The organism is Rhodopirellula sp. UBA1907, from assembly GCF_002337565.1.
In the GTDB taxonomy this organism is placed as follows: Bacteria; Planctomycetota; Planctomycetia; order Pirellulales; family Pirellulaceae; genus Rhodopirellula; species Rhodopirellula europaea.
Map to the genome: position 1 here is coordinate 78,067 of NZ_DDGH01000106.1, position 43,894 is coordinate 121,960.

Consider the following 43,894-nt stretch of genomic DNA (forward strand, 5'->3'; position numbering starts at 1 on the left):
TGGTGTCGTTGGATTTGGTGTCGGCTGGTTCCGAGTTGGATTTGTTTGAGCCGGATTTGCTCGAGTCAGCTTGCTTGGATTCAGCCGGCTTCGAGTCGCTGCTTTGCGAATCGCTCTTCTTCGAGTCGTCGGATTGAGAATCGTTGTTTTCGCGGTTGGTGCCAGGACGCTGTTGTTGATTCGACTTCGCCTTGGATTCGCTTTTGCGTGAATCATCTTTCGGCGAGTCACCTTTCGGTGAACCCTTTTCAGCGTTTTGGCCATCGGGTTTGGATGCCATCGCGTCCGCGTGAGGTTTGTTGTCTGTCACGCGGATGGAGTAGCTGATTTCTTGGCCTTCGGTGAGTCCCAATTCTTTGAGGTCCAGCTTGGTTTGTGCGATCAAGTGTTTTTGATTGGCTTGATCACCAAGCGGGATGGGTTGGACGTGCAGCACCTTTGCGTTGCCATCGGCATCCCGCTGCGATTCGTCGTAGATCACCAGTTCGGCTTTTCCGATGCCGTGGTCATCGTGGGCTTCGAATTTGATCTCGATGATCTCGTCTTCCGCCACTGCGGTTTCGTCGTTCGGCGTGATGACTCGGGCAACCGGTGCTTTGTCCTCAATGACATCGATTCGCGAAAACAGACGTCGTTGGTTGGTCAGGTCATGGGGACTGAGCAACGTCGGTCGCAGCAACACGTCATCGATCAAAGACAGTTCCATTCGGTACCATCCGTCTTCCTCGGGGGATAGCTCTCGGAGGTCCATGCCAACGGGCGATCCCCCGGGCAATGTCGCGCCGTCGTCGGACGCGGTTGTCTCGGGTGTTGGGCTTTCCGGATCCGTCAGCGAGATCGTCAACTTTTTCAGTGAATCCAGCGGCTTGATCGCGAGCCGCAGCACGCTGTCCTGCGGGACTTTGACTCGCCGTGGCAATCGGTCGAGCAGGATCGGAGCACGCTTGGTGTAGGCCGGGAATTCAACCCCGAATTCAATCCGGTCGATCTCGGGGAAATCGATCGTTTGAAGATGCAACCATTCTGTCTGCGCGTCGCCGGCACGAACTCGGTAGGACACATCCTCGTCCACTCGCATCTTGTGAGACCACGTGTCCGAGGAAGCTTCGTCAGCGGTGAGGCGATAATCCTCGATTTGACCGTCCGCTTGCATCACACTGATAGTGGCAGACGACGGAACCACACCGCTGGCACGCGTGACCAATTCGATCGAGTCGCCGCGAGGCACAAATGGTTCGCCGGTGAGGCTGGCGAGCTGCGTCGCGGTGATGTTGTGCGTGGGAAACCAAAACCGTTTCAGCAGCACCGATACGCGGCTGGGACTGATTGCAAACACGATTGCGAAAAGCACAATGCCGGACGCCGCCAGCAGCATGCCGGGACGAAGTTTGATTGGCGGGGCGATTCGACGGGGCTGGACCATCCGTTCCATCGCGACAGCTTCACTGGTCACCTGGTTCGCCATCGCTCGTTGCGTCGTGGACATGGTCGAACGATCTTGCGTGGAGAGACTGGCGACGGTCGACCAGCGTTCTTCGAGTTCCGGCACATTGTCATCGACCGCGTTGGCCGCTCGCAGCCATTGCCAAGAACGTCGCAACGGGCCGATCAACCAATAGGCCGCGGTAGCGAACGTTGCAACAACCGTGATGCCGGTCAACGTGATGCGAAGCAGCGGCGACGCAAATGGGAACATCCAATCGATCAACATCGATGGGGTCATCAACAACAGCAACACGCCGATTGAAAAGGCGAACGCCGAGACGATGATCAGCGTCGCATGTCGCAATCGGATTCGACGCAGTTTGCTCTCGATCGCCGAAGGAATCCGGTGTGAGAATGGTCGAGATGTGATGGTGGTAGACATGATCAGGATAGCCCTCTCGCCTTGCGGATAATCCATTCGACTTGCAGACACCCCAGCACCAGCCAGAGATATCGCCATCGTTGCCACAGCGGTTGACGTTGAATGCTGTGCGTCACGACAGGTTGTAAATCAGTGAGTTCCAAGACTTCCTCGACCGCGGTGGGCGGCAGAACTTGCCCGCCGGTCAAGGTTGAAATTTGGTCTGCCAACACGAGGTTGGATCGCGTGTCGACGAGCTCGGTTGGAAGGTCAGCCTGGACGGTGAACGTCGTGATCACTTCCTCGATCGGCGATTGACCGTCATCGGAACCCATCGCGGTCAGCTCATCGATCAAGGAGCCTTCCGGTTTGGCTTGGTAGACGCCCGGTGCCAATTCGCGGACGTCGGCGCGGTAGTGTCCTGGACGTTCAGCGTCCATGACCAACGGGATCGTGCGGACGTCCTCACCAACGGACAATCGAACGCTGAGCGTTTCCGTATCGGTGACGTCGCGAATCACGGCTTGTCCATCGGCATCCAACAATTCGACATCTATGTCAATCGATTGGTCCGTTTCGTAAAGCGTTTTCGCAGTGCGGATCCGAACCGATTGATTCCCAGAGGACAGATCCGAAGCGATTGCCCATCGCATCAATTGCCCCCAAAACCGATAGTGCAGCGTATCACCTCGAAGGAATCTCAAGCGATAGGTGTCGGGACCAGAAAGGTAGATGATTCGTCCACGACCTACGGGTTGCCAACACAGAAAACTGGATTGTTTGAGTGCGGGATCGTTCGCTTCGAGAGTTTCACCTCTGGGGACCACCGCGATCAGGCTTTGAGCCGTTGGCACCGGTGCACGCCATTTCGAAACGCTGTGCAGCGGCGAAAACTGATTCACAAACGCCCACGCGTTGTTGGTCGCCAACTCGGTTTCCGCGATCATCAATGCGGCGTGCGAGCGACCTTGTTCGGTGACCTGGAAGGAGTATTGCTGGCTGGCGTCGTCGGGTTGGTCGATCGGGCGAACCGGGATGGCTTCCTCTAGCGGATGGTCGACGTAGGCCTGAGGCATCGCGTGGTCGCCAGCGATCGTGATCACCGTCCCGCCTCGGGTTCGCATGTATTGCAGCAGGGAAGTTTGCGAGGCAACTGGCAAACGCTCGACGGGGAGGTCGCCCAAAATCACGACGTCGTATCGGTTCCATTCTTCCACTGTGACGGGAAAGCCGCCCGCTTCCTGGCGATGCCCGGTTGCGATCAAGCGAGGTCGAAACAGCAACTCGTCGAGTTCAATTTTCGGGTCGCGACGAAAAAGTTGAGCCAAGTATCGGTATTCCCAACGAGGCATCTCGTCGGCCAACAAGACCTTGATGTCGCTTCGGGTGACATTGATCTCGATCTCGTCAAAATTGTTGTCCGTTGTCATTTCGCCATCGAGTGGCTGAATGGCTATCTGAAATGATGCCGGGCCAATCTCCGAGACGCGTTGTTGGAATTGCACCGAACGTGTTTCGGCATCGGAATCAATCAAGACGTTCCGAAAGTCAACGACCTCACCGGATTGCAACAACTGCACCGAGCATCGCTCGCCTTTGCATTGGTAGATCCCCAGGTGAGCTTCGATGACAACGTCGTCGTTTCGCATCGCAACGGCAGGGGCCGACACGGAGATCAAGTCGATGTCTCGCAGACGCGAATCGTTGCCGATTGGGACGACGTAGACAGGAGTCGAATCCATTTGGGCGGCGACCTCGGTGGGCTCACGTTCATGAGCGTGATTGTGTGCCACGTCGGACAAAACGAACGCCGCGGCGACAGGTTGATCGCGACGCAGTTGGTCAACAAACTGCAACGCGGCACCGACATCGGTTGTCTTGGCCGAGTTTTCTTGGTCGACGAGAGACGCCAGACGTTCGCTGGCGTCCGCCACGTTGCTCATCGCCGTCGCGGCGTCATCAAACGAGACCCAACGAATGTCAGCGACCTCGGAGATCGCATCCAATTTGGATTGTTCCAACCCGGTGAGGAATTTTGCGACGCGGTCACCGCGAGTGCGGTCGGTGAAAGCGGTTGATTGCGACGTTGCGTTCTGTGATTGTTCGGCGATGGCACGCTCAAAGTGGCCAGCCAATTCTTGGAAGACACGACGAGCCGTGACAAGTCGTTCGGCCAAGTCCGGCAGACTTTCACGCCATCCGGCTTGGTTGGGCGTGCGGTTGCGCTGCAGCATTTTAGTGAGTTGTGAAAACGCATCGACCTCCGGGCTGTCGATCATCAGAATCAAACGACGAAGCGACGAGTCGACTTCGCCGTCAACGGAACCTGGCAGCGAGTTGCGAATGGTCTCGAGATGAGTGCGCACCCGAACGATCGACTGGTTCGCCAATTTCAGACGCTCGGCGACGGAGGTTTCGGCACCGTGTTGATCGAGATCCGTGACAGCCCGAGTCAATTGTTGTGTCGCGACACCGATCGCCGCGAGTGACTGATCGGTGAGTTGGAGTGGTTCGGCGTAGGGTTGTTCCGTGTCGTCGTCCGAGCCCGACAACGCCCATCGCCAATCATCGGCCAATCCGGGCGGATCGACCGTTTTCATGCTCGCACTGGAGTCCGTCACGAACACGACGGCTTTTCGAGTCGTGGTCGATTGTTCGACGACGCTGGTCGGAGCGAGCAGCATCCAAAACGCAACTCCGAGAGCCCCCAAACGAAGCACCGAAAACAGTCCGGTGGTCGTCCGGCCCAGGATGTTTCGTTCGCGATAGAGCGTCCAAAGCAAAATGCCCAAACAACCCACGCCCAGCAGCAAGAGCAGCCCGGTGTTGAATGGGTGTTCGTACGAAAGGTATTCGTTGGTGGAGGTTTCGGTGAGGTTCATCGGTTGGTCGCCTCCAACGGTTCCGTCGGCGCGGAGGGCTTTGGTTGATTGGACGTTTGCGTCAGGTCCAATCCGCTCGGTCCAAACGAACTCAGATGCGATGCATCCAACTCCGAGGACTCAGGGATTCCCGCCGACCCAAATCGTTCGCGAGCCATGATGCCTGAGAGAACCAGCTCGCCGGTGATCAGACCGATCAACGCCAGCAGCAAGTACGGCCAAACAGGATCGGTGTGTGCACTTGCGATGGGGGTGCGATCTTCGGTCCATGCGTTGGGCGTTGTCGAATTGGCTATCTGTTGCCATGCAGCACGACTGAGTGAGCTCAGATCGGACTCATCCGATGAACGTTGGACTTGGAAGGGGATGCCGTCTTCGTCCAAACCAATCTGCAATTTGTACGGGCCTGGTCGGCGAGTTTGGCTGGACCGAAATTCAAAGCCCTCGTCGGCGTACTGAGCCGTCAGCTCGATCGATTCATCGCCGGGTGTTTGCAGAAATCCGGTGGGGGTGTTGAGATCACCAGCCAAGTCAGAATTCGTGGTGCCCTTCGAGACTCGCACCACGATCGGTTGGCCGGGAAGCAAGTTGTATTGCGTTGCTCGGGGGTGAGCCAAGTAATCGATCCAGTCGCGAACCATCACGACAAATGACTGCGTCCGAGCCAAGTCGCTCCATTGCAACCGCAGCGGAACCGATTGCACAATCACTCGGCCGTGACCCACAAAGTTTTCGACGGCGAGCGGTGTTCCGTTGTTCAATCGCAAGAGCGTTGCCCGATCATCGTCGTCATCATTGGTGGAACTGAATTGGTAGTAACGCTGGATGGATGCATCGCCTAAATCGAGTTGAGCGTTGTCCGCTAGATGCCGCGTTGCGGGATGATCGCTGCGAAACGGATCGATCCGAAGAGGCTGATCGGTCGAAGGATCTTCTTCTATATCGAGTGGTGGATCCGTGTCGGTGCTGATTCCTGCCGGAGCCGCATCGACGATTTGGTCCAGCCTTCGCGGAGCCAATCCACTGGCGTCGGCGAAGAGTTGATGGTTGAAGAAATCAACGTTGGTGCGCGGCCCCAAACCAATCCAAAGTCCGCCACCGTCGGACACGAATTCGGTCAATCGTGAGACCGCATCGGAAGGCAATTCGGTGAGATTGGGGATGATGACAACCCGCTGCTCGCTGAGATCTGCCGTTGGAAGCTCATCGGGAGTGATCAATGTTGGAACGTAAACCGATGTGTCGTTCAGCGGCTGGCCATCGATCCATCCAAGAGCCGCTTGCACAAAGAACGAGTCTTGCTGCATCTCTGCGTAGTCGGTTGCGGCTTCGACCACGACGACGGGTAACCGGTCGACCACCTCGACAATCAAACTGGCAATGTTGTCGGCCGGCAAATCGTCGTCTCGATCCAAACGGCAACTCAATCGGTAGATTCCGGGATCGTCAAACGTGTGATCCCAATGGGACTCGGCGGACTGCTCGCCTTCGATCGAAGTGATCGTTTGCTGATGAATCGGCACGTCGTTGACGCTCCAGGTCAGCTCGGCACCATTCACCGTCGCAATGTCATAGTTGCGAAGCGTCGCGGTGGCGGTGACAGGTGTTTCCGAACCTACCACGGTTCGATCTAGAGTCACCGAATCGACGGCGACGTTGCCGTTCGTCGTTCGTTGGGATTGATCGTCCAAGCGGACGGTTTCGATCTCCGTTTGAATGGACGCTTTGTTGAGTACGGATTGGAGACGCTGCCAGCCTGCTTCATCCTCGGTTCTCCAATCAGTGGCCTGGCCATCGGTCAGCACCACAATTCGTCTGCTGTTTTGAGTGGGTTGATGTTCGAGTTGGACCGCGGTGAACAAAGCAGCAAGTAGGTCGCTGCTTCCCTCCGTGGCATCGATGCTCTGCAATTTTTCGGTGATCCAATCGCGATTGCGTTGGTCTCCTCGTGCCGTTCCTGAATTCAGCCATGTTGGATACGGCGCGGTTGTCAAAATGCGGATGTCATCGCGGGCCGAAATCTTTTCGAGTTGATCGACCGCATGTTGAGTTGCCGATTCGATCATCGTCCCCGAGCCCGTTTTGCGGGACATCGACATCGAATTGTCGATCACAAAGATCGTCTCGCCCTGGTCGCTTCCGCCGAGATAACCCGTTGGCAGCAGCGGTCGAGCCAGTGCAAGAATCAATGCGGCAATGGCCAAGCAGCGTAGCAACAGCAGCAGCAATTGCTTCAGTTTGCGGGAACTGGTTTTGCGAGCAGACGCCTCCATCAAAAACTGCATCGCACCCCACTGCACCGTCTCGTTGCGGCGGCGATCGAAGAGATGCAGCAGCAACGGTGCGGCGACCAAAGGCAAAGCAAACAGAAACGCGATACTGAGAAAGCTCATCGTCCCGCTGCCCCCCGATTCGTCGCGAGTCCTCGGCGTGCCATTCGGTTTCGCAAGAACCATCCCAGCGTGTCGGCGAGGTCCGTCGCGGTCGTCATTCGCACGTAATCACCGCCCAATCCAACGACCATGTCTTCCAAGTCGGCGAGGAACGTTCGCATGCGTTGCAGGTATTGATCGCGAACCGCGGGAGGATCCAAGTGAAGTCGTTGCGAAGCGACTTCGAGCGATTGAAAGGCGGACCATCGGCGGAAATTGAATGTCAGTTCTTCCGGTGCCAGGATGTGCATCACCACCACGTCGTGCCCTCGTGCACGAGCGATCCGCAGTGCCGTCGCCAAATCGTCGAGGTCGCCAAAGCAGTCTGACAGCAACACCAACAAACCACGACGTCGTTGTCTGGCAACGCAGTGCTGGACTTGATGACTCAAGTTGCCCTCGCCGCTTGCATCAGCGGACTGCAAAGCAGCCATTAGCGTTCGCAGGTGGGCGGCGTGTTGCTTGGCAGGAATGAATTTCGAATTGGTTTCGTGAAGCACCGTCAAACCAACCGAGTCGCGTTGATGCAGCAATAGTCTGGCCAAACAAGCGGCCGCGCGGCGTGCGTAGTCGAGTTTACTGACCGTCGAGAGCCCAAAGTTCATGGAACCGCTTGAATCCACGGCCAACATCGCGTGCAAATTGGTTTCTTCTTCGAACTGACGCACGAAGTAACGATCATTGCGGGCATAGACCTGCCAGTCAATTTGCCGAATCTCGTCTCCTGGTGCGTACTGGCGATGTTGAGCGAACTCGCAACAACCGCCCTTGGTGGTCGAACGATGTTTGCCTGCCAACAATCCATCAACCACCGTTCGTGACAACAGTTCCAGGTGTCCAATTTGGTCCATCACGACTGGATCAACCAAATCATTTGCTCCAGCCGCGGACCTCTTGGTCGGGGCGTGGGCGTCGAGTTTGGATTGACGTCGAAACAGTCCGAGCATGAATCGGTGGCGATCGTTGGTGGGGAAGGATGGATGGGGACGAAACAGGTAGTCAGCAATGATCGGACGCAATCATGTGAGCCGTTTGGGCGTTAGCGGGCTGTTGATTTAATGAGCCGTACCGCGTTATCGGCGGTTGATCAGATGACAACCGGGACTAACACCCATCGGCTAATTGTTGTCATTCGGTATGCGACTAGATCAACAGACTGATAGGCCCGGTTGTACGAAGGGACGGTGGCGTTTTCAAAAACAGTTCAGATGGCGAAAGGCTCCCGCCGACCTGCATGGAGGTCGTTAGGAAGGCGTGAATAACAAATGACGATGTTAGCGGTGCGGCGCAAGCCGCCCGGTGAGGAACCGGAGGGCTCGCGCCCTTCCGCTACGTCGCTTGTTGTTCACCCGTTCCTTAGCTGGTGACGGGGGAGTTGTTCTTCAATGATGGAGTTTGCTGAATGATCTTTTCTAAGACGGAATCGGCGTCGACGCCGGCGGCTTCGGCGTTGAAGGTCAGGATGACTCGGTGCCTCAACACTGGCTTCGCAACGGCGACCAAGTCAGCGACCGTTGCATGGCAACGACGATTGATCAACGCTCTCGCTTTCGCCGCCATCAACAGAGCAATCGTGGCTCGCGGGCCTGCTCCAAACTGAACCATGTTCTTCAATTCAGCGGACATGGTTTCTTCGTCCGGACGCGTGCCTCGAACCAGGTCCAATGCGGCGTTGTAAACATGGTCCGAGACGACGACGCTGCGAACGAGCGACTGCATCTGCGAGATCTGTTCGACGTCCAGGACGGTTTTCGTTTCGAACGAGTAGTCGGTGGTTTGGCGTCGTGCGATTTCACGCTCTTCATCTCGGGAGGGATATCGAACATGGATTTTCAGTAAGAAACGATCCAGTTGGGCTTCCGGCAAAGGGTACGTGCCTTCTGTTTCGACCGGGTTTTGAGTGGCCAAAACAAAGAACGGATCGGGAAGCTTGTAGGTTTTTCCGCAAACCGTCAGTTGGTGTTCCTGCATCGCTTCGAGCAATGCACTTTGCGTCTTCGGTGGCGTGCGGTTGATTTCGTCGGCCAGAATCACATTGCCAAACAACGGTCCTTCGACAAAGCGGAAGATGCGTTTGCCGGTAGTGTGATCTTCTTCCAACACTTCGGTGCCCGTGATGTCGCCGGGCATCAAGTCCGGTGTGAACTGCACGCGACGAAAGCTCAAGTCCGTCAGTGACGCGAGCGTCGACACCATCATCGTTTTGGCCAATCCGGGCATGCCTTGCAGAATGCAGTGACCGCGGCAAAGAATTCCGATCAGCAGTTGTTCAGCCACCTCTTCTTGGCCGACGATCACGCCCGCCAGTTGTTCACGCAACTCGGACAGCTTCTCGTGCATTTGATCGACCACCAATGCAACATCCATTTCCGGTTGTTTCACATGGTTGTTCGTGTGGTTTGAATTGACGGCGTTGATGGTCTCAAGACGACTGGGCATGGTCTTCTCCGATGGATCTTCCAATGGATGTCAGTTTTTGGTGGCCAGTTCAATGGCCAAAAGCATGTTCGCGGGGGGCTGTTATTCGGCGGATTGTTCGAAAGTTTTTGCTTCACCGGCGTCAATCAAATCGTCCCCATCGGCGTCAAGTGAACGGAACTGTTCGTCGGTGCCCGGGAATTCTCGACGCGATAAATCATTGTCGAGGTTGCGGTCCATTCTTTGGAACCATTCCGGTGCCGTCACGATTGGCGAATTCGTTGGTTGACTCGTGTCTCGGACGTTCGCCAACTCACGGTGTGCGGTTGGGCCGAGGCCGATGCAGACACGAATGGGCGGTGTAGCCTCTGAACGGGTGATGGATTGATCGCCATCCCGGTCAAACGCTCGAAGAAGCTGTTCCAGCTCTCGCAATTCGCGAATTGTGAATCGACCGTCGTCGTTCGGGTCCAGGTTCGGCAGCAACGGATAGCCATCCACGATCGCTCCGAGAGATACCTGTCCGGAGTTGGAGTTCGCGAGCTCGGGCGATGGGCTTTCTTGGATTCCACACAATCGAATCGTGACGGTTTCAAACGCGACGTTGATCCCATTGGAACTTTCAGCGGGAACAACATTGGCCGATACACCTTTGCCAATCGCGATGACGTCCACGCGAGCCGACTCCGGCGATGAGGTGGTGAAGTTGACCAGCAACTCGATGTCGGCGGCTTGCGTCGACCAGTCTTTCACTTCCGATTCAGAGATGGATCCGTCTTGGTCTTTGTCCAGTGACCGAACGGTCTCATACAGCAGTGGATCGCTTTCTTGGATGCCAATCAGATCATCGGACAACCAGAGCAGCGGGCCGTTTGAGAGTGGAATGTGTGCTGGGTCTTTGAGATTGTCGGCAGCTTTTGCCAATTCCATCGCGTCAACGACTTCATCGCGATTCGCGTCGCATTTGTTGAATGATTCGACCGATTGCGACAACTCTTGTTGCGACACCGTTCCGTCACGATCTCGATCCAGCACATCAAAGGCGGGGCGTTGATCCGATCGGAAACTTTGGAAATAAGGATGGACCACCAGCAACGGCGGACCGAGCGTCCAATGACTCAGCAACCAGTTCGATTCGACATCCGATAGATCGTCGCCGACCGCTTCTGCGAATCGACGCATCGTTTCGTCTGGAGCGGTGGTCATCCGGTAGGGTTCTATCGTTGCGGGATTGATCGTCGGTGTCGAATCTTCATCGTTTTCTTCATCCGTGCCGCCCGCAGTCTTGTCCTCTTCCTTCTGGTTCTCGGATGCAGGATCGGACTCGGATGCAGGTTCTGTTTCGTCCGCATCTGGCGTGGGTTCGGGCACGGATGCCACAACCGCGTCGACTAGATCTGCCAGTTGTTCCATCAGCGGTGGCTGCTTGACGGTTTGGGCAGACTCCGCATAAGCGGATCGAACTTCATTGAATGGCTTGCCATCGATGTGGACCTTCGCTTTCACACGCAAGGGACGACCGAGTTCCGCGAGCAAGTCGGGATGCGTGATGGCGAATTGGATTTGACCGTCTTCGAACGTTGTCTTCGCTTCGTTTTGCTGCGGAAGTTCGATCCGGTACTGGGGCAGTTTCTCCGCAGGCAAACTGGCCGGCGGAGCGATGGGAGTTCCCATGATCATGTTCGGCTGCGTTGCTTGCGGCGCGGCGCTGCCCAGCATTTTGATCGAGGAGCTTGCCAATGGAGCGGCGTCGAGCGATTCCGGCGCGTCTTCACAGACGGCAATGCGATTCACGCTGGGGACGAACGCGATCAGAACGCCCAATGCGATCAACGCTACGTTTCGAGTTCCGAGACGACTCATGCCAGCACTTCCTCAATGGCGCGTCCTTCGGCGATGGGAATCGGACGTCCGCCCGGCGACATGTTGCTGGGAGCACTGCCCAAACCCAATGCTTTGCAAAGCGTGCTGATCAAGTCTTGGACACCGATCTTGCCATCGACCACTTCGTTGCCGTCTTCGCTTGTCTTGCCATACGCTTGGCCACCGGCGATTCCGCCACCTGCGAGCACGCTGGACCAGGCATTGGGAAAGTGGTCGCGTCCTGCGCTGGGATTGATCGCAGGTGTGCGTCCGAATTCGCCCATCCACAGGATCGTGGTGGATTCGAGCAAGCCTCGGTCTTCCAAGTCCTGCATCAATGTTCCCCAACCATTGTCGAGGATGGTCGAAAGGTTTTGCACGGCGTTGAAGTTGTCCGTGTGCGTGTCCCATCCGACTGATGTGCTGCCTGTTCCGAGCGAAACTTCCACAAACGGAACGCCTCGTTCGATCAAACGCCTGGCCATCAAGCAACCTTGGCCAAATACGTTTTTGCCATAAGCCTCACGCAGTTTTTCAGGTTCGTCGGTCAGGTCAAACGCTTTCGCGTCGTCGCTGTTCATCAGTCGAACGGCACCCTCGTAAACTTCGTTGTGCATCCCGGCGGCGCCGGCTTGTCGAGTGGTCACGAATTGTGATTGCAGTCGGCGCCAGATCTTCAATCGTTTGTCCATCCGTTCGGCATCGATGCCTTGGGCTCGATCCAAGTACTGAACCTTGAGGTTGGGATAGCCGTCTTCTCCGTTTGACATCCCTCCCGGCACATCGGTCGCTCCGACAAACAGCGGTCCAAATCGCGGTCCGAGAAAACCGGGGCCAAACGCGTCTTGATTGAATGCCCGATAGGTTCCGATGCTGACGTTGCTGGGAAGACTCATTGTGTCCTCGGCAAGTTGTTTGCCGATCGCGGAACCGATGCATGGGTACTGAACTGGGCCCATCGGTTTTTGGCCGGTTCGCATCAGGTAGGACCCGCGTCCGTGGTCACCTTCCTTGGTCGACAAACCACGCAGAACGGCAAGTTTATCGGCCATCGAACCGAGCTTGGGCAGGTGCTCGCTGAACCGCAATCCAGGAGCCGATGTTTGTACCTCTTTGAACTCACCCCCATTTTCATGGTTGGGTTTCATGTCAAAGGTGTCGGTCTGAGTCGGCCCACCACTCATCCACAGCAGAATGCAGTGACGACGACGTTTGGGATCATTCGCTGCGGCTTCCGCGAGTCTTGGGAACCAACCGCTGGCGCTGACTCCACCGATCCCTGCGGCCATTGACTGCATGAAGCGGCGTCGTGATGGGTGATTCATGTTTGGAAACGACATGGAAACGCTCCGTCAATGGTTGAGGGTGAATTCGGAACTGTTGATCAAGGCCCACAACAAGTCAGCCATTCCGGTGTGACGTTGCTCTCGGCTGGAATCGGCAGGGATGAACTCCGCCACCAATTCGCGTTCGGATGGATGCGGTGGTCGCGACAGAGTTGCCATGAACAGCACTTCAATTCTTTGTTCATCCGTGAAGAACGGTGCGTCGAGCGACCGGATCAATCCGCTGCTCTGCTCGTGAGTCGCCTGGCCGATCAACGAACCATTCATCAGCATCAACGCTTGCGGGATTCCTGCGAGATACTCTGAACGGCTGGTCGCCGGTGCGGCGAATTGCTGAAGGAAGGTGTCACGTTGGCTGTTGCCAAATCGGGCGAGCGTGTAGTCCGACGCCGTGTCTCGTTGGTCCAGCAACGTTGCGACCGCGATGCAGTCATAAACTTGCTCAGGCGTCAGCGTTTTGACATTCATCTGAGCAAACGTTGTCAGTCGCTCTTCAATGGCATCCGGTGAATCATCGTCGCGATTGGAACTGCTGGACAACTGATAGGCACGAGTGAGAGCGATGGTCCGGACCAGTTGCTTCAAATCAAAATCACTGTCGATGAATTGGCTGGCGAGCGTGTCGATCAAGTCCGCAGAGACAGGCAAGTTATTCTCGCCGAAATCATCAACGGGATCCACGATTCCTCGGCCAAACATGTGACTCCACACTCGGTTGACGGTGGCTCGAGCAAAGTACGGGTTGTTCGGTCCCGTCAACCAATTTGCCAATCGTTGCCGACGTGGAACTTGCGGCTGTGAATCTTCCTGGTCTTCCCAGTCTTGGCCCAAGAATCGCGGCGAGATAACCTCTTCGGATTCAGGCAGCATGACTTCACCGCGATCGACATCACGAACTTGCATGACCGTCGAAACATTCTCGAGCATCGCCTTGGGACGTGAGATCTGGGCGAAGAACGCTGCGTAGCTCCAGAAGTCTTCCTGGGACCATGGTTCAAATGGATGGTCGTGGCACTGAGCACATTCCAACCGCATGCCTAGAAAAACACGTGAAGTGCGAGCGGCCAATTGGTCGGCGTCCAGCTTCAATGCACTGTAGAAGAGCAATGGCCCTGACTGAGCCAAGCGACCTTCGGCCAAGAGCAATCGGCGTACGATCTTGTCGTAAGGTTCGTCATTGGCAAACTGTTCTGCGAGCCACTTCTCAAACGCTTCACGACCTCCGAAGGCGTCCAAGTCGACTCCTTCTGGGATCAAGAAGGATCGCCAAACCGCTGCCATCTGCGAGGTGTAATCGGGTGAGTCGAGCAGGTGATCGACCAGCTCTCGATAGCGATCTTTGGAATCGTTTTCGAGAAAGCGTCGGACTTCCGTGACCGTTGGTGTGCGTCCGGCCAAATCCAAGTAAACGCGGCGAAGCAATTGAAGGTCCGTCGCTCGGTCGACCGGACGGATTTTTTGTTCGGCCCACAGTTCATCCAGAATCAAATCCGCACGGGCGATGACTTGGTTATCATTTCGCTTGATCACGGAGACGGGCTGCCATTTGTTGGCAGGACCAACCGGCAACGACACGATCGAATCACGAGCAGCATCGGCTGGTTGAGCTTCATCGCCCGTTGGGCTGGCGTCCGTTTTGACGTTGCCGGAAGAGGTATCCCATGTCTTTGGCAGCTTCGTTTTGGTCGAACCTGCACGGATACTTGCCGCAATCCGATCGGGTGATCGAGCTTCGGCAACCCCATCCAGATCCGCGGACGCAAGTTGCAATCTGGATCGAAGATCGGTTGCCGATTCTTCGAGGTAGGTCAGCGAAGATGTATTTGAGCGATCTTGTGGAGGGTCGCTCACGTTGATGGCAAGCGGCAGTTTGGATTCCGGATCCAATTCCAGTGACAATTCATAACGCTGGTCGTCTTGGGTCGCGAATTCCACTTGCAAATCAACGATCTCGCGTCCACGGTCAGGTCGTTGTTCCCACTCTTGGTGGACAATTCGAACGCCGCGAAACTGCTGGATCGATTCGGTTGTCAGGGGGCGGTCCAAGAGCACCATTGCCAGCAACTCTTCCTTGGTCGGCGATGCGTTGTCGGGAAACACCAATTTGGAACCCTGGGTTTCCGAGTCATGAGAGCGGACCAGCACCGTCCGTCGGCGAACGTCGACCCAACGAGTTTCTTGCGGCGTTTGCTGACACGCGATTTGAGTTGAAAGATCGAGCCAGCGGTTTCCGTCCGCGTCAGCGATCTGGATCAATCCATGCTGCTGCATGGCTTCCATCACCGTGGCCCAAGCGTAAGTGTTGGTGCCGGCGGTCAAGAACAGGATCAGCATCACGGATGCGGCGACGCTGCCGGCCAACCACCAAGATGTCTTGATGACGCGTTTGGCACTGGCGAGTGTGACCGTTCCCGTGGAATGAGAACGGGTCAATTGCGGCGAATGTCCCCATTGCTCGGTGATCTCGGCATCCAATCGCTTGACCAAAGAACGAGGCACCGGAGGCGCATCGAACGCGTCAGACAGAAGCATTGCCACCGACGATTCATCGTCTTCGTTGCGCTGCAACTCGGACGGATCGTTGTCGATCGACGACGGATGTTGTGGACGTTCGGATGTCATGGAAGCGAACCTGTGCAACCTGGCTTCGTCTTTACAGGAAGAACCAAGCCGAAACCTGTTTGGGAGGTGTCGGCGATGTCAGGGATGGAGAATCGTCTGATTGAGTCGGGCGTGGAGTCTCTTTGTCTGGCCCCGAACACTTGGTTTGAGACGGGGCAATTTGCTCGGTTTTCAATTGATCACGCAGAGCTTGGCGGGCTCGGAACAATGTCCCTTGCACACTTTTTTCGGTCGTGTCCAAACGCTCGGCGATGACCCTGACGCTGACTTGGTCCACGTATTTCCACTCCAGCGTTTGCCGGTAATGTTCCGGCAAAGTGTCGATCGCTTCACGAACGCTTTCGCGTTGCATCTTTTGATCGTGCTGAGTGGCTGGATCGTTTTCGTCGGTCAGCTCACCTTGATGCTGAGCGTCTTCCATCAAATGCCGAACGCGGGCTGCGGCTCGGAAATGATCTTGAATGCGTCGGTGGGCAACGGTTCTCAGCCATCCGCCTGGGTTTTCGATGTCGGTGTCCGCCGCCGCTGACATAAGTGCCAGCACTGCCTCCGCGACGATGTCTTCCGCCAAGTGGGCGTCACGATCCACGCGGCAATAAACAAATCGCCAGATCGATGGCACATAGCAATCGTTCAGATACTGTGCAGCACTTGGCTCACGATTTCGCAGTCCTTCGATAAGTTCAGCATTATTCAAAATCGGTCTCGCCAATCGGCAGGATCACGGACCCGCGGTCCACCAGCATTCAGAGGTAAGTCGAACCTGGTCGAGAATTCACGCGCAGAAACAATCAGAAAATTTGAAAACTGCTTCCATGGAGCGTTCATCATAGCGGAGGCGAATGAGCCGAATCATTTGCAATGCCCAATCACGATGGAGGAAACCGGCCTTCAACCAGTCGAAAACGCCCTCGGCTCTTCCGTTCCGCTATAAATCGAGTGAATGGATTGGTCGCCGCTGATTCGCGATGAATTGAGAAAGCGGCATTTTAAGAATTTCCGCGCGTGATCCGTGTGCTTGCGGCGACATTCTGTAAGTGGAGGACTATCGATGAAGCCGGGCCGCGCGAGATCCAATGCGATTTGAAACACATTCCGCTGATTCGAAAAGTTTGCCTCAGATCGCTTGTCGTCTGTTCGCGTGCGTCGCTGCTTTATTGCTGGGCGTCAACGTTTGTTTCGCTGACTCACCATTGGCCGATGAATTTGTGGCAGATGATGCGGTGTCGCTGAACCTTTTGTTCAGTGAAGAAACGCTTCAAACGAACGCGGTCCAATTCCTGGCCAAACTTGAAGATTTGGATCCGGCGCAGCGGTACGAAGAACTTTCGAAATGGGTTTTGTCGGGCAATGGTCATGGGCTCCGAATAGAAGGTTCGATTGCTCGGCCAGCGGGAACGACTTCAGACGTTGCGGCAAAGGATTGGATTCCCTTGTCTGAGTATCCCGAAAGCCAATGGATCCGTTGCCCCGCTCGCGAATTGATCCATTTGTCGGTGGAGTTGGGCTTGCAGTCGGAGTTGAAGAAGCAAGTTTCGGAGTGGAAACCAAGCGGTGACGACCAGCTTCAGGCGAAAGAAGTCATGGTGACGTTGCTGGCGATCGCTGAGTCGGACCGTAACAATGTGCGGCAGCATTTGATCGAGCGATTCGCGAAAAACCGACATTGGCAAGATCCAAACGCTGCCGATTTGTGGTGGGCCGATTTGATCATTCTTTGGGCGACTGCTGAGAATCCTGCGACGACCGATTTGGTGATCGAAGACCTCTTTGGTGCGTTCTCCGGGCTTCGGGACTACATTCCCGATGCCGACTTGGACGTGACGGCGGACTACCTGTGTTTGTTGTTGGGATACTGTTCGGCACGGTCACATGAGTCGATTGGGAGTGTTCCCGATTCGTTTGATGTGTTCAGCCGAGTGGACGCCTCATCGCATGGACGCGGAAATGTTCTGCCTCGATTTGCAATGCACGATCAAGGCGTGGAGAAAGTCTCTGGACACGAACTGGACTACCTCGTCTATCGCGATCCCTTGCTGGGTGATTTCGAAGCGGTCGCTGAGGTCTCCACTTACCAAGGCGCTTTCAGTGAGCTGTTGTTTGGTGGGATTGCGGTGAGTCCATCCAGTTCGCGACCCGTTTCATCGGTCGGCAGCTTTGCCAAGGGGAACTGGGAGGTGCCAGTTGAAAAAACGATGGAACCTTTGGGCGGGGAAAGCCTGTTGCGGGCGAGTAGCTCCGACGGACAAGTCGAACATTTTTTCAATGGCCGCCGGACTCTCACCGATTCAACGCGGAGCGGATCGGCGCCTTGGGTGGGCATTCGCGGTTGGCGTCGTTCGAAGGGACACATTTCCGATCTGCGAATCACGGGCCGACCAGGAACGCCTCCAACGATCGACTTGCTGAGCGACGAATCGCTGAGAGGTTGGGCCAGCTACTACGACGCGGAATCGAACAACGGTCTGGGGAATTGGAACCTCCAAGAAGATGGCGGTGTGCCCATGTTGGTCAGCGGCCGGACCAGTGATCTGTATGGTTCCCATGAAGAGGAATGGTTGTACTACGTCCGGCCCATCGTTTGGGATGCACGCATTGAGTATGAGTTCCTGCAAGACGGAATAGCGGGTACCGTCTTCCCATGCGTCGGCAGGAAGGCGTTTTTGATCGATTCTAGCGGTGTGTCGTTGCATCAAATCACCGATGGGATGCATCAACAAACGCTGCTTCGTCCCGATAACAGTATGGTGTTAGAAAGCAGTGCCAAGCCCAATTTGATGGACGGTTGGAATCGGGTTGCGTTGCACTTCAAGGGCAACCGCGTCGTCTTGTTGCTCAATGGGAAAGTAATCGCGGAGCAGCAAGTCGGCGACAACGAGTCTCGGACGTTCGGCTTCTTCCATTATCGCGATCAAACTCGCGCGGTGGTTCGTCATCTGCGTCTGAGCGGAGATTGGCACGACCCATTGCCGAAAGTATCAGAACAGAAACTCGCGTCCAACTTGGTCAAAGAATTGGAAGCGGTCGCCGAATCGCTGCCCCAGCACTTCGAACATGATTTTGGGAAAGGCATCCCAGACGATGTGTTTGAAGTTGATGGGCGAGAGGATCGATTGCTGCAATTGCCCGATGGCATTCACATGGTGCGAGCCATGCCGTCCGACAAAGCCGCGATCCGGTTGAGCGGTACCATCGATGGCGATTTCGAAATCACCTATGGATTCAAAGACTTGCAGATCGGCGATGAGGAACCGACGTGGCATTGCGGACTTGGGATGACTGTCCAGCTGGACAACGGAAATCGCGATTGTTTGGACGTTTGCATTCGTCGAGACCGATTGAACGGTCTTCCCGACATTGCATTTGTGCACAACAAGAAAAACCAGGGTGGCGGCTACAAGTGGGTTCGCGGTTGGACTCGACGAGAGCTTTCGACATCCGGGCGTTTGCGGTTGGTTCGGCGAGGCGGCACGATTCATGGCCTCTTCGCCCAAGGTGACTCGTCACAGTTTCACTTGGTTGGTTCGACAGAGATTCCATTGGGGCCGATTCCACCGCTTGGTTTTTACAACTACAGCGTGGGCGGCAAAGGCATGAGCGTTCGCGGCACCTGGACCGACCTCACCATTCGAGCGGAGACGATTGATCTGCAATTCGCGGATGCCGCTGGAACGCTCGAAGAACTCAATCGGGCTCGGCGTGACATGGGTGCTTTGGATGTCGATCTGACCAAGCAGGGGCTGCTGAACGGCGATTGGATCGTCGTCGATGGTCCGGGCGACAGCATCACCGAGACCAGCGATGGGCTTTTATTCACGGCGCTTGGCGGGATCGATACGGCCGAAAGAATTGCGATCCTCAAGACGTTTCCGCAAACGTTGCAGGCCGATTTTCAGTCTGAATTCTCAATCATGAAAGCGGTGGGCAATCGTGAACGCGGCATGACGACGGAGGCCGTGATTGGATTGCACCTGTCCGACATCGGAACCGAAGAAGTTGGTCCCACCGAAACGATCGTCACGGAAGCGACTTTGATCGTTCGTTACAAACCCGATGGAAGAATTGAATTGCGACCGCGATTGGTGGCACGCAATCGAGATGGGAAAACAGTTTATCAGCCACTACGAGAACTAACCATCGACATGCCTGGTCAGTTGCGGATCGCACTGAAAGATCAGACGTTGTACTACCTGTACCGAGCTGACGGTTCAGAAGAAGAAAAACTGGTTGCGACTCACCAGCTGAAACGCGAGACAGTCGCCACCAGGGCGGAGACTTGGTTCATCGGCGGATTGAACAACGGTGAGATGCGAGCTGTGCTAGAAAAGATGTCGATCCACACCGGTCCTGCCACACCGGCAATGACTCCGACTGTCAATCCTATGACGCAGATTCCGGTGCAGGATGTGACAGCGGAAAATCCGGCTCAGGACGGTGTCCCTTCGCGGATTTATAACTCCATTCGCAACTTGTTTCGCTAAGGCAGGCACATGAACGATCCAACGAATCAATGTGCTATGAAGTTCGTTTCTGTTCTGGTCGCGTTCTGCATGCTCGCGACTGCGAACCCGCAAGCGTTCACTGACGACGCCACTCGGTCGGATGCTGGAGCGGTTGCCTGGATTTTGCATGACCATCATGTCTCGGAATCAGGACCGATGGTCTGCGAGCACGCGGAAGGTCTCGAACCAGCCGAACGTTTGCAGTATTTGAAGTCGTGGGTGATTCCTGGGCCGAATGCGCCGCATTTTCGCATCACTGCTGACGTTGGGCACGCCGGTGATGATCAGCCAAAACGCCCAACGGTCGTTTCGCCTGCACTGGAATTGATTCGTTTGGCCGGGCGGTTGAAGCAGCTTGATTCGCTCTCCAATGACGTCGAGCAATTCGCCGTGACGACGCCAGCCACACGCTGCGACCAGTTGGTGATGCTGATTCTCATCGCATTGGAAAAGAACGATTTTACGACGGTGGAGAAAGACGTGGATGAACTGCTCAAGCTCGTTCGTCCAGACGTCGCTCTGCTGGATCGCTCACGGGATGGGATCGTGTTGTTGGCCGAGAAGGCGATTCGATCGAAAGCCTCCACCACCGCGATTCGCGAATTGGTTCTGTTCACGACACTCGCCTACCGAAAGGAATACGATCGGCCGGCTTGGATTCGGCACCTCGTCGCCGCTCAGGTGCAACTGAGTGAGCCCGATGAGTCTGAACGCTCGATCGAGGGCAAGCCGCAATGGTTCGTGGGAAGCCTCGAGCGTGCGTTCGAGCATGGCAACGCGTTCCCTTTTCCGAATCCATCCATTGTCCAGGGCCGGTACCGGAACCAGTCCAATTACGGCGATGACTTTCTGTTCTTTCAGTCGCCGCTGCGGGGCAATTACTCCGTCAACGCGATGGCAACCGGATTCGGATACCGCGAGGCTCATTTGTTGGTGGGTGGCTATTACGCAGGGCTGGTCTACAACCACACTCAGAACATGTTGGGCAATGTGCGTCAGGAGTTGAGACGCACAAGCATTGGTGAGGAGCTCACCGACACGCATCGCTACGGCATTTTGCGGACTCGGGCCCAGGTGCGAGATGGCGAGGTCGTGACATCCATCAATGGACTCGATATCCACCGTCAACCAATCAGCGACTCTGCCTTCCCATGGCTCGCGGTTCGCACGAATTATCGCGTCCAAGGTGGCGTCGATAATCTTCGGATCACGGGCGATCCGGTTATCCCGGACCGCATCGAGATGATCGAGTCCACCGAATTGCTGGGCTGGTACGACTACTACCAAGATCCTGGCAATCGTGCTGATCAGCTCGCGAATTGGTCGGCCTTTCGAGTGCAGAATGTTACGGAAGGAATCACCACGGAGATCATTGACCCGCGAGTTGGGCATGTGCCTCGGGGCAGTCACGTCGAGCATCTTTTGCGGTACATCCGTCCGATGGTGGAAGACGGCGTGATCGAATACGAGTTTTGGTGCGACGGGCTGGAATGGATGGCTCATCCCGCTCTGGGACGAACGTGTTACCTCATTCGTGAAGACGGGGTGAGCGAACATTTGTTGACCGACGGACGCTACGACCGAAGTGGCTTGCGTCCGGACAATGAACAACGCGTGAATGCCAAAGATTCGTCACGGCTTCCGTTGCAAGTGAACGCTTGGAATCAAATGCAGCTTCAGCTTCGGGGCAACGAAGTCGTCTTGAGTCTCAACGGTCAGACGATTCACGAGTCGAAGATTGAAGACGAGCCTCCGTATCCGTGTTTCGGATTGTTTCACTTCGCAGATCAATCATCGTTGCGAGTTCGGAACGCTCGTTGGACGGGGGATTGGCCGAAGGAATTGCCCAAGATCGAACATCAGCATTTGGCGGATGATTTTGAAGGGAAGCTGGATTGGACGGCGAGCGAACCGGCTCAGGAATTGATCTATCGTATCGATCGCGATGCAATGACCGGAGGCAGGTTCGCGCAGATCGAAGGTGATCCAGCGAGAACGTTGGTGGCGACCGACGAAGGAGTGGTGCTCAGTCAAATCAGTGAGACTGGTTACCGTGGCACGTTGATGGCTCCCGACGTTCAAGTCGGTGGCGACTTTGACATCATCGTTTCCTACGATCAACTTCAATGTGAAACGCAGTTGGAAAAGATCGCCAGTGTCCGGATGCACTTGGTCGCAGACACACCCGTGGACGACATGGCGTTGATCCAGTGGGTCAATGACCGCAGCAACGATCAAATGATGCAGTGCCTGAGAATGGCAACGGTCAACGGGGAGCAACGCCGCAACTACTTTGGCAGGATTCCCTGCGATGGTGATGCGGGGCGTCTGCGGTTGTCACGACGCGGCGACAAGGTGTTCTACTTGGCCGCCAACGGTGACTCCGATTACTTCTATTTGGTCGGCGAAGAAGTTTTTGTCAAAGAAGATTTAAAGCCGTTGGGCATCCAGTTCGGTGTCCAAGTTCAAGGGCCCGGCGGGCGAGTGAACGCGCGGTTCACCGAGTTTGAGGTCCGAGCTGAACGCTTGGAAGGTGTGAGTGAGATCGATCACGAAGCGTCATTGGTTTCGCTGGACAAGCATCGCGAGAGTCTGCCTGTCACCTTGCAGCATGACCTCTCCAGACCGGCCAAGAATCCGAACGCTCTTTATTATTGGGGAGATTGGCAGAGGTCATCCTCCGGGATGAAGGTCATCGCCCCAGGAACGGACAATTGGACGAGTGCGGGGGTCTCGCTGCAGCATCTGATCGAAGGTGATTTTGACATCGCATTTCACTTTGATCCGCTGAAGTTGGCGACGCCTACGAAAGGACAGCAGACGCAGTTGTATCTGCAAATCGAATGGAGTGACGACGATCACACTCAAGTCAATGCGATGATGAACAAATCGGATGCTGGAACGATCACCAGTCGTGCGCAGACCAGAGTCATAAAAAATGGCAACTCGGTCTATCGGATCATTGGCAGCCAGACGCTTAGCAACCCCGACTACCTCCGCATCGTTCGACGCGATGATCAGTGCTTCTGTATCGCGGGACGGAAAGATGACCAACAGTCTTTGCTGTTGGGGGCGGTTCGTGTGTCCAAACAACCCATCGATCCAAGACGAGTTCGCGTTGTGTTGCACACGGGTGGCGACGGCCGCGCATCCGAAGTCTTGCTCAAATCAATCCACGTGAAAGCGGCGGGGGCCACCCTCGTTGCTCCCGCGATCATTCGGACGGTTCCTGCAAAACCTGACACGCGAGCCCCCAGCGTTTTCGATTCGATTCGCAATTTCTTCCGCTAAAAAACACTCCATGATTCACATCCCGCTCCGCAACTCAAAGATGAACCCGACAATGCGTTCACGGCAAATCAATTTCACATCGCAATGGATCTCGGTTGCATGCGCTGGCATAACGGCCCTCATTTGCGTGATGTCATATGCCTGTCACTGTGCGGCACAAGATGGACTGACGCGTTTGACGGATTTGTTTGGGCAGGCAACCGTCGCCAAATCAAAGCCGTCTTACTCGGAACTTGTGTTGCCAGCATTGCGAGAGCGCGATCCAGAGGCGGCATTGCAAAAGCTCGATGAGTCCGCGAGCTCACTGACGATTTCTGACATGCTGTACAGCGACTTGCCCTCGGCAGCCGCGGCCCTGAATCGGTCGCTGGTGCAACTGAGCAGCGATCAGCAATATGAAATCTTGGAAGAGTGGACCTTGCCGACCGAGCAGCGCAAACGAGTGCGAGTGCTCTCAACTCCCGTTCCAACGGACGCTCCGCCCAAAGTCTTCGCTCGCTCGATCGGTGAACGACCTCGAGACAACACGTTCGCTGTCGCCGCGGTCGGGCCAGTGGACGGTTTCTTTTGCAGCGGATGGATGTTGTTGCAGGCCGCGAATGACTTGGGGCGATTGCCTCGATTGCGAATCACGCTGAAGGAGTTGCACGAACAGAACGTGTCGGGCGCGGAGGAACTGTTGGTGCTGGCGCAATTGTTGGGCAGCCGTGGCGATCTCGACATGGCGAAGTCCTTCCTCGAAGCTCAGGCGGCTCTGCCAGTCGATGCCACCCCGCTCACATCGCGAGACATGACGGTCGCTGCAATCGCGGCGGCAGCGATGCAGCACGAAAGTATCCAAGCGGCTGCGGAAGCTCACCTGGCGTCGCTGGTCGATCGTGCCGTGGACGAACGCTCGATCGGCATGCGACCTTTCTTGCGGATCGCACACGCGGTCGCCGTTCAAGTTCATCGCGGTGAATCGCCACCGGCGACGTTGTTTGAGAATCCAATGAAGTTCTGGGTTCCCGCGACCCTTCAAACTGCCAAAGACATTCAGCGTGGCCAGAGAGATGGCATGTGGCTGACTCACGAGCGGCACGTCTTGCACGTGGCAGGAGGAGCCGCCGATGTGCTGTTCTGCCGGTTCCCATTGACGGGTGAGTTTGATTTCATCTGCGAAACTCAATCCGGCGGTTCCATTGGCACCGACGGCGGGCTGGTCTATGGCGGACTTCACTTTCAAGCGACTGGTCGCAACACAACGCTATCGGTTTGGGACGCCGACTCGCAACACCTCGTGAATCGGCATTCCCCGTTTGCTCGCACAGGAACGCAGCCTGTCTTCAACCGAGTGTCCATTCGATCGACGAAAGAGACGAGTCAGTTCGAATCCAATCTCCATCCGATTTGGTTCGACGACGAGATTGCACAAACGAGTCCCTGGATCGGTCTGCGAAGTTCGGGCACCAAGCGGCCGGTGTTTCGCAATCTAACGCTGACCGGCGATCCCGTCATTCCTCGGCAAGTCAACTTGATTGCGGGCGACGAGCTTCGAGGTTGGCAATCCAGTTTCTACGACGAGGTTCAGCTCCCGTTTCGAAAAAAGGTGACTGGCGGAGCCGATGGATCTGCGCCAGCGGATACAGAAGCCAACGCGGGCGAGTTGGATTGGCAAGTCCAGTCGGGCGTGTTGCTTGGGACTGCGAAAGAGAACGCGGACGAAGCGGAGAAGCCAGGACTGTTGCGATACGAGCGACCTTTGTTGGATGGCGAATCAATCGCCTATCAATTTTTCTTGGACGAAGACGCGTCCATCGTGCATCCGGCGGTTGGGCGGATGGCATTTTTGCTGGAACCGACCGGCATGCGAGTTCGTTGGCTGACAACCGGCGGGAACGACTGGACGACGTTGCCGATGGAAAACACCGCACTGGAACCACTCAGCCGTCGAGGCCCGCGATCTTTGCCTCTCAAGCAGAATGCGTACAACGATGTTCGGATCGAGGTTGCCGGCGGCAAGGTGTTGGTCCATCTCAATGAAGAGCTCGTGTACCAACGTGATCTGGATTCCGGCGCCAGCACTCAATTCGGGCTGTATCGCTCCAGTCGTAGTGCACCGACAAAAATTCAAAACGTCGTGATGAAGGGTGACTGGCCAGAAACCATCCCCGAAGAATTTCTCGCCAACCCCGCCGCAACCATCGATCGCTGATCGAGCTGCCGTCGTCGAAAGCAGGTTGGATCGTTTTCGACGCGATCGTGTTTTGGGCGGGGCGTCAGATCCGGTCGGGGTGAAACCGAATTCTTGGCGAATCCGGCTACGGGTGATGATGGAGGCTGTTCCGGCGGCGCATAAAAAAAGCCCGGCTGATACAGCCGGGCTTTTTGAAAGCGACGCGGACGGGACTCGAACCCGCAACCTCCGGATCGACAGGCTTCTCTCGTGATAGCCAAGAATCACGCTTTTGCTTATAGGCCAAACGCGAGTTTACACGGTATTGCAACCGTTGCAATCACACGCAGTCGAATGCAGTAAAACACAAGCTAATCGGGTATTTGGAATACAACAGTGGGTAAATACCCAGGACCTAAAACGGCTGTCGTGCACACTCCAGGCGATTGTCATGGCTCGTCTCTCAGGTCGAGCCAACCGGTTTCGGTGGTATCGCTCCTGTTCGCCCCATCATTGTTTCCGCCCAATGGGTTGTGGCGGGGCTCTCTATTCGCCAGGCGGAGCCATGGTGTGTGTATTGTTGATATTGCTTTTGTCACGCTTTTCTCGGAAGCAAAATCGCCAAATCCATTAACACTGCGCACTCTTCACGTTGAAACTTGTCGACTGTTGGAACCGAGCCGCTTTTGAGACTGAAACTCCCTGTGAGAATGGTCGCTCCTAATCTGTACTAGGTTCCCGAGCAAAAAACTGGTGTTGGTAAATCCGGGGTGAATTGACCAGGATTTGCTGGTCATGGACATGCCCAAGATCACCACCGATTGCTCTGACTGCAAGCCGCTGCTTGGACAGCAGCAGGCGATCATCGACATGTTGGGCAAACGAGTCGAGTTGCTCAGGTCGCGGCTTGAAAAAGTTGAGCGTGAAGGCAAACGCTAGACGGCTCCGTTCCGCAAAAGACGCAAAGCTGACCCGAAGAAGCCTGGATGCAAGAGCCGCGATGATCACGGCAAGCACTATCACCGAGCAGTGATCGAGCAGATTGACGAGACCTATGAGGCTACCCTGCCAGCTTGCGGGCTTCGAGTATCGCAACCGTTTTCGCCAAGACGAAGCGACAGCTCATGGGATGAAGTTGATGGCGGGACGATTAACGATGCAGATGTGGAAGTTGGTTCGTCACCCCAAGACACACGTCGCCAACGAATGCTTCGTAAGGTTCTTGGTGAAACATCTCGACGACCTGTTCACATTCCTACGTCATCCCAGCGCTGACGCGACGACTTGGCGAGGCGAGCAAGCGATCCGCCCAGCGGTGGTCAATCGAAAAGTCTGGGGTGGCAACCGAACCGAAGTCGGAACGTTGGCCCAATCGCGAATGATGAGTGTGATGCAAGCTTGCAAGCAACGACTGGCCGATACATTCGACTTCATCTGCCGTCAGCTCACCGCGACGAGACCGCGCTGGCCATGCCACTTCCCATCTTGGCACGGTAAACAAGTACCTCTATCAGAGCACTGTTGATCGCCGGTGCGGTTCGAGAATCCGATCGCAATCCACTTGTTGAGTGAGGACTCATCCTACACACATGGTCCTGTTGTAGCGGGTGAGTCAGAGAGTTAGCCCATCACTCACTCGGTAGCGGCTTGGATGAATCGATCAATTGACTGGTCGTCCATCTTCGCCAACGCGATGAATGCTTCTGGTCGATCGTGCACTCGTCCGCTGAGCGATGCTGGAATTCGGTTTGCTAGTAGAATCAATTCTTCGGCATTGCCGTCCAGTTCCGACGCCAATGCCTCCAGCAGTCGGTCTGAAGGTGAGTGTCCCGGTTCGAGTTTTCTTGTCTCTATTTTGCAGAGGTAGGTAAAACCGACGTCCACGCGGGCGGCCAACTCACGGAGGGTGAGCCCTTTGGCAGTTCGAAGTTCTTTCAGACGTTTTCCGAGTTGCATAGGTAGCTCTCCCGGGTTGTTGAATGGGACCCCGAATCCTATGCTTGTTGCTCTGAACGGTCAACAGAAATGGCAGTGTGAATTTTGATCGCTAGTTGGGCAACGCGGAGGCATCATGGCGGATAACGCAGCCGAATCCAATTCATTCTTCACTCGTCCTATTCTGAATTCGCCCTACGCGTTCCCTGATCGCCACTGGGAACTCGATGAGACTGGGCAACCCACGCAAGAAGTCGTGCACACACGGCGAGCGGCTTCGTTCATCACCCCAATCCCAAAGCCCAAAAAGCGTCGCGGAAAGAAGGGGAAGACCGATGCAACACAACAGGAATGGGTCTTCAAAGATGAGGAAGGCCTATCAACCGAAAAGCAGCAATACGATCCGAACCCGATCATCAACGAGCTACGGCACGAGGTAGAGAAGTGGCGAGGAATTGAAGACCCCGGCAAATGGAACGTCACACCTGAGACAGCTCAATTGCTGCAACACTGGAGAGGCGATCACTTCAGCAGCGTCCGGCCATTTTTCTGCCAAGTCGAAGCGATTGAAGTTGCGATTTACCTAACCGAAGTTGCGCCCAACCTCAAAAATGCTGTCACAGATCGTTTTCTCGACGCCCTATTCTCCGCGAACGAAGCGTCCAATCCGGGGCTATCCCGACTGGCCTGCAAACTGGCTACGGGTGCCGGCAAAACCACAGTCATGGCGATGCTGATCGCGTGGCAAACGATCAATTGGGTGCGTCGCAAAACCAGCAGCCGTTTCACCCGCGGCTTTCTGATTATCGCTCCCGGCCTGACCATCAAAGATCGGCTGCGCGTTCTGCAGCCCAACGACCCGGACAGCTATTACAAGTCTCGCGAGCTTGTTCCCGGCGACATGCTGCCAGATTTGGAACAGGCCCGCATCGTTATCACCAACTATCACGCCTTCAAACTTCGCAACACCCTCGAGCTTTCCACCGGCGGTCGTGCACTTTTGCAAGGTCGCGGCCCTGCGCTCAACACGACGGAAACCGAAGGTCAGATGATCAAACGCGTGATGCCCGAACTGATGGGCATGCGAAACATCATGGTCATCAACGATGAAGCCCATCACTGCTACCGTGAAAAACCGCCTGAAGAATCCGAAGAAGCGGATCTCAAAGGCAAAGAGGAAAAAGACGAAGCCAAAGAGAACAGCGAAGCGGCTCGACTGTGGATCTCCGGCATCGAAGCGGTCGATCGCACGATGGGCGTCAGCCGAGTCATGGACCTGTCCGCGACTCCTTTCTTCCTACGCGGCAGCGGATATGCCGAAGGCACCTTGTTCCCCTGGACGATGAGCGACTTCTCGCTGATGGACGCCATCGAGTGTGGCATCGTCAAACTGCCCCGCGTTCCCATCGCCGACAACCTCCCCGGCGGTGAGATGCCCATGTATCGCAACCTGTGGGAACACATCCGGAGCGAAATGCCCAAGTCCGGCCGCAGCAAAGCGTCGGACCTGGACCCCGGCAAAATCCCCACACAACTCGAGACCGCCCTCGACGCCCTCTACGGCCACTACGAAAAGACCTTCAAACTCTGGCAGGAAGCGGGTATCGACGTTCCGCCCTGCTTCATCGTGGTCTGCAATAATACATCGTCTTCCAAGCTGGTGTATGACTACATCAGCGGATACGAACGACAAAACGAAGACGGAACCTCGCAAACGATCCCTGGTCGGCTTCCGCTCTTCCGCAACTTCGATCCAGACAATCACGAACCCCACGAGAAACCACGCACGCTGCTCATTGACAGCGGTCAACTCGAATCCGGCGAAGGATTGCACAAAGACTTCCGCCAATTCAATTCTGCAGCCATCGAACAGTTCCGCCGAGATAAGCTTGAACGAGGCGAGGGACACCAAAAGGCCGACAACATCAGCGACGAAGAAATTCTTCGCGAGGTCATGAACACGGTCGGCAAGCGAGGCTACCTCGGCGAATCCATTCGCTGTGTTGTCTCCGTATCGATGCTCACCGAAGGCTGGGACGCCAACACTGTCACACACGTCTTGGGTGTTCGAGGCTTCACGACTCAGCTCTTGTGCGAACAGGTCATCGGTCGAGCACTTCGCCGGCAATCGTACGATCTGAATGCAGACGGCAAATTCGACGTCGAATACGCCGACGTCCTCGGCATTCCATTCGACTTCAACGCCGAACCGGTCGTTGCTCCGGCGCAGAAACCTCGCGAGACCGTTCAGGTCAAAGCCATTCGCCCCGAACGTGATTCGCTCGAGATACGCTTTCCCCGCGTCAGCGGCTACCGTGTGGAGTTGCCAAATCAGAAGATCCAAGCCGATTTCAACGACGATCATCGCATGCTGATCACTCCGCAGATGGTTGGGGCAACAAAAACAAAGAACAGCGGCATCATCGGCGAACAGAATGATCTGACGCTCAAGCATCTCGAAGAGATGCGCCCAAGCTCGTTGCTCTTTCATCTAACCAAACGACTCGTCGAGGTCGAATGGCGTGAGCCTGGCGAAAGTCCACGCATGGATCTGTTTGGGCAACTCAAACGGATCGCCAAAGTCTGGTTGAGAGACTACGTCGAATGCAAAGGCGGGACCTATAAAGCCCAGTTGATGTACCAAGCCCTTGCGGATCAAGCCTGCAAGAAAATCAGCTCCGCCATCGTCACCGCCCATCAAGACGAAAAGAAGATCAAAGCGATGCTGGATGCCTACAATCCATCGGGCAGCACGCGTTTCGTCAATTTCAACACATCCAAAGCCGACCGTTGGCAAACCAGTGTCGATCGTTGCCACATCAATTGGGTCGTGCTGGACAGTGACTGGGAAGCTGAGTTCTGTCGCATCGCTGAAAAGCACCCGGCCGTGCGAGCCTACGTCAAGAACCACGGGCTTGGTCTGGAAGTCCCCTACCGCTACATGGGGCAAGCACACAAGTACCGGCCCGACTTCATTGTCCAGATTGACGACGGCCGAGGCCCCCTGGCCGACGGCACGCCCGATTTGCTGAACCTCGTCGTTGAAATCAAAGGCTATCGCGGCGAACACGATCGCGAAAAAGCCAACACGATGAAGACCTTCTGGATCCCAGGCGTCAACAACCTTGGCACCTACGGTCGTTGGGCCTTCGCGGAGTTTACCGATGTCTTCGAGATGGAAGCTGACTTCGAACAAAAAGTGGCAGCACGCTTCAACGTGATGATCGATGAGGCCATTCAATCCAAAATGCCTCTGTCGGAGCTCCAATCGTGACACCGGTAGAAGCGGAAGCCAAACTTGCCGAGTTGTTGGCCATGCCGGCGGAAACCGAATGGCTGGAATTCAAAAAGGCGGACACCGACTTCAATGAACTTGGACGCTACTTCTCTGCGCTCAGCAACGAGGCGAACCTCAAGTCACAGTCGTTCGGTTGGTTAGTGTTTGGCGTTGAGGACCGCACGCACCGAGTCGTTGGTACGCAGTACAAACCCACTCGTCCGAGTCTGGATGCACTCAAAAAGAGCATCGCTGACCAGACCAACACTCGCATCACCTTCGAAGAAATCCACGAAGTCAATCATCCCGACGGACGAGTTATTTTGTTTCAGATTCCGCCGGCGATATCGGGAATCCCGACATCTTGGAAAGGGCACTTCTACGGACGCGAAAACGAATCACTTGCACCACTTGGCTTGCACGAGATCGAACAGATTCGACGTCAAACCGCTGAGGACTGGTCGGCTGCAATCTGCCCTGGCGCGACAATCACCGATTTACATGAAGGGGCAATCGAGTTCGCGCGGCAGGAGTATGCCAACAAGTTCCCAAACCTGGCCGATGAAGTTCAACAATGGGATAATGCGACGTTCCTGAACAAAGCCAAATTGACTCTTAGCGGCGAGATCACCCGCACCGCAATCATCTTGTTGGGAAAGTCGGAGTCGGAACACTTCATTTCACCAGCCATTGCACGGATGACGTGGATTCTGAAAGACGATGATGGAATCGAACAGGATTACGCCCACTTCACCCCGCCGATGATCCTGTCCGTTGGCCAAGTGTTCGAACGCATCCGCAACCTCACCTATCGGTACCTACCCGACGCAAGTCTATTCCCAACCGAAGTCACGCAGTATGACCCATGGGTGATCCGCGAAACCCTGCACAACTGCATCGCCCACCAAGACTATTCACTTGGCGGACGAATCAATGTCGTCGAAGAGTCTTCCGATTCATTGTTGTTCACAAACGCAGGTGCTTTCCTTCCTGGATCGGTTCCCAACGTTATCTTGCGGGATGCTCCGTCCGATGTGTATCCCAATCGATTCCTGGTCGAAGCGATGGTCAACTTAAACATGATCGACACGATCGGTAGCGGCATCAAACGCATGTTCGGGCTGCAACGCAAACGTTTCTTTCCGCTACCGGATTACAGATTCGACGAACCCAACCGAGTGAAAGTCCGCATCATCGGCAAGGTGATCGATGAAAAGTACACACGGATGCTCAAGGCCGCGCCCGAGCTGGATTTGTGGCACGTCATGGCACTCGACAAAGTCCAAAAGCAACAACCGCTCGACGAAGACGAATTCAAAGCCCTCAAAAGCAAAAAACTGATCGAAGGCCGTCGACCCAACCTGTTCGTCTCCGCCGACGTCGCCAAAGCAACCGACTCGATGGTCGACTATCTAAGGAAGCGGGGAATCGACAAGGAATACTGTCGCAGAATGGTTGTCGAGTTGCTTGAGCGGCAAGGACGGGCGACCAAAGCCGACTTCTCCAGCTTGCTCCTCGACAAGCTTTCCGACGCCCTGGATGAACCACAGAAGATCAAATTCATTGCCAACCTTCTCCAGGAAATGAAAGCGGAAGGAACGGTCTCCCCCAACGGAAGGGGGCCGTCCGCCTTTTGGGAATTGACTAGACCGGGAGAAATTAATGGCATTTAGCCAACAATTAGGCCATTTAGAATCGCTCTGTATTCCGCAAGCCGTTTCCACAGAAAGACTTACGAATAGACTAAATCCGGCCACTTCGTGCGAATTAGACCATTCGTGTCCACCGAATGTCCGGCAAATCGGGTCAAGCGGCCCAAAATCCAGTCTCCGGACACGCTGCCGGACATTATGTCCTAAGGCGAGAAAAACGGCTCCAATCCGCCAACGTCCGGACATTCACCGACAAAACCCCGTTTTGAGGTCGCAATTTGCGACCTCAAACGTGGGATAGGCTTCCAGCCTGTCATCCACACCACTCAAAAACCCACACCGCAAACCCACCATCCCAACCCGACGCGTCAGCGAGGGATCAAGCGACAAACGCATGGCCAAGAAAAAAGCATCACGGAAGAAAGCGACCAAGAAAACCGTCGAGACGCTGCGGCATGCCGACAGCAAGCGAACGAACATACCCACGGCCGAGCAACAATCGGTCATGGAAACCGAGGACAAGTACTCGATCCGCGTGGCGTACGAGCGTCGCAATCGCGACCTCGATCCGCAGTTGGTCTGGCGGGGCAAGGACGAGCAGGACGCCGGTCCGCTGGTCGCCAATGCGCCGCCGCTGTACATCCAGGAAAAGGTGCATCCCAAGGTCTTGATCGACGACCTGATGCGTCGGACCAGCGACTTGCAGGACAAGGGTAAGGCGGAGCAGCTCGATCTGTTCGGCGACTTCAACGGATTGCCCGAGGAGGCTCGCAGTGCCGAGTTCTACCAGCACGACGCCAACTGGACCAACCGCATGATCCTGGGCGACAGCCTGCAGGTGATGGCCTCACTCACCGAACGCGAAGGCCTGCGAGGCAAAGTCCAGTGCATCTATTTCGACCCGCCCTACGGCATCAAGTTTAACTCGAACTTTCAGTGGTCGACAAGGAATCGTGATGTCAAGGATGGAAAGGCGGAACACATCACGAGGGAGCCAGAACAAGTGAAGGCATTTCGCGATACGTGGAGCGATGGAATTCACTCGTACCTTACTTATCTGCGAGACCGTTTAGTCGCCGCTAGAGACCTTCTGTCGAAGAGTGGCGCTATTCTAGTACAGATCGGAGATGAAAACGTACATCGCGTGCGCACCATGATGGATGAAGTATTTGGACCAGAGAACCTTATCGCATTTGTTACGCTCACAAAGACATCTAGCGCAACGAGCGACTACCTGCCAGGTGTCGCCGATTACGTGCTTTTCTATGCACGCGACTACAGTCAGCTTAAATATAGGCCACTCTTTTACAGAAAAGCCGCTTACGGGGATGGTGGTAGCGCCTATAGATTCGTGCAACTTCCAGATGGAAACCGCCTCACGGAGAAGAACGCGAATTCCGATCAACTTGCAGTTGCACGTCATTTCCGATTGAGCGATCTGCGTAGTCCCAAGCCACCTGGGGACTTTCCTGTGCAGTTCCAGGGTCGAGAGTTTCGCCCAAGGAAAGGATTTTGGAAGACGGGAGAGGTCGGATTCGATCGAATCGCAAAAGCGGATCGAATTTCAGCGACCGCGTCCACACTCAACTATGTCCGGTTTATTGATGACTATCCTGCCATCCGCATTAACAATGTTTGGACCGATGTCAGCAGCTCTGTAGGCGGCGAGAAGGTATATGTCGTTCAGACAAGCACGAAGATTGTGGAACGCTGCATCCTTTCTGTTACAGATCCAGGCGATTTGGTATTGGATCCAACGTGTGGTTCCGGCACCGCGGCCCATGTTGCCGAACAGTGGGGAAGAAGATGGATTACGATCGATACTTCTCGGGTTGCACTTGCTCTTTCCAGGGCTCGAATAATGGGCGCGCGGTATCCATATTATCTGCTCGCTGATAGCAAGAAAGGCGTTGAAAAGGAAGCAGCGCTTACGCGCACGGAAGCCCTGTCTGCAGATGTTTCGATGGACGTGCGTCACGGATTCGTGACTGAGCGAATTCCTCATATCACGATGAAATCAATCACGAACAACGCCGAGATCGACGTCATCTACGACGCCTTCCAAGCCAAGCTCGAACCGATTCGCGAGCAACTTAACGCGGCTCTCGATCAGTCTTGGGAAGAGTGGCAGATTCCTCGCGAAGCGGGGCAACGCTGGGAGGATGAGGCGGTCGCGCTGCACGCATCACTGATCGAACATCGCAAACGACTGGCCTCGACGCTCGAAGTGCTCGATACCGTCGAACTGTCCCAGCACGCCGACAAAGTCCGCGAGATCTTCGCCGCCGAAGTCGCTGCTGACGTGAAGAAACTCAATGGGTTGGTGGGCATGAAGGGCGAGGACGCATTCACGCTTGACACGCTGCCCGATGAGCCACGCGACCCGTGGCCCGAGGAGGCCAAGAAGCTGCATGCCAAGTGGTGGAAGCTTCGCATCGAACGCCAAAAGGAAATCGACGCCTCGATCGCAGCCAAAGCCGACTTTGAATACCTGTACGACAAACCCTACGAAGACAAAACCAAAGTCCGCGTCGCCGGACCTTTCACGGTCGAGTCGCTCTCCCCCCACCGCACCCTGTCGGTCGGTGAAGACGACGAACTGATCGACCCTTTGGATCATAACCCGACGCGTGAGCGAGGGACCGACACCGCCGACCGCCAAGTCGCCGACTTCGCCACGATGGTGCTGGACAACCTGAAAAAGTCCGGCGTTCAACAAGCCCATAAAGAAGACAAGATCGACTTCACGTCGCTGGTCCCCTGGCCCGGCGAATACATCGCCGCCGAAGGTCGGTTCAACGACGCGGACGGCAAAGAACAACGCGCCGGCATCTTCATCGGTCCCGAGTTCGGCACCATCTCGCAGCCCGACCTCAAAGCCGCCGCACGAGAATGCGGCGACGCCGGTTTCGATGTCCTGATCGCCTGCGGCTTCAACTACGAAGCCCACGCGACCGAGTTCAACAAACTTGGCCGCATCCAAGTCTTGAAAGCCCGCATGAACGCCGACATGCACATGTCAGCCGACCTGAAGAACACCGGCAAGGGCAACCTGTTCGTCATCTTCGGGGAGCCCGATATCACCGTCCGCCACAGCAAGGCCAAAGCCGCCAAGATGGACGACATCGAAGTCCAAATCAACGGCGTCGACGTCTTCCAACCCTCTACCGGCGAAGTCCGCAGCGACGGAGCCGACGGCATCGCCTGTTGGTTCATCGACACCGACTACAACGAAGAAAGCTTCTTCGTCCGCCACGCCTACTTCCTCGGCGCCAACGACCCCTACAAAAGCCTCAAAACCACGCTCAAAGCCGAGATCGACAAAGAAGCCTGGGACAGCCTCAACAGCGATGTGTCCCGCCCCTTCCCCCAACCCAAATCCGGCCGCATCGCCGTCAAAGTAATCAACCACCTCGGCGACGAAGTGATGAAAGTGTTCCGCGTGAAGGAGGTGCTTGAATGAGTCATGATCCCGCCGCGAGCGTCGAATCGCCACCGAAGCTCACCGCCGTTACCAACGTAATTAAGACACGAGACGACCATCAGCCTGTACTGTTTGAGCAAGTTGACTGCGAGGAAGGCACAGTTAGCCCATGTTTTCAGACGGTTGGCCAGTCATCTTGCAGTTGGCTTCGACCGCAGGAGAAATTTGGCAGCAGCAAACTACGCGAACGAATCGAGCCTTGGCTCACATCGCTCTGTCAGTCGGAGCATCTGTCGGTGCTGCTTGGATCGGGGCTGTCGAACGCCGTTCACCGTCGCGCCACTGGCACGGGGCTTCCCGGAATGGCGAAAGCGGATTTCGGTGCGTTCGATCCGATGATCCAAGCAGAAGCCTCTCGATCCGCAAGAGTTTGTGGTAGGAGCGAAGGCAATATCGAGGATCAACTGCGTTGTGCTAATGAATTGCTTCGTGGTTTTGACATCTATGGGGTCCAAGGCGACGAGACATCAAACAAGAATGCCGCCGCCCTGCGAGCAAGTATTCGCTCAGTTCTGGATGAGTTTGCAAAGAGCGTCTACCAAGGCGAACGCGGGATCGCGACTGCCGACGAATGCAAACGTACGGACGCGTTCAATTACTTGGTGAGTTTCCTCATGTCTTTCGCGAGTCGTTCAGGAACTCGTGACCGGCTCCATATTTTCACTACCAACTACGACCGGGGCATTGAAGCGGGTGCAGACGCAGCGGGAATGCACTTGCTGGACCGGTTCGTTGGATCGGTTTCGCCAGTCTTCCGTTCATCGCGATTGGATCTAGACATTCATTACAACCCGCCCGGCATCCGTGGTGAACCGCGATATCTAGAAGGTGTCGCGCGATTCACGAAGCTTCACGGTTCGCTTGACTGGGTGGACTTCGACCGAACGATTCGGCGGATCGGCCTTCCATTTGGCGGTAGCAGGCCGGATTTGCTTTCATCAGCGTTTGCGGAAGTGAGCGCCGATTCGTCACAACTGATGATCTATCCGAACGCAGCGAAGGATAGGGAAACAACGTTCTATCCGTACACAGAGTTGTTTCGTGACTTCGCGGCTTCCCTGTGCCGTCCGAACCATACGCTGGTCACCTTCGGATACGGCTTTGGTGACGATCACTTGAACCGAGTGATTGAGGATATGCTCACCGTTCCATCGACCCATCTTGTCGCCATTTCCTTCGACGACCCGTTGGAGCGAATCATGAACACCTACGAGAAACTTGGTCGTCATGCTCAGGTCTCTCTCCTAATAGGTGACCACGTCGGTGAATTCGGAACGTTGGTTGAATCGTACCTGCCGAAGCCCGCAATCGACCGAGCGACGTTCCGGATGGCGGAACTGTTGAAGGCTCGATTCGGCACTCGGTCGCCTGAGGCCAATCGCCCTGAAACATCACCGGTTGAAAACGCCGAAGGCAATCCACCCGAAGTCGAACTTGATTTGGAGGGGCTATGAGCGAAACGCCTTTCTCGCTCGCTGAGAGCCTGCGGATTGGTTCAGTCGACTTCGTCTCACCTGATGAAATCCGTGTTCTGCTCGACATCGAAGCCCCTGACTCCGTCGCTTTGAACACGGGCGGCGCGAGACCGTTCCCAAGGATTAATGGATATGCATTGGTCCCTATCGACGATGGTTTTGTGGTGGGGCAGATTGAATGGCTGACTATCGAACGTTCTTCGTTTCCAAAACGCCGCGGCGTTAAAGACTTCGGCGTGATCGACTTGCCGTACCCACTGCGGAAGCTTTGCCTAAATCCGCTAGGGACACTGCGCAAGACAGATTCGAGCTACTCATTCCGCCGTGGTGCGGGGCTTCTGCCCACGGTCGGATCAGCCGTTGTACTACCTACCAATGAACAACTCCGCTCGATTGTCGAATCAGGTGATAACCGCCATGTACGCATCGGTGTAAGTCCGCTGGCGGAAAACGCTGAGGTGAGTATCGACCCGGACCGCCTGTTCGGGCGACACCTTGCGGTGCTTGGCAACACGGGAAGCGGAAAATCATGCACCGTCGCGGGATTGATTCGATGGTCGCTGGAAGCCGCCAGGCGGGAGCGAGAAATTAACGGTGGGAGTAGCAAACCAAATGCTCGGTTTATCATTCTCGATCCGAACGGAGAATACGCGAGGGCATTTCACAATAAGGATGAGACGGGAACAGCACGCGTTTTCAAGTTGGACCCAGGAGACGGCGAGCACCCTTTGCAAGTTCCGCTTTGGTTCTGGAACAGTGCCGAATGGTCATCGTTCACGCAGGCTACTGCGAAGACGCAGAGGCCAATGCTGCGGAGGGCATTACGCGATGTGAAGGCCGGTCGGGGAGTTTCGGAAGAGACCACTTACGAAGAACAGAAGCTTGGCCTTCGACGCTACTTGACGAGCGTTGCGATTGGTATGCAACGCCGCCGGACAATGGGTGAAATTCGCGACGATTCAACGAAGACAGGCTACTGGCTGAAAACGGTACACGAAGATCTACTCGTCAAATCGACCCATTTCGAGGATGTGCCGCTCACCGAAATCACAGAATGCATTCGAGAATCTCTTGGCAAATGCTTTAAGTCATTTGAGAAGAACGGCGAGAAGATCGAATACTATACAGCTTTCGAGGATCAAGCAATTGAATCAATCCTCGTGTCGCTGGGTGCCGCTCTCGAATGTCTTGGCGGTTTGCTGCATGAGGATGGGCCAGATGAGGACATGCCAGTTCCCTTCAAAGGGGGCCAACTTGCTGATCACCTGCAGATGCTGGCGGCTCAGGAGAACCAAAGTCAGTTCATTGATTTTCTGGTTTCTCGCATCCGATTTTTCCTGAGCGACACTCGCTGCAAAGCAATCGTTGAGGGGGATAATTCGCCATCGCTACAAGAATGGCTTCAACACTACATTGGCAGCGAACGCGAAGAAGACAGTCCGATCACGATCCTCGACTTGTCGTTGGTTCCAACCGAGATTGTCCATGTGATCATTGCTGTTTGCAGTCGGATGATCTTTGAGGCTCTACAGCGTTATCGAAAGATCCGCAAGAAGGCTTTGCCGACTGTGCTCGTCATGGAGGAGGCACATACGTTCGTCAAGCGATACAAAGACGACGTCGATAACCATGACGCTGCCAAAGTCTGTTGTCAGGTTTTCGAGCGAATCGCTCGTGAAGGTCGAAAGTTCGGTCTCGGATTGGTTATTTCGTCGCAACGTCCATCGGAGTTGTCGCAAACGGTGCTGTCTCAATGCAACACCTTCCTATTGCACCGGATTAGCAACGATCGTGACCAAGAGCTAGTCCGGAAACTGGTCCCTGACAACCTTCGTGGACTCCTTCGCGAGTTGCCGTCATTGCCATCACAGCACGCGATCATGTTGGGGTGGGCAACCGAATTACCGTTGCTGGTGCGGATCGACGACCTGAAAAAGGAACAGCAACCACATTCGGACGACCCCGACTTCTGGGACGTCTGGACAGGCCAAAATGATCGTCACGAGCCGGTTCAGCGCCCGGCGAATTGGGAGCAAGTTGCCCACGACTGGCAGGGAGCAGTCGAAACCAAGTTCGATAGCAATGGCGGAGAGACGGGGCAGTCTATCGACGTCGATGACGATCCATCTTGACTTGCTGACAAAAGTCCAACGCAATCGTATTGAGGTGTTGTCGTCCCTAGGTGCAACGCGGCAGAGGAAATTCGACGAGAATTCAACAGATGTTCCCGGTAAGTGAGTCTCACAAGAGGAAATTGTAATGAAGGCGGATATTCAACCGGTTCAGTCGAGGTTGAGCTTGGTGCTCACTTCCATATTGGCCCGAAACAACTTGAAGTTCGCTGACGGGCGTCCGTTGTATGCTTACCGGACGAAACCGGAGGAATTGGAAAGTCTCAAGATCGCGTTGATCTCTCGCGTCAAAGTTGCTGGGAGGTTTCGGACACTGGAAGAAAAAGCGGCTTTCTGTCTGTTCGGTGCGGAATGTTTTCGGCGTCACTATTCTGGCGGTCCCTACCGTTGGGATGTGATCTTGGCCGAATTGGAGTGCGATGATCGCGATACGGCGAATCTGAAGAAATCAGTTCGTGAGGTCGCCGATGATGGGTTGCGATGGTGGAAAATCGACGTCATCCGCAGCGCCTACGACAGTCAGTTTCGGCTGAAGACGATTGCGTGTCATGGTGGTTTTCCTCACCACGTTCTTTCCAATAACGGCGCGGTTCTGCGGCGTTATCTCTGTGACATTTTGCGGTCATTCGAACAGTACGATCAGCCAATCAGTGAGGTGGTGGCGTCGATGAATGGTCTGCTGCCAGAGACCATCAATCAGCCCGTCGTTCACGATTTGGCTGCCACTCTGGTAGCTGCGTTAGCCAAGCTTCGGCGTAGGTCGGAAGACGCCAAGGAAAAAGGGCTTTCACGAAGAGAGTACTTGGACCAGATCGACCCCAACTGGGCCGCTGGCTTGCCGTTGAACGTCTTCGACGAGGGGGCACAGCAAATTCTGCTTTCGTTGCTCGATACCCAGCGAGCGTACACGTCGGAAAGAAAGCCGTTTGCAATTCGGACATCGTTGAAGCTGATCGGGAGGCAAGCGGATCTGATCCGGCAGTTGCACTTTCCACAAAGAGCATCGATTGAAGGGTTTCGTCACTCACTTGGAATTGCTGCTGACAAGGAGATCCCTAGTCGAATGTCGGGCTACCTCGAGGGTGGGCAACGAAGTGAGCACTGTATGTCGATTGTGCGATTTAGCGATGGCAAGTCACTGCAACTCCGTCCCATGGGAGACGCTTCCGTTGTGATCGATTCCCCTACGACGGACGTTCGGTTGAGCCTTGAGTCCGGGATGGATCCGATTGCGAATGTCGCCATTCCTGGCGGCGAGGCGTTGCCCGAGTCGCCATGGGTTTTCCAGGATGGAGAATCCGGGGATTGGATCGGCGACGGTAGTCTGCGGACGAAACATAAGTCGGTTGTTGTGGCGATACCAGCGAACGCATCTGTTGACACAACCGGTGCTGAGACATTTGAAACGCTCGACCCGACGCTGCTGGGCAGAAGCCTTGTTCGGCTTTGCGGTCGAATCGAAATTAAACTCAGTGACTCTCTTTTCCGTTTGCAGACGGACTCGACTGATGTCAGCGAACTTTCGTACGAACTGTATGGGGCGAACTGCCATCTGGGCTTAGGAGGTCAAGCCGTTTGGGTCGGCCCACCAAGCGTGCGTTGCATGACCACTTCAGACCCGGAGGCACTTCCCACTGCGGTTCGAGAGAACGCGATTCAGTGGCGGCCTCGCGGAGGTGGTTCGTGGCGGCCTATGAACGAACAGTGCCTCGGCGATGCCTCTATTCGTGTCGTCGAAGATGGTGCAACACGATTCCTTGCGAATGCAACGGTTTTTCCTGAGGATTTCTTGTTGCAGGTTGCGTCGAATAGCAACGCTGGGAGCATTCGGTTGAATTGTGTCACAGCGAACGCTGTCCATGTCATCCGCGATGATAACTTCACGGCGGATTGTACGCGAGACGGTGACAACTGGGACATTAACGTATCCGTGACGGGGAAGCGTCCTGCGACAATCCAAGCAAAAATCGACTTTGAATCCGAAGGTGTCGCGGAGGTCTGTTTCGTCTGCCCGACAGAAGTTTGTGCGATCGTTGATGCCAGCGGTGAGGAGATCGATAGCGACCGCGCCATTCCATTAGACCGCCTTGATGGGTTGAGGCTGCAGATTGTCGATCCCCGTGACCGAGCGGGATTCATCTATTCATTGGAAGAGATGTTGCTAGTGGAGCAAATTCGACCTACTGGAATCAAAGGAGTCAGCCAGCTTCCGCTTTCACTGATCCAGAACGCGGCGAAGGAGTTGCTCGGAAAGTCAAACAACAATGATGTCAGAATCCAGTTTGGGCTGTTCTTCCGCGGTGATATCAAAGCGCACTTCAAATTTAGCGTTAAACGCTATTCGCGAGAACTGAAACTGCAACGCGAACACCCGCTGGCAGATCAGAACGTCGTTCAGGTGGCATTGGATCAATTACAAGGCAATTCAAATTCGGTTGAAAATGAATTGGTGGTAGCACCGTTTACAGATCCGCTTAGCGACTCATATCGAAATGCAGTCAACAACGACGGACAACTGCGATGGAACATAGATACCAACAAGCTCCTTCCGGGAGGATACCTGCTCCACGTTCAGAATCGAGGACGCGAAACGATACGACCGCTGTTGATCACTGTACGACGGAACGAGATACCGCAGATCGAATTCGAAAGCGTTCCGTTGGAAGAGCAGTTTGCTGCGGTCAGCAACATGACTGACCATGTCAAACGTCCGAAGGCGTGGGATCGTTTGGTAGACATGATGGTCGCCAATCCTTTGCACCCAGCATGGGTCACCATCAACGCGTTGATCACGTCGACCCAGGAAATGCCCATCACGACATTTGAGTCCATTGTTGCCCTTACCAGGCACCCAGCAGCGATCGCCCGAGTCGGGATGGAAAACCCGGGCAAAGCTCGATGGTGGGAGCGGTTCGAGGAGCTGCCTTTCCTCTGGTCGCTCGTGCCGATTGGAACATGGATCCAAACCGCAAAACAAGTCATTGCGGCCGGGCGGGCGTCACTCGCCAACGCTGGAGTCTCGCAACCAATTATCGATCAAAATGTCCAGGCACGCATTGATGATTTTGCGAAGAACGCTCCACTGAGATGTCCATCGCTAAGCTGCGTTGTCGCGTTGATGAAGTACGGAACCGGGTTCCCAATTGACGACAAAGCCGCTGGCAATTGTATGGCATGCGCTGAGATCAAAGATCTTGAGAACGAACGACGAAATATGGTCGCGTCACTCGAACGTATCGACGGACACGTTCGCTGGCCAGACCTGCGTTTGGAAGTTTCCGACTTCGTCCAAGAGAAGCTCGATGAGATCGAACGTTTGCAGACGACCGAAATGATGCAACATCAATTACCCGTGTGGAACGCCCCCGTCGTGGCTGCTGTTCACAGCGTTTACGACATCCCTGTGGCCAGCGAACAGTTGGCGGTTTTTCGCACTCTGCGGTCGTTCAACCTGCCCTGGTACGAAAACGCCAATCGGATCGCTGTCCATTTGCTCGCGGCACGTCGCTTTGCCTCGGACTTCGAGTGGTCTGACTCGCTTCGGTCGATGTGAACCATGCCCCGGTGCCGCACACTCCCTCAATCAACTTGTCTGAAACGATACCGTCGTCATGCAACCCTACTTCTCTTCCATCGCAAAAGATCTGACTCGACGTTCCGCCCGTGCAACGATCAGTGCACGTCGTCCGGCTCATGCGGCCTTTCGTGAGCATCTAAGCCAGGTCTACGAATCGCCGCCGGGACGTGTGGCGGAGGGCGGTTCTATGAGCTATCCCGTCTTTGAGTCACTTTTTGAATACGAGTCGCAGGATTGGTCGATCGAAGAGTTGGAGATGTTGCACCCACGGTTAGTGGATGCGATGGATCAACCTCCGAAGGAGTATTCTGAACGCGCCTTCGCAAAAAGCATCAAGCCGTATCTTCACCAGATAAAAGCATGGGAACATTTAAAGTCGGAACCGGCCAAGTCGGTGATTGTCGCAACCGGAACGGCGAGTGGTAAGACCGAGTGCTTTCTGCTGCCGATCCTAGATGACCTTGTACGTGAATATGCCGACAGTGGAAATCGGAAGCTCGAGGGTGTGCGAGCATTGTTCTTGTATCCTCTCAACGCACTGATAAACTCGCAACGAGAGCGACTCAGCGCCTGGACCGCAGGCTTTGACGACGGGGTGCGGTTCTGTCTGTACAACGGGGCAACACCACACGACCCACCACCGAAGCGGCAGCAAGTGCCACATGAAGTTCAATCGCGAAAACAGCTCTACGAGAGTCCTCCTCCGGTTCTGGTAACGAACGCAACCATGCTGGAATACATGCTTGTTCGGAAAACGGATGAGCCGATCTTGAAGGCAAGTCAAGGGAAACTCCGTTGGATCGTCCTGGACGAGGCGCATACTTACCTGGGATCGAATGCTGCCGAAGTGTCTCTTCTATTGCGTCGAGTGATAGAGGCGTTCAACGTCAAAGCAAAAGACGTTCGATTTGTCGCAACGTCTGCGACGATCGGAAAGAGCGATGACCCCAAGGCACGAGAGAAGCTGCGGGATTACCTCGCCGACCTTGCAGGCGTGCCTGCTTC

The 43,894-nt window shown here is 55.3% G+C and carries 21 protein-coding genes and 1 pseudogene; 12 read left to right on the forward strand and 10 right to left on the reverse strand.

Going from position 1 to position 43,894, the window contains the following annotated elements; all coding sequences use genetic code 11:
• The 9 genes and pseudogenes from B2R17_RS26640 to B2R17_RS26680 all read right to left on the reverse strand — a co-directional run.
• A pseudogene (locus B2R17_RS26640) lies at positions 1–1,867 on the reverse strand (DUF4175 family protein); the annotation flags it as partial.
• A 2-nt stretch (positions 1,868–1,869) separates the two neighbouring features.
• The gene (locus B2R17_RS26645) at positions 1,870–4,728 is read right to left on the reverse strand and encodes a hypothetical protein (protein WP_286766382.1); all 2,859 of its coding nucleotides are present in this window, start codon (positions 4,726–4,728) and stop codon (positions 1,870–1,872) included.
• Positions 4,725–7,121 carry a BatA domain-containing protein gene (locus B2R17_RS26650; RefSeq protein ID WP_286766383.1) on the reverse strand — a complete coding sequence of 799 codons (2,397 nt, stop codon included), beginning with the start codon at positions 7,119–7,121 and terminating at the stop codon, positions 4,725–4,727. The genes B2R17_RS26645 and B2R17_RS26650 overlap by 4 nt, the downstream gene beginning before the upstream one ends.
• Positions 7,118–8,179, reverse strand: a complete 1,062-nt coding sequence (locus B2R17_RS26655; protein WP_286766384.1) for a DUF58 domain-containing protein — start codon at positions 8,177–8,179, stop codon at positions 7,118–7,120. Before B2R17_RS26655 ends, B2R17_RS26650 begins: the two co-directional genes overlap by 4 nt.
• Positions 8,180–8,516: 337 nt before the next feature.
• Positions 8,517–9,623: a MoxR family ATPase gene (locus tag B2R17_RS26660; RefSeq protein WP_339886627.1), complete on the reverse strand. Its 1,107-nt coding sequence runs from the start codon at positions 9,621–9,623 to the stop codon at positions 8,517–8,519.
• 57 nt (positions 9,624–9,680) lie between these two features.
• Positions 9,681–11,441, reverse strand: coding sequence for an EF-hand domain-containing protein (locus tag B2R17_RS26665; protein WP_286766386.1), 1,761 nt, complete (start codon positions 11,439–11,441; stop codon positions 9,681–9,683).
• Positions 11,438–12,781 (reverse strand): DUF1501 domain-containing protein, encoded by a 1,344-nt coding sequence (locus B2R17_RS26670; protein WP_286766387.1) that lies wholly within the window; start codon positions 12,779–12,781, stop codon positions 11,438–11,440. The genes B2R17_RS26665 and B2R17_RS26670 overlap by 4 nt, the downstream gene beginning before the upstream one ends.
• A 12-nt stretch (positions 12,782–12,793) precedes the next feature.
• Complete coding sequence (locus B2R17_RS26675; RefSeq protein ID WP_286766388.1) at positions 12,794–15,409, reverse strand: DUF1549 and DUF1553 domain-containing protein; 2,616 nt, start codon at positions 15,407–15,409, stop codon at positions 12,794–12,796.
• Between the two features lie 31 nt (positions 15,410–15,440).
• Positions 15,441–16,106, reverse strand: coding sequence for an RNA polymerase sigma factor (locus B2R17_RS26680; protein ID WP_286766389.1), 666 nt, complete (start codon positions 16,104–16,106; stop codon positions 15,441–15,443).
• Between the two features lie 379 nt (positions 16,107–16,485).
• Between B2R17_RS26680 and B2R17_RS26685 the strand changes: the two genes are divergently transcribed.
• From B2R17_RS26685 to B2R17_RS26705, 5 genes are all read left to right on the forward strand, one after another.
• Positions 16,486–19,890, forward strand: coding sequence for a DUF1583 domain-containing protein (locus B2R17_RS26685; RefSeq protein WP_286766390.1), 3,405 nt, complete (start codon positions 16,486–16,488; stop codon positions 19,888–19,890).
• A 36-nt stretch (positions 19,891–19,926) separates the two neighbouring features.
• Complete coding sequence (locus B2R17_RS26690; protein WP_286766391.1) at positions 19,927–23,202, forward strand: DUF1583 domain-containing protein; 3,276 nt, start codon at positions 19,927–19,929, stop codon at positions 23,200–23,202.
• 130 nt (positions 23,203–23,332) lie between these two features.
• The gene (locus B2R17_RS26695; protein ID WP_286766392.1) at positions 23,333–25,396 is read left to right on the forward strand and encodes a DUF1583 domain-containing protein; all 2,064 of its coding nucleotides are present in this window, start codon (positions 23,333–23,335) and stop codon (positions 25,394–25,396) included.
• Positions 25,397–26,152: 756 nt separating this feature from the next.
• Complete coding sequence (locus tag B2R17_RS26700; RefSeq protein WP_286766393.1) at positions 26,153–26,296, forward strand: hypothetical protein; 144 nt, start codon at positions 26,153–26,155, stop codon at positions 26,294–26,296.
• 115 nt (positions 26,297–26,411) lie between these two features.
• Positions 26,412–26,882, forward strand: coding sequence for an IS66 family transposase (locus B2R17_RS26705; protein WP_286766394.1), 471 nt, complete (start codon positions 26,412–26,414; stop codon positions 26,880–26,882).
• Positions 26,883–26,989: 107 nt separating this feature from the next.
• Here B2R17_RS26705 and B2R17_RS26710 read toward each other — a convergent pair whose 3' ends face one another.
• Complete coding sequence (locus tag B2R17_RS26710) at positions 26,990–27,313, reverse strand: helix-turn-helix domain-containing protein (protein ID WP_286766395.1); 324 nt, start codon at positions 27,311–27,313, stop codon at positions 26,990–26,992.
• 115 nt (positions 27,314–27,428) lie between these two features.
• Between B2R17_RS26710 and B2R17_RS26715 the strand changes: the two genes are divergently transcribed.
• The 7 genes from B2R17_RS26715 to B2R17_RS26745 all read left to right on the forward strand — a co-directional run.
• Positions 27,429–30,566, forward strand: coding sequence for a BPTD_3080 family restriction endonuclease (locus B2R17_RS26715; RefSeq protein WP_286766396.1), 3,138 nt, complete (start codon positions 27,429–27,431; stop codon positions 30,564–30,566).
• Positions 30,563–32,242, forward strand: coding sequence for an RNA-binding domain-containing protein (locus B2R17_RS26720; protein WP_286766397.1), 1,680 nt, complete (start codon positions 30,563–30,565; stop codon positions 32,240–32,242). The genes B2R17_RS26715 and B2R17_RS26720 overlap by 4 nt, the downstream gene beginning before the upstream one ends.
• Positions 32,243–32,726: 484 nt before the next feature.
• Complete coding sequence (locus B2R17_RS26725; protein WP_286766398.1) at positions 32,727–35,684, forward strand: site-specific DNA-methyltransferase; 2,958 nt, start codon at positions 32,727–32,729, stop codon at positions 35,682–35,684.
• Positions 35,681–37,159 carry an SIR2 family protein gene (locus B2R17_RS26730; RefSeq protein ID WP_286766399.1) on the forward strand — a complete coding sequence of 493 codons (1,479 nt, stop codon included), beginning with the start codon at positions 35,681–35,683 and terminating at the stop codon, positions 37,157–37,159. Before B2R17_RS26725 ends, B2R17_RS26730 begins: the two co-directional genes overlap by 4 nt.
• Positions 37,156–39,312, forward strand: coding sequence for an ATP-binding protein (locus B2R17_RS26735; RefSeq protein WP_286766400.1), 2,157 nt, complete (start codon positions 37,156–37,158; stop codon positions 39,310–39,312). Before B2R17_RS26730 ends, B2R17_RS26735 begins: the two co-directional genes overlap by 4 nt.
• A 127-nt stretch (positions 39,313–39,439) precedes the next feature.
• The gene (locus B2R17_RS26740; protein WP_286766401.1) at positions 39,440–42,865 is read left to right on the forward strand and encodes an STY4851/ECs_5259 family protein; all 3,426 of its coding nucleotides are present in this window, start codon (positions 39,440–39,442) and stop codon (positions 42,863–42,865) included.
• Positions 42,866–43,076: 211 nt separating this feature from the next.
• On the forward strand, positions 43,077–43,894 hold an 818-nt coding region (locus B2R17_RS26745; protein ID WP_286766402.1), incomplete at its 3' end, for a DEAD/DEAH box helicase.

What these genes read in the sequence shown, in the direction of transcription:
- B2R17_RS26740 (WP_286766401.1), top strand. Translation starts at nt 39,440, where the DNA reads ATGAAGGCGGATATTCAACCGGTTCAGTCGAGGTTGAGCTTGGTGCTC.
- B2R17_RS26710 (WP_286766395.1), bottom strand. Translation starts at nt 27,313, where the DNA reads ATGCAACTCGGAAAACGTCTGAAAGAACTTCGAACTGCCAAAGGGCTC.
- B2R17_RS26725 (WP_286766398.1), top strand. Translation starts at nt 32,727, where the DNA reads ATGGAAACCGAGGACAAGTACTCGATCCGCGTGGCGTACGAGCGTCGC.
- B2R17_RS26675 (WP_286766388.1), bottom strand. Translation starts at nt 15,409, where the DNA reads ATGACATCCGAACGTCCACAACATCCGTCGTCGATCGACAACGATCCG.
- B2R17_RS26730 (WP_286766399.1), top strand. Translation starts at nt 35,681, where the DNA reads ATGAGTCATGATCCCGCCGCGAGCGTCGAATCGCCACCGAAGCTCACC.
- B2R17_RS26715 (WP_286766396.1), top strand. Translation starts at nt 27,429, where the DNA reads ATGGCGGATAACGCAGCCGAATCCAATTCATTCTTCACTCGTCCTATT.
- B2R17_RS26685 (WP_286766390.1), top strand. Translation starts at nt 16,486, where the DNA reads ATGCGATTTGAAACACATTCCGCTGATTCGAAAAGTTTGCCTCAGATC.
- B2R17_RS26735 (WP_286766400.1), top strand. Translation starts at nt 37,156, where the DNA reads ATGAGCGAAACGCCTTTCTCGCTCGCTGAGAGCCTGCGGATTGGTTCA.
- B2R17_RS26665 (WP_286766386.1), bottom strand. Translation starts at nt 11,441, where the DNA reads ATGAGTCGTCTCGGAACTCGAAACGTAGCGTTGATCGCATTGGGCGTT.
- B2R17_RS26700 (WP_286766393.1), top strand. Translation starts at nt 26,153, where the DNA reads ATGGACATGCCCAAGATCACCACCGATTGCTCTGACTGCAAGCCGCTG.
- B2R17_RS26695 (WP_286766392.1), top strand. Translation starts at nt 23,333, where the DNA reads ATGTCATATGCCTGTCACTGTGCGGCACAAGATGGACTGACGCGTTTG.
- B2R17_RS26690 (WP_286766391.1), top strand. Translation starts at nt 19,927, where the DNA reads ATGAAGTTCGTTTCTGTTCTGGTCGCGTTCTGCATGCTCGCGACTGCG.
- B2R17_RS26650 (WP_286766383.1), bottom strand. Translation starts at nt 7,121, where the DNA reads ATGAGCTTTCTCAGTATCGCGTTTCTGTTTGCTTTGCCTTTGGTCGCC.
- B2R17_RS26705 (WP_286766394.1), top strand. Translation starts at nt 26,412, where the DNA reads ATGAGGCTACCCTGCCAGCTTGCGGGCTTCGAGTATCGCAACCGTTTT.
- B2R17_RS26645 (WP_286766382.1), bottom strand. Translation starts at nt 4,728, where the DNA reads ATGAACCTCACCGAAACCTCCACCAACGAATACCTTTCGTACGAACAC.
- B2R17_RS26670 (WP_286766387.1), bottom strand. Translation starts at nt 12,781, where the DNA reads ATGTCGTTTCCAAACATGAATCACCCATCACGACGCCGCTTCATGCAG.